55 protein-coding genes (2 of these 55 only partly in view) are annotated in these 54,891 nt (G+C 70.7%); 28 read left to right on the forward strand and 27 right to left on the reverse strand.

Annotated elements, in window-relative coordinates; translation table 11 throughout:
• A protein-coding gene (locus ACYVLJ_RS30710; RefSeq protein ID WP_460441293.1) for an AAA family ATPase crosses the window boundary here: on the forward strand, positions 1–896 show its 3' portion. The gene continues 256 nt to the left of window position 1, outside the view; the window shows 896 of its 1,152 coding nt (coding positions 257–1,152); its start codon lies beyond the left edge, outside the window; its stop codon occupies positions 894–896.
• Positions 897–915: 19 nt separating this feature from the next.
• Here ACYVLJ_RS30710 and ACYVLJ_RS30715 read toward each other — a convergent pair whose 3' ends face one another.
• Positions 916–1,917, reverse strand: coding sequence for a LacI family DNA-binding transcriptional regulator (locus ACYVLJ_RS30715; protein ID WP_451982011.1), 1,002 nt, complete (start codon positions 1,915–1,917; stop codon positions 916–918).
• A gap of 154 nt (positions 1,918–2,071) precedes the next feature.
• On the opposite strand from ACYVLJ_RS30715, the gene ACYVLJ_RS30720 reads away from it, so the two are divergent.
• From ACYVLJ_RS30720 to ACYVLJ_RS30750, 7 genes are all read left to right on the forward strand, one after another.
• The gene (locus ACYVLJ_RS30720) at positions 2,072–3,148 is read left to right on the forward strand and encodes an ABC transporter substrate-binding protein (RefSeq protein ID WP_451982014.1); all 1,077 of its coding nucleotides are present in this window, start codon (positions 2,072–2,074) and stop codon (positions 3,146–3,148) included.
• The gene (locus ACYVLJ_RS30725) at positions 3,148–4,704 is read left to right on the forward strand and encodes a sugar ABC transporter ATP-binding protein (RefSeq protein WP_451982016.1); all 1,557 of its coding nucleotides are present in this window, start codon (positions 3,148–3,150) and stop codon (positions 4,702–4,704) included. The genes ACYVLJ_RS30720 and ACYVLJ_RS30725 overlap by 1 nt, the downstream gene beginning before the upstream one ends.
• Positions 4,697–5,659, forward strand: a complete 963-nt coding sequence (locus ACYVLJ_RS30730; RefSeq protein ID WP_451982019.1) for an ABC transporter permease — start codon at positions 4,697–4,699, stop codon at positions 5,657–5,659. Before ACYVLJ_RS30725 ends, ACYVLJ_RS30730 begins: the two co-directional genes overlap by 8 nt.
• Positions 5,656–6,630 carry an ABC transporter permease gene (locus tag ACYVLJ_RS30735; protein ID WP_460441294.1) on the forward strand — a complete coding sequence of 325 codons (975 nt, stop codon included), beginning with the start codon at positions 5,656–5,658 and terminating at the stop codon, positions 6,628–6,630. Before ACYVLJ_RS30730 ends, ACYVLJ_RS30735 begins: the two co-directional genes overlap by 4 nt.
• 28 nt (positions 6,631–6,658) lie before the next feature.
• Complete coding sequence (locus tag ACYVLJ_RS30740) at positions 6,659–9,157, forward strand: LamG-like jellyroll fold domain-containing protein (RefSeq protein WP_460441295.1); 2,499 nt, start codon at positions 6,659–6,661, stop codon at positions 9,155–9,157.
• Between the two features lie 127 nt (positions 9,158–9,284).
• A complete protein-coding gene (locus ACYVLJ_RS30745) occupies positions 9,285–9,680 on the forward strand; it encodes a carboxymuconolactone decarboxylase family protein (protein ID WP_451982029.1) in 396 nt (131 codons plus the stop codon).
• Positions 9,677–10,342 carry a Rossmann-fold NAD(P)-binding domain-containing protein gene (locus ACYVLJ_RS30750; RefSeq protein WP_460441296.1) on the forward strand — a complete coding sequence of 222 codons (666 nt, stop codon included), beginning with the start codon at positions 9,677–9,679 and terminating at the stop codon, positions 10,340–10,342. Before ACYVLJ_RS30745 ends, ACYVLJ_RS30750 begins: the two co-directional genes overlap by 4 nt.
• Here the strand turns inward: ACYVLJ_RS30750 and ACYVLJ_RS30755 are convergent.
• Genes ACYVLJ_RS30755 through ACYVLJ_RS30765 form a run of 3 tightly spaced genes read right to left on the reverse strand, consistent with a single transcriptional unit; the run spans position 10,302 to position 12,761 of the window.
• Complete coding sequence (locus tag ACYVLJ_RS30755) at positions 10,302–10,934, reverse strand: TetR family transcriptional regulator (protein WP_451982035.1); 633 nt, start codon at positions 10,932–10,934, stop codon at positions 10,302–10,304. The genes ACYVLJ_RS30750 and ACYVLJ_RS30755 overlap by 41 nt on opposite strands.
• 19 nt (positions 10,935–10,953) lie before the next feature.
• The gene (locus ACYVLJ_RS30760; RefSeq protein ID WP_451982038.1) at positions 10,954–11,370 is read right to left on the reverse strand and encodes a PGPGW domain-containing protein; all 417 of its coding nucleotides are present in this window, start codon (positions 11,368–11,370) and stop codon (positions 10,954–10,956) included.
• On the reverse strand, positions 11,337–12,761 hold the full coding sequence (locus ACYVLJ_RS30765; RefSeq protein ID WP_460441297.1) for a serine hydrolase domain-containing protein: 1,425 nt from the start codon (positions 12,759–12,761) through the stop codon (positions 11,337–11,339). Before ACYVLJ_RS30765 ends, ACYVLJ_RS30760 begins: the two co-directional genes overlap by 34 nt.
• 131 nt (positions 12,762–12,892) lie before the next feature.
• On the opposite strand from ACYVLJ_RS30765, the gene ACYVLJ_RS30770 reads away from it, so the two are divergent.
• The 4 genes from ACYVLJ_RS30770 (at position 12,893) to ACYVLJ_RS30785 (ending at position 15,638) form a co-directional block, all read left to right on the forward strand.
• Entirely contained in the window at positions 12,893–13,228 is a 336-nt protein-coding gene (locus ACYVLJ_RS30770; RefSeq protein ID WP_451982044.1) for an ArsR/SmtB family transcription factor, read from the forward strand.
• A complete protein-coding gene (locus ACYVLJ_RS30775) occupies positions 13,225–13,680 on the forward strand; it encodes an SRPBCC family protein (RefSeq protein ID WP_451982047.1) in 456 nt (151 codons plus the stop codon). The genes ACYVLJ_RS30770 and ACYVLJ_RS30775 overlap by 4 nt, the downstream gene beginning before the upstream one ends.
• The gene (locus ACYVLJ_RS30780) at positions 13,677–14,279 is read left to right on the forward strand and encodes a dihydrofolate reductase family protein (RefSeq protein WP_460441298.1); all 603 of its coding nucleotides are present in this window, start codon (positions 13,677–13,679) and stop codon (positions 14,277–14,279) included. The genes ACYVLJ_RS30775 and ACYVLJ_RS30780 overlap by 4 nt, the downstream gene beginning before the upstream one ends.
• A 144-nt stretch (positions 14,280–14,423) precedes the next feature.
• On the forward strand, positions 14,424–15,638 hold the full coding sequence (locus tag ACYVLJ_RS30785) for an HNH endonuclease signature motif containing protein (protein ID WP_460441299.1): 1,215 nt from the start codon (positions 14,424–14,426) through the stop codon (positions 15,636–15,638).
• Between the two features lie 284 nt (positions 15,639–15,922).
• Here the strand turns inward: ACYVLJ_RS30785 and ACYVLJ_RS30790 are convergent, their stop codons facing one another.
• Positions 15,923–16,507 (reverse strand): FMN reductase, encoded by a 585-nt coding sequence (locus ACYVLJ_RS30790; protein WP_451982056.1) that lies wholly within the window; start codon positions 16,505–16,507, stop codon positions 15,923–15,925.
• Complete coding sequence (locus tag ACYVLJ_RS30795; RefSeq protein WP_451982059.1) at positions 16,504–17,601, reverse strand: LLM class flavin-dependent oxidoreductase; 1,098 nt, start codon at positions 17,599–17,601, stop codon at positions 16,504–16,506. The genes ACYVLJ_RS30790 and ACYVLJ_RS30795 overlap by 4 nt, the downstream gene beginning before the upstream one ends.
• A gap of 107 nt (positions 17,602–17,708) precedes the next feature.
• Here ACYVLJ_RS30795 and ACYVLJ_RS30800 point away from each other — a divergent pair, with 107 nt between their 5' ends.
• The 3 genes from ACYVLJ_RS30800 to ACYVLJ_RS30810 all read left to right on the forward strand — a co-directional run bounded on the left by ACYVLJ_RS30800 (position 17,709) and on the right by ACYVLJ_RS30810 (position 23,743).
• The gene (locus ACYVLJ_RS30800; protein ID WP_460441300.1) at positions 17,709–19,043 is read left to right on the forward strand and encodes a hypothetical protein; all 1,335 of its coding nucleotides are present in this window, start codon (positions 17,709–17,711) and stop codon (positions 19,041–19,043) included.
• A 134-nt stretch (positions 19,044–19,177) separates the two neighbouring features.
• Positions 19,178–21,229 (forward strand): DNA gyrase/topoisomerase IV subunit B, encoded by a 2,052-nt coding sequence (locus tag ACYVLJ_RS30805; RefSeq protein WP_451982065.1) that lies wholly within the window; start codon positions 19,178–19,180, stop codon positions 21,227–21,229.
• Positions 21,230–21,256: 27 nt separating this feature from the next.
• A complete protein-coding gene (locus tag ACYVLJ_RS30810) occupies positions 21,257–23,743 on the forward strand; it encodes a DNA gyrase/topoisomerase IV subunit A (protein WP_451982068.1) in 2,487 nt (828 codons plus the stop codon).
• Positions 23,744–23,794: 51 nt separating this feature from the next.
• Here the strand turns inward: ACYVLJ_RS30810 and ACYVLJ_RS30815 are convergent, their stop codons facing one another.
• The 6 genes from ACYVLJ_RS30815 to ACYVLJ_RS30840 all read right to left on the reverse strand — a co-directional run bounded on the left by ACYVLJ_RS30815 (position 23,795) and on the right by ACYVLJ_RS30840 (position 29,675).
• Complete coding sequence (locus ACYVLJ_RS30815; protein WP_460441301.1) at positions 23,795–24,973, reverse strand: acyl-CoA dehydrogenase family protein; 1,179 nt, start codon at positions 24,971–24,973, stop codon at positions 23,795–23,797.
• Positions 24,970–25,839, reverse strand: a complete 870-nt coding sequence (locus ACYVLJ_RS30820) for an SDR family oxidoreductase (protein ID WP_451982074.1) — start codon at positions 25,837–25,839, stop codon at positions 24,970–24,972. Before ACYVLJ_RS30820 ends, ACYVLJ_RS30815 begins: the two co-directional genes overlap by 4 nt.
• Complete coding sequence (locus ACYVLJ_RS30825) at positions 25,839–26,669, reverse strand: MaoC/PaaZ C-terminal domain-containing protein (protein WP_460441302.1); 831 nt, start codon at positions 26,667–26,669, stop codon at positions 25,839–25,841. Before ACYVLJ_RS30825 ends, ACYVLJ_RS30820 begins: the two co-directional genes overlap by 1 nt.
• On the reverse strand, positions 26,666–27,097 hold the full coding sequence (locus ACYVLJ_RS30830; protein WP_460441303.1) for an SRPBCC family protein: 432 nt from the start codon (positions 27,095–27,097) through the stop codon (positions 26,666–26,668). The genes ACYVLJ_RS30825 and ACYVLJ_RS30830 overlap by 4 nt, the downstream gene beginning before the upstream one ends.
• 8 nt (positions 27,098–27,105) lie before the next feature.
• On the reverse strand, positions 27,106–28,290 hold the full coding sequence (locus tag ACYVLJ_RS30835; RefSeq protein ID WP_460441304.1) for a lipid-transfer protein: 1,185 nt from the start codon (positions 28,288–28,290) through the stop codon (positions 27,106–27,108).
• Between the two features lie 71 nt (positions 28,291–28,361).
• A complete protein-coding gene (locus ACYVLJ_RS30840) occupies positions 28,362–29,675 on the reverse strand; it encodes a glycoside hydrolase family 1 protein (protein WP_460441305.1) in 1,314 nt (437 codons plus the stop codon).
• Positions 29,676–29,791: 116 nt separating this feature from the next.
• On the opposite strand from ACYVLJ_RS30840, the gene ACYVLJ_RS30845 reads away from it, so the two are divergent.
• Entirely contained in the window at positions 29,792–31,030 is a 1,239-nt protein-coding gene (locus ACYVLJ_RS30845; RefSeq protein ID WP_460441306.1) for a PepSY-associated TM helix domain-containing protein, read from the forward strand.
• Positions 31,027–31,368, forward strand: coding sequence for a hypothetical protein (locus ACYVLJ_RS30850; protein WP_460441307.1), 342 nt, complete (start codon positions 31,027–31,029; stop codon positions 31,366–31,368). Before ACYVLJ_RS30845 ends, ACYVLJ_RS30850 begins: the two co-directional genes overlap by 4 nt.
• Here ACYVLJ_RS30850 and ACYVLJ_RS30855 read toward each other — a convergent pair.
• Both ACYVLJ_RS30855 and ACYVLJ_RS30860 read right to left on the reverse strand, forming a co-directional pair.
• On the reverse strand, positions 31,365–32,633 hold the full coding sequence (locus ACYVLJ_RS30855; RefSeq protein WP_460441308.1) for an RICIN domain-containing protein: 1,269 nt from the start codon (positions 32,631–32,633) through the stop codon (positions 31,365–31,367). The two genes, ACYVLJ_RS30850 and ACYVLJ_RS30855, sit on opposite strands and share 4 nt — an antisense overlap.
• A 29-nt stretch (positions 32,634–32,662) precedes the next feature.
• Positions 32,663–34,489: a glycoside hydrolase family 3 protein gene (locus ACYVLJ_RS30860; RefSeq protein WP_460441309.1), complete on the reverse strand. Its 1,827-nt coding sequence runs from the start codon at positions 34,487–34,489 to the stop codon at positions 32,663–32,665.
• 154 nt (positions 34,490–34,643) lie between these two features.
• Between ACYVLJ_RS30860 and ACYVLJ_RS30865 the strand changes: the two genes are divergently transcribed.
• Positions 34,644–35,135 (forward strand): DinB family protein, encoded by a 492-nt coding sequence (locus ACYVLJ_RS30865; RefSeq protein WP_460441310.1) that lies wholly within the window; start codon positions 34,644–34,646, stop codon positions 35,133–35,135.
• Here ACYVLJ_RS30865 and ACYVLJ_RS30870 read toward each other — a convergent pair.
• The 6 genes from ACYVLJ_RS30870 to ACYVLJ_RS30895 all read right to left on the reverse strand — a co-directional run bounded on the left by ACYVLJ_RS30870 (position 35,132) and on the right by ACYVLJ_RS30895 (position 38,934).
• Entirely contained in the window at positions 35,132–35,626 is a 495-nt protein-coding gene (locus ACYVLJ_RS30870) for a YbaB/EbfC family nucleoid-associated protein (RefSeq protein WP_460441311.1), read from the reverse strand. The genes ACYVLJ_RS30865 and ACYVLJ_RS30870 overlap by 4 nt on opposite strands.
• Before the next feature lie 5 nt (positions 35,627–35,631).
• Positions 35,632–36,012 (reverse strand): YbaB/EbfC family DNA-binding protein, encoded by a 381-nt coding sequence (locus ACYVLJ_RS30875; RefSeq protein ID WP_460441312.1) that lies wholly within the window; start codon positions 36,010–36,012, stop codon positions 35,632–35,634.
• Between the two features lie 3 nt (positions 36,013–36,015).
• Positions 36,016–37,146, reverse strand: a complete 1,131-nt coding sequence (locus ACYVLJ_RS30880; protein WP_460441313.1) for a C40 family peptidase — start codon at positions 37,144–37,146, stop codon at positions 36,016–36,018.
• Positions 37,143–37,481 (reverse strand): hypothetical protein, encoded by a 339-nt coding sequence (locus ACYVLJ_RS30885; protein WP_451982115.1) that lies wholly within the window; start codon positions 37,479–37,481, stop codon positions 37,143–37,145. Before ACYVLJ_RS30885 ends, ACYVLJ_RS30880 begins: the two co-directional genes overlap by 4 nt.
• Positions 37,482–37,590: 109 nt before the next feature.
• Positions 37,591–38,337: a DsbA family protein gene (locus ACYVLJ_RS30890; protein ID WP_460441314.1), complete on the reverse strand. Its 747-nt coding sequence runs from the start codon at positions 38,335–38,337 to the stop codon at positions 37,591–37,593.
• A 69-nt stretch (positions 38,338–38,406) separates the two neighbouring features.
• Positions 38,407–38,934 carry a MauE/DoxX family redox-associated membrane protein gene (locus tag ACYVLJ_RS30895; protein ID WP_460441315.1) on the reverse strand — a complete coding sequence of 176 codons (528 nt, stop codon included), beginning with the start codon at positions 38,932–38,934 and terminating at the stop codon, positions 38,407–38,409.
• A gap of 67 nt (positions 38,935–39,001) precedes the next feature.
• Here ACYVLJ_RS30895 and ACYVLJ_RS30900 point away from each other — a divergent pair, with 67 nt between their 5' ends.
• The 5 genes from ACYVLJ_RS30900 (at position 39,002) to ACYVLJ_RS30920 (ending at position 44,782) form a co-directional block, all read left to right on the forward strand.
• Positions 39,002–39,832 carry a glutamate ABC transporter substrate-binding protein gene (locus tag ACYVLJ_RS30900; protein WP_460441316.1) on the forward strand — a complete coding sequence of 277 codons (831 nt, stop codon included), beginning with the start codon at positions 39,002–39,004 and terminating at the stop codon, positions 39,830–39,832.
• Positions 39,829–42,201, forward strand: a complete 2,373-nt coding sequence (gene hrpB, locus ACYVLJ_RS30905) for an ATP-dependent RNA helicase (protein WP_460441317.1) — start codon at positions 39,829–39,831, stop codon at positions 42,199–42,201. The genes ACYVLJ_RS30900 and hrpB overlap by 4 nt, the downstream gene beginning before the upstream one ends.
• Before the next feature lie 70 nt (positions 42,202–42,271).
• Positions 42,272–43,186: a P-loop NTPase family protein gene (locus ACYVLJ_RS30910; protein ID WP_460441318.1), complete on the forward strand. Its 915-nt coding sequence runs from the start codon at positions 42,272–42,274 to the stop codon at positions 43,184–43,186.
• Entirely contained in the window at positions 43,183–43,947 is a 765-nt protein-coding gene (locus ACYVLJ_RS30915) for an ABC transporter permease (RefSeq protein WP_451982133.1), read from the forward strand. Before ACYVLJ_RS30910 ends, ACYVLJ_RS30915 begins: the two co-directional genes overlap by 4 nt.
• Before the next feature lie 244 nt (positions 43,948–44,191).
• Positions 44,192–44,782: a hypothetical protein gene (locus ACYVLJ_RS30920; protein ID WP_460441319.1), complete on the forward strand. Its 591-nt coding sequence runs from the start codon at positions 44,192–44,194 to the stop codon at positions 44,780–44,782.
• 42 nt (positions 44,783–44,824) lie between these two features.
• Here ACYVLJ_RS30920 and ACYVLJ_RS30925 read toward each other — a convergent pair whose 3' ends face one another.
• A complete protein-coding gene (locus ACYVLJ_RS30925; RefSeq protein WP_460441462.1) occupies positions 44,825–45,307 on the reverse strand; it encodes a TetR/AcrR family transcriptional regulator in 483 nt (160 codons plus the stop codon).
• Between the two features lie 106 nt (positions 45,308–45,413).
• Here ACYVLJ_RS30925 and ACYVLJ_RS30930 point away from each other — a divergent pair, with 106 nt between their 5' ends.
• Positions 45,414–46,559 (forward strand): flavin-dependent monooxygenase, encoded by a 1,146-nt coding sequence (locus ACYVLJ_RS30930; RefSeq protein ID WP_460441320.1) that lies wholly within the window; start codon positions 45,414–45,416, stop codon positions 46,557–46,559.
• On the opposite strand, the gene ACYVLJ_RS30935 is transcribed toward ACYVLJ_RS30930, so the two are convergent.
• From ACYVLJ_RS30935 to ACYVLJ_RS30945, 3 genes are read right to left on the reverse strand one after another with little or no spacing between them, the layout of a single operon-like run.
• A complete protein-coding gene (locus ACYVLJ_RS30935; protein WP_451982139.1) occupies positions 46,504–47,178 on the reverse strand; it encodes a response regulator in 675 nt (224 codons plus the stop codon). The genes ACYVLJ_RS30930 and ACYVLJ_RS30935 overlap by 56 nt on opposite strands.
• Positions 47,175–48,722, reverse strand: a complete 1,548-nt coding sequence (locus tag ACYVLJ_RS30940; protein ID WP_460441321.1) for a sensor histidine kinase — start codon at positions 48,720–48,722, stop codon at positions 47,175–47,177. The genes ACYVLJ_RS30935 and ACYVLJ_RS30940 overlap by 4 nt, the downstream gene beginning before the upstream one ends.
• A 21-nt stretch (positions 48,723–48,743) precedes the next feature.
• On the reverse strand, positions 48,744–49,469 hold the full coding sequence (locus tag ACYVLJ_RS30945) for a dienelactone hydrolase family protein (protein WP_460441322.1): 726 nt from the start codon (positions 49,467–49,469) through the stop codon (positions 48,744–48,746).
• A 26-nt stretch (positions 49,470–49,495) separates the two neighbouring features.
• Between ACYVLJ_RS30945 and ACYVLJ_RS30950 the strand changes: the two genes are divergently transcribed.
• Both ACYVLJ_RS30950 and ACYVLJ_RS30955 read left to right on the forward strand, forming a co-directional pair.
• Positions 49,496–49,705, forward strand: coding sequence for a hypothetical protein (locus ACYVLJ_RS30950; protein WP_451982148.1), 210 nt, complete (start codon positions 49,496–49,498; stop codon positions 49,703–49,705).
• The gene (locus ACYVLJ_RS30955; RefSeq protein ID WP_451982151.1) at positions 49,702–50,445 is read left to right on the forward strand and encodes a hypothetical protein; all 744 of its coding nucleotides are present in this window, start codon (positions 49,702–49,704) and stop codon (positions 50,443–50,445) included. Before ACYVLJ_RS30950 ends, ACYVLJ_RS30955 begins: the two co-directional genes overlap by 4 nt.
• Here ACYVLJ_RS30955 and ACYVLJ_RS30960 read toward each other — a convergent pair.
• On the reverse strand, positions 50,427–50,648 hold the full coding sequence (locus ACYVLJ_RS30960; protein WP_460441323.1) for a hypothetical protein: 222 nt from the start codon (positions 50,646–50,648) through the stop codon (positions 50,427–50,429). The genes ACYVLJ_RS30955 and ACYVLJ_RS30960 overlap by 19 nt on opposite strands.
• Before the next feature lie 8 nt (positions 50,649–50,656).
• Positions 50,657–51,781 carry an inorganic phosphate transporter gene (locus tag ACYVLJ_RS30965; protein WP_451982157.1) on the reverse strand — a complete coding sequence of 375 codons (1,125 nt, stop codon included), beginning with the start codon at positions 51,779–51,781 and terminating at the stop codon, positions 50,657–50,659.
• Positions 51,782–51,982: 201 nt separating this feature from the next.
• Between ACYVLJ_RS30965 and ACYVLJ_RS30970 the strand changes: the two genes are divergently transcribed.
• Positions 51,983–53,392, forward strand: coding sequence for an acyltransferase (locus tag ACYVLJ_RS30970; RefSeq protein ID WP_460441324.1), 1,410 nt, complete (start codon positions 51,983–51,985; stop codon positions 53,390–53,392).
• Here ACYVLJ_RS30970 and ACYVLJ_RS30975 read toward each other — a convergent pair.
• Entirely contained in the window at positions 53,363–54,163 is an 801-nt protein-coding gene (locus ACYVLJ_RS30975) for an alpha/beta hydrolase (protein ID WP_460441325.1), read from the reverse strand. The two genes, ACYVLJ_RS30970 and ACYVLJ_RS30975, sit on opposite strands and share 30 nt — an antisense overlap.
• A gap of 181 nt (positions 54,164–54,344) precedes the next feature.
• Between ACYVLJ_RS30975 and ACYVLJ_RS30980 the strand changes: the two genes are divergently transcribed.
• A protein-coding gene (locus ACYVLJ_RS30980) for an esterase/lipase family protein (protein ID WP_460441326.1) crosses the window boundary here: on the forward strand, positions 54,345–54,891 show its 5' portion. Its footprint extends 320 nt past the window's final position; the window shows 547 of its 867 coding nt (coding positions 1–547); it begins with the start codon at positions 54,345–54,347; the stop codon falls past the right edge of the window.

Here is a 54,891-nt window from a genome sequence, read left to right on the forward strand (position 1 = left end):
CCAAGTCGATCGGGCTGCGGCTGGGGTTCGCGGGCGACGAGTTCGGCTACGCGCTCGACCTGGGCCTGCCGGTGCCGGCCGAGACGATGTTCAACCTGGACCCGGAGTTCAAGCGGGAGGCCGTCTGGTCGGGTCCCGTGCTGCGCCCGGCCACCCTGCTGGCCGACCGCGCGGGCCCGTCGGTGCGCACCCGGGTCTCGTCCGGCGCGTGGGACGCCGACCGGTACCGGATCCGCCTGACGGACAGCATGCTGAGCGAGTTCGCGGACCCGCGCGCGTGCCCGGAGCTGCTGGTGGTGCGGGAGCGGATCCGCTCATGGCGCTTCTACGACCACTTCCGCACGGACGCTTCGGCCCCGGCCCGCCGCTCGGCGGTGGGAACCCGCACGTTCGTCCTCTCCCACGACGGCGCGGACCTGGCCTCGGCCCTGCGGACGATCATCGAAGTGGGCCGGGCAGCCGACCTGGAGTCCCTCGTCGACGCGGCGTTCCCGGGCTCCCGGCTCGCGGTGGAGTCCCAGGACGGGGTGCTGTCGGTCCGCTTCCACCAGCACGGGCTCCTGCGCCCCCTGTCGGCGGCGGAACTGTCGGACGGCACGCTGCGGTTCCTGCTGTGGGTAGCGGCATTGCTTACGCCGCGACCCCCGGAGCTGCTGGTGCTGAACGAGCCGGAGACGTCGCTGCACCCCGACCTGCTGCCGGCCCTGGCGGCGCTGATCGCGACGGCGGCCAAGGAGACCCAGGTGGTGGTGGTCTCGCACGCATCACCACTGATCCGCGCCCTCACCGACGTCGCGGAGGTGGGAGCCTTGGAGCTGGAGAAGCAGAACGGCGAGACGAAGCTGCTCGGCCAGGGGCGGTTGGACCGGCCTTCGTGGCACTGGCCCCAACGCTGACCGAGGAGCGTCGGCGCGGTCAGCGGCCGCGGGTGCTCTCGCGGATCTCCAGGGCGAACGGCGTCTGGATGTCCTGTGGTGGCAACCCCTTGTCCCCCGTGATGCGGCGGTGCACGAGGTCGATCGCCGCCTCGGCCAAGGCTGTTTTGTCCGGGGCGATCGTCGTCAACGCCGGCAGGGAGAACGCGCTCTCTTCGTTGTTGTCGAACCCGACGATCGCCACGTCCTCCGGGACGCGCAGGCCCCGCTCGGCGACCGCCCGCAGGGCGCCGATCGCCAGCAGGTCGTTGAAGCAGAACACCGCGTCCGGCGGCGATGGCAGCGCCAGCAACGATCGCATCGCCGCCGCACCCACCGAGCGGTGCCACTTCTCCGCCGGGGCGACCAGATCGTCCGCATAGGACAGACCCGCGGCCGACAGGCCCGAGCGGTACCCCGCCAGACGCTGGGAAGACGTGCCACGAGCCGGGTTGCGGCCGATGGCCGCGATGCGCGTGCGTCCCAACGATGCCAGGTGGGACACCGCCGTCCGCGCGGCCAGGACGTTGTCGATCGCCACGTGGTCGATGGGCACGTCGACCGCGTGCTCGCCCAGCATCACCAGGGGAATCTCGCCCGGCGACGGGAAGTCCGCCGCCTCCAGGGCTTCCGGGTGCACCAGGGCCCCGTCCACCAGGTGCGGGCCCAGCGACGACAGCGTCGCCCGCTCCCGCGACCGCGTCCCCTGCGTCTGCTCGATCAGGACGCTCCAGCCGCGCTTCTGCGCCGCCGTGATGACCAGCCCCGCCAGCTCGCCGAAGTACGGGATCGACAACTCCGGCACCATCAGGGCCAGGAACCCCGTGCGGCCGCGGCGCAGGTTCCGCGCGCCGACGTTGGGCCGGTAGCCCGTCGCCGCCAGGGCTTCTTCGACGCGCCGGCGGTTTTCCGGCTTGACGAAGGCATAGCCGTTCACCACGTTCGACACCGTCTTCACCGACACTCCGGCGAGCGTGGCGACGTCCTTGAGCGTCACGGTCACGGGCGGCTCCTTCTCAGGTGGTGAGCACGCAGCATAGCGATAATTTGCCGGTTTACAACGTTGTTCCAACGATGTAAAAAGTACAGCAAGGCTCCCGCGGTGACTCCGATCACCCCGGTGAGCGGGCCCCACCGTCGCTGCCCGAGGAGTCACCGTGCCTCTGTCCACCCGCCCCCGCCTGGTCATCGTCACCGCGGCCGCCGCCGCGCTCACGCTCACCTCCTGCACCAGCAGAGAAGAGACCCCGGCCGCCCCCGCCAACGGGAGTGGTCCCGCCGCCTCCGCGCAGTCCGTCGCCCCGAGCGCCGACGGCTGCACGATCGACAAAACCGGTTACCCCAAGGTCGATCTCAAGACCGCGGTGGTCGGTTTCTCACAGTCGGAAAAGGAAGCCAATCCCTTCCGGATCGCCGAGACGCAGTCCATCAAGGACGAAGCCGCCAAGCTCGGCATCGCGAGCGACAAGCTGCTCGTCACCAACGCCCAGAGCGACCTGAACAAGCAGATCAGCGACATCAAGTCGATGCTCGACCGCGGCGCCCAGCTGCTCGTCGTCGCGCCGCTGAACTCCGACGGCCTGCAGCCCGCGCTCGACGCGGCGAAGGCCAAGAAGGTCCCGGTCGTCACCATCGACCGCAAGGTGACGTCGCAGCCGTGCACCGACTACCTGACCTTCATCGGCTCGAACTTCGTCGAGCAGGGCAAGCGCGCCGCGCAGGAGATGGCGCGCGTGACCGGCGGCACCGGCAAGGTCGCGATCCTGCTGGGCTCCTCCGGCAACAACGTGACCACCGACCGCACCAAGGGCTTCAAGGACGAGCTCGCGAAGACGCCCGGGCTGTCCGTGGCCGTCGAGCAGACCGGTGACTTCGACCGGTCCAAGGGCCAGTCCGTGATGGAGCAGCTCATCCAGAGCCACCCGGACATCACCGCCGTCTACGCCGAAAACGACGAAATGGGCGTCGGCGCGGTCAACGCGCTCAAGACGGCGGGCAAGACGCCGGGCAAGGACGTCAAGGTCATCTCGATCGACGGCACCCGCAACGCCGTGCAGCTCATCGCCGACGGCAGCTACAACGCCGTGATCGAGTCGAACCCGCGCTTCGGCCCGCTGGCCTTCCAGACGCTGCAGAAGTTCGAGAGCGGCGAGGCCATCCCCGCGAGCATCGTGATCACCGACGACCAGTACGACGAGACCAACGCGGCCCAGAAGGTCGGGAACGCGTACTGATGACGGCAGCCACCGAAGAGGACGTCGCCATGACGACCGCACCGGTGCTCGAGGTGGCCGGGGTGACCAAGCGGTTCCCCGGCACCCTCGCCCTCGACGACGTCAGCTTCGCGCTGCGCCCCGGCGAGGTGCACGCGCTGGTCGGCGAGAACGGCGCCGGCAAGTCCACGCTGATCAAGGTGCTCACCGGCGTCTACCAGCCCGACGAGGGCGAGGTGCGCCACCTCGGCGAGCCGGTGACGTTCAAGCGCCCGATCGACGCGCAGCGGGCCGGGATCTCCACGATCTACCAGGAGGTCAACCTCGTCCCCCTGATGAGCATCGCGGGCAACGTCTTCCTCGGCCGCGAGCCGCGCACGAAGGCCGGTCTCGTCGACTGGTCGAAGATGTACACCGACGCCCGCGAGCTGCTCAAGGGCTACGGCATCGAAGACGACGTCAAACGCCCGCTGCACACCCTCGGTGTCGGCGCGCAGCAGATGGTCGCACTCGCCCGCGCGGTCTCGACCGACGCGAAGGTCGTCATCATGGACGAACCGACGTCGTCGCTCGAGCCGCGCGAGGTCGAGACGCTCTTCGAGGTGCTGAACCGCCTGCACGCCGAAGGCATCGCGATCGTCTACGTCAGCCACCGCATGGACGAGCTGTACCGGGTCTGCGACAGCGTCACCGTGCTGCGCGACGGCCGGGTCGTCCATAGTGGACCGCTGGCGCCGCTCCCCCGGATCGAGCTGGTCTCGAAGATGCTCGGCCGGGAGATCCGCCAGATCCGCGAAGAGGGCGTCACGGCGTTCGGCGAAGAGCACGAGGTCGAGCGCGAGCCGCTGCTCAAGGCCGAAGGCCTGTCCGGCATGCGGAAGCTGCACGACGTCTCGGTGAGCATCCGGCCCGGCGAGGTCGTCGGCCTCGCCGGGCTGCTCGGCTCCGGCCGCAGCGAGACGGCGCGCGCCATCGTCGGGGCGTTCCCGCTCGACGGCGGTTCCGTGCTCCTGGCCGGGAAGCCGCTCAAGAAGGGCAGGATCAAGGCCGCCATGCGCGCCGGGATCGCGCTGCTCGCCGAGGACCGCAAGACCGACGGGATCATCCCGAACCTGTCGGTCCGCGAGAACATCGTGCTCGCCGCGCTGCCGTCGCTCTCGCCGTTCGGCCTGGTCAGCAAGGCCAAGCAGGACAAGATCGTCAAGATCTTCATGGAACGCCTGCGGATCAAGGCGTCCAGCCCGGAGCAGAAGGTGTCCGAACTGTCGGGCGGCAACCAGCAGAAGGTGCTGCTCGCGCGCTGGCTGGCCACCGGCCCGAAGATCCTCCTGCTCGACGAACCGACGCGCGGCATCGACGTCGGCGCCAAGGCCGAAGTGCAGGCGCTGATCGACGAGCTCGCGCAGGAGGGGCTCGGCGTGCTGCTCATCTCGTCCGAACTGGAAGAGCTGATCGACGGCTCCGACCGCGTGGTGGTGCTGCGCGACGGCTCCGTCGTCGGCGAGCTGACCGGCGACCGCATCACCGAGGAGAACGTCCTGACCGCGATCGCAGCCGAGGGTGACAACGATGTCTAGCGCCACCCTGACCAGAAGTCCCGACCGCGCGAAAGTCACCGCGTGGCTGCAGAACTACGGCGTCTACCTGGCCGTCGTCGTGCTGCTGCTGTTCAACGTGGTGTTCACCGAGAACTTCCTGTCCGCGGCCAACTTCCGCACCCAGCTGGTGCAGGCCGCGCCGGTCTGCATCGTCGCGCTCGGCATGGCGCTGGTGATCGGCACCGAGGGCATCGACCTGTCGGTCGGCTCGGTGATGTCGATCGCCGCCGCGCTCATCCCGCTCTACCTGGGCGCCGGCCCGCTGACGGCGGTCATCGTCGCGGTCATCGCCGGGGTCGTGTCCGGCCTGTTCAGCGGGTACCTGGTGGCCTACCTGGGCATCCAGCCGATCATCGCGACCCTGGCGTTGCTGGTGGGCGGGCGCGGGCTCGCGCTCGTGATCGCCCACGGCCAGCTCGTCCAGCTGCACAACCGGGACTTCCTGGAACTGGGCACGGGTGACGTCCTCGGCGTGCCGATCATGGTCATCGTCGCGGGCGTGCTCGCGGTGCTGGCCGGCCTGGTCGTCCAGCGCACGACGTTCGGCAGGCACCTGGTCGCGGTCGGCGGCAACCGCGCCGCCAGCACCCTGGCCGGGCTGCCCGTCAAGCGCGTGCTCGTCGGCGTCTACGTCATCTCCGGGGCGCTGGCCGCGGTGGCCGGCGTGCTCGCGACGTCGCGGCTGGGCGCCAGCGACCCCAACGACCTGGGCCTGTTGATGGAGCTGTCCGCGATCACCGCGGTCGTCGTCGGCGGCACGCCGCTGACCGGCGGCCGGGTCCGCGTGCTCGGCACCGTGTTCGGCGCGCTGCTCATGCAGCTCGTGCACGCCACCCTGATCAAGCACAACCTGCCGGACTCGACCGCGCAGATGGTCCAGGCGGCCATCATCGTCGTCGCGGTCTACGTCGCACGTGAGCGGAGCAGCAAATGACCGCGACCCAGACCCAGGCCCGCAACGCGGCCTTCGCCGGGGTCCTGCAACGCCAGGGCGCGGCCGTCGTCCTCGTGCTCGGCATCGCCGCCGCGTGGTTCGCTTTCCCGCGTTTCGGGTCCGCGGACAACCTGCGCGACCTCGCGCTGCAGAGCTCGTTCCTCGCGGTGATCGCGCTCGGCATGACGTTCGTGATCATCTCCGGCGGCATCGACCTCTCGGTCGGCTCGAACTACGCGCTCGGCGGCGTCCTCGCCGCGTACGGCGCGCAGTACGGCGTGGTCTTCGCGATCCTGCTGCCCCTGGCGGTGTGTTCGCTGATCGGGCTGGTCAACGGCCTGCTCATCGCGCGCACCGGGATGGCGCCGTTCATCGTCACCCTGGCGTCGCTGTTGTTCGCCCGCGGGCTCTTGCTGGCGTTGACCTCCGAAGGCGCGACGACGTACAAAGTGGACCCCGGCTCGGCGTTCCTCTGGCTCGGCCAGGGCACGGTCTTCGGCGTCGGCGTGCCCGTGTACCTCACCCTGATCCTGTTCGCGTTCGGCGGGCTGCTCCTGCGCCGGACGCGGTTCGGGCAGTCGGTGTTCGCCATCGGCGGCGCCGAGAACTCCGCGATGCTGATGGGGCTTCCCGTGGCCCGCACCAAGATCAGCCTCTACACCCTCAGCGGTGCGCTGGCCGGGTTCGCCGGCGTGCTCACCGCCGCGTACCTGCAGTCCGGCGTCACGGTCATCGGCGTCGGCACCGAGCTGGACGCGATTTCGGTCGTCGTCATCGGCGGCACGCTGCTCACCGGCGGCGCCGGCACCATCGTCGGCACGCTCGTCGGCGTGCTGCTGCGCACGCTGATCCAGAACGTCATCAACCAGATCGGCACCCTCGACTCCAACTACCAGACGGTGGTGAGCGGGGCCTTCCTGCTCGTCGTCGTGGTGATCCAGCGCCTGCTGGCGCGCTCCCGAACCCGCTGACCCCTGTCCCCTACCAGGAGGTTCAACGATGTTCCGCCCTGCCCGAAAAACCCGGAGATGGCTCACCGCGGCCGCCGCGTTCGCGGTCGCGGTGGCCGGCCTCGGCACCGTCCCGGCGGCCAGTGCCGCCGACGCCCCGCAGTGGCAACGGCTGACGCCGCCGCTGTCCACGCCCTGGACCCAGGACGTCTCCCCCACCAACGCCCTCCCCGACTACCCGCGCCCGCAGCTGACCCGCGACCAGTGGCAGAACCTCAACGGCGTCTGGGAGTTCGCCAAGGCGACCCCGGGTGAGGCCGCCCCGGTCGGCAAGACGCTCGGCGAGCGGATCCTCGTGCCGTACCCGGTCGAGTCGGCGCTGTCCGGGATCATGCGCCACGAGACGAACATGTGGTACCGCCGCACGTTCGAGGTCCCGAAGAACTGGCAGGTCGGCAAGGGCCAGCGGCTCGTGCTGCACTTCCAGGCGGTGGACTACGACGCCACGGTGATCGTCAACGGCAAGACCGTCGGCCGCCACACCGGCGGCTACGACGCCTGGTCGGTCGACGTGACCGACGCGCTGACCACGGCGAAGAGCCAGGAAGTCGTCGTCGGCGTCGCCGACCCGAACGACCAGGGCGGGCAGCCGATCGGCAAGCAACGCCAGCCCGGCGACGGCATCTTCTACACGCCGACGTCCGGCATCTGGCAGACGGTGTGGATGGAGCCGGTGGCCTCGGCGCACGTCGACCGCCTGGACGTCACGCCCGACGTCGCGTCCGGTTCGGTCACGGTGAACGCCGTGGTCGGCGGGCCGGTGAAGCAGCGCGTCGAGGCCGTCGCCTACGACCACGGCCGCCCGGTCGGCCGCGTGTCCGGCGACGCGAACAAGCCGTTGAAGCTCAAGGTGGACAAGCCGCACCTGTGGTCGCCGGACGACCCGTTCCTCTACGACCTCCGCGTCAAGCTGTCGGGCGGGGACGAGGTCGGCTCGTACTTCGGCATCCGCTCGATCAGCGTCGGCAAGACCGCCGACGGCAAGGAACGGATGCTGCTCAACGGCAAGTTCGTCATGCAGGTCGGCCCGCTCGACCAGGGCTTCTGGCCGGACGGCATCTACACCGCGCCGACCGACGCGGCGCTGAAGTTCGACCTGCAGCAGGAGAAGGCGCTCGGCTTCAACATGGTGCGCAAGCACATCAAGGTCGAGCCGGACCGCTGGTACTACTACGCCGACAAGCTGGGCCTGATGGTCTGGCAGGACATGCCGGCGATGAAGGACGACATCGAGCCATCCGCGGCGTCGAAGGTCAACTACGAGGCCGAGATGCACCGGATGATCGACCAGCACCGCAGCTTCCCGTCGATCGTCACCTGGGTGCCGTTCAACGAAGGCTGGGGCGACTACGAGGTCGGCCGGATCGCCGACGAGGTCAAGTCGTGGGACCCCTCGCGGCTGGTGAACGCCGAGTCCGGCGTCAACTGCTGTAGGTCCGAACCGGACAGCGGTCGCGGTGACATCTACGACGACCACACCTACACGGGCCCCGGAACGCCGGTGCAAACCGGAACCCGGGCGGCCGTCGACGGCGAGTACGGCGGCCTCGGCCTCAAGGTCGACGGCCACCAGTTCGACCCGGCGGGCAGCTTCGCCTACGAGATGGAGCCCGACAGCGCGACGCTGACCCGGCGCTACGGCGAGCTGCAGCAGCGCCTGTTGCTGGTCGCCCAGCGGTGCGGCGTTTCGGCCGGCGTCTACACGCAGACCACCGACGTCGAGAAGGAGGTCAACGGCTTCTTCACCTACGACCGGCAGGTGAAGAAGATGGACTTCGCGGCGGTCCGCGCGGCGAACCTCGCGGTGATCAAGGGCGCCACCGGCGCACCGGTCACGTCCGGACCTCCGGTGCCCCAGGGCACGCCGGGCATCGACGGCATCGCGGCGTACGGCTTCGACGAGAACTCCGGCACCACGGCGAAGGACAGCGTGGGCAGCCACGACGCCACCCTCGTCGGCGGCGCGTCCTGGACCGCGGGCAAGAGCGGTTCGGCGATGGCGGTGAACGGGTCGGGCCAGTACGCCGACACGGGCGCCGCGCTGGTGAACACCGAAGGCAGCTACAGCGCGGCGGCGTGGGTCAAGTTCACCGCCGTGGGTGACGGCTTCCAGACGATCGTCAGCCAGGACGGCGACAGCAACAGCGCGTTCTTCCTGCAGTACTCGGGTCAGGACCACCGCCTGGCGATGAGCTTCGTGGGCACGCGGGCCCTGGCGCCCACGGCTCCGGAAGCGAACCGCTGGTACCACGTCGTGGGCGTCCGCGACGCGGCGGCGGGCACGCTGAAGCTGTACGTGGACGGCCAGCTGGCGGCCACGAAGAGCGTCTGCCTCGGCGACGCCTCGACCGGCCACACGGTGATCGGCCGCGGCAAGTACGGCGGCAACCTGGTGGACTTCCTCAACGGGGCGGTCGACCAGGTGCACGTCTACGACCGGGCTCTGTCCGACGCGGACGTGAGCGCGTTGTACACCAGCGGAAAGTAAAGCAGTCCCCGATCCGGGGAGGCCGGGTTTCCCGGCCTCCCCGGATCTTCGCCGTCACGGTTGACCTGGAGCGCGCTCCAGCCCCTAGCGTCGTACTCGCCACGACGTACTGGGGAAAGGAACCGCCATGACCGACGAGCGCTTCGAACTCGGCCTGAAGACCCTGACCGCCATCGACGGCGAGAGCGGGCAGCGCGTGCTCGACAACCTCGCCGACGTCTCCCCCGCGCTGGCGGAAGCCGTCGTGTCGTGGGGCTTCGGGGAGATCTACGCACGGCCGGGCCTGGCCCCGCGCGACCGCCAGCTGGTGACGCTCGGCATGCTGACCGCCCTCGGCGGCTGCGAACCGCAGCTGGAGGTGCACGTCAACGCGTCGCTCAACGTCGGGCTCACGCCCGCGGAGATCGTCGAAGCGCTCCTGCACTCCGCGGTCTACTGTGGATTCCCGAAGGCGCTCAACGCGACCTTCACGGCCAAGAAGGTCTTCGCCGAGAGGGGGCTGCTGCCGGTGACGAGCGCATGAAGGTCGTCCTGTTCGGCGCGACCGGCATGGTCGGCCAGGGCGTGCTGCGGGAATGCCTGCGGGACGAGCGGGTGGAGGCGGTGCTGGCGGTCGGCCGGTCCCCGGTCGGCGTGCGCGACCCGAAGCTGTCCGAGCTCGTGTGCGAAGACCTCTTCGCGCTCGAGCCGATCACCGGGTACGACGTCTGCTTCTTCTGCCTCGGCGTGTCCTCCGTGGGCGTTTCGCCGGAAGAGTACGAGCGGATCACCTACCAGCTCACCCTTTCCGTGGCGAGCAAGCTGCCCGAGAACACCACTTTCGGGTACGTCTCGGGCGCGAGCACCGACAGCACCGAACGCGGCCGGGTGCGCTGGGCACGCGTCAAGGGGGCGACGGAGAACGCGCTCGCGAGGCTGCCGCTGCGGACGTTTTCCTTCCGCCCCGGCTACATCCAGCCCCTGCACGGGATCACGTCGAAGACCCCGCTCTACCGGACGCTCTACCGCGTCGCGATGCCGCTGTACCCGGTGCTTCGCCGACTGCTCCCCCACTACGTGACGACCACCGAGGAAATCGGCCTGGCGATGCTGGAAGTCGCCGAAAACGGCTACGAGCGGCCGATCCTCGAGAACACCGACATCGTCACCGCCGCCGCGCGACGAGGCCGGCCAGCAGGTTCGTGAGGCTTTCGGCCAGCCCGGCCGCGAACGACGGCGCCCCGCCCAGCTCGGCCGTGGCCGCCGCGACCACCGCCGTCGGGTTGGCCAGCGGCCACGCCCCCGACACCAGCACCACCACGCCGAGGGCGAAGTGCCGCGCGGCCGCCTCCGACAGCTCGGGCACCCGCGTCCGGACCAGCGCGCCGAGCCGCTCGGTGTTGGCCGCCGCACGGCGCTTGAAGTCGCGGGCGAACTCCAGGGAGATGTTGCGCTCCAGCACCGGCGCCATCGCGCTGATCAGCTCGCACAGCAGCCTCCGCTCGGCCAGTGTCGCCGCGATCGTGCCCGCGACGTGCTCTTCGCCCGCTTCCTCGAACACCAGGTGGTCGAGCCAGTCCGTCCACTCACCGTCCAGGACCTCGAGGAAGACGGCCTCGCGGCTGTCGAAGTAGCGGAGCACGTTGGACTTCGCGAGCCCGACCCGGCAGGCCAGCTCCCGCAGGCTGATGTCGGCGACCGGCCGCTCGGCGAGCAGCTCCCGCGCCGCGGCGAGGATCGCGGTGCGGCGCGCCTCGACCTGCTCCGGCCGCCGGGCACGCTGGAATCCGGCGCTCATGGCGCCGACAGTATCTCCCTCAGCCGCGGCTGGTGGCTTCCCGCCGCGTCTTGACCCGCCGGTAGCTCCAGATCAGCAACGCGAACAGGATCGCCGACGACAGGATCAGGCTCGACCCCGTGCTCCAGCCGCTGAACGGCAGCGACCGCACGGTGCCCCAGACGATCCCCGCCGCCAGCAGCGCCAGCCCGGCCAGCACCGAGCCGGCGATCCGCAACGGCGACGACACGCTGTCCTCGGCCGCCTTCATCGCGCGCTCGCGCACCGGGTCGACGTACCGCTCGAGCGCCGGGAACTCCGACGCGAGCAGCAGCAGCCCGGCGAGCACGAGCAGCAGCCCGGGCCCGGGCAGGACGAGCAGCAGCACGCCCACGACCAGCAGCACCGCGCCCGCCACCGTGATCAGGACGCGCTTCGCCTGTTTGCCGACGCCCACTGCGCCACTCCCCTCGTTTCGCCCGATTCTTCCTGGTTGCGCCGTCGTGTGCCACTCACGAGCACGCTCACCCGCGCCGCGGCGACGCTCGCCCCGGCCAGCGCCACCAGGCCGAGCGAGACCACCAGCCCGGGCCAGACGTAGAGCACCTGGGCGTAGGTCCCCCGCCGCCCGGCGAACACGACGCCCAGCAGCTGCGGCAGGAGCGCGAGCGGGACGAGCGGCAGCAGGGGCGGCACCACCCGCCACCACCGGGGCTTCCGCCGGGCCCGCCGGACGCCGAGCACCGCCAGGCCCACGGCGATCAACGCCAGCGCGCCGAGCACCCGGTCCGCGACGACCCCGGCGGGCAGCGCGGGCTCCGGCGTCTTCCCCCGCACCAGGCTCGCGAGGTCCCGGGCCAGCAGCTCGGCTTCGTTGTCCAGCGCCATCCCCGTGTTCGCCACCACGGCGATGCCGTACCCACCGGGCAGCAGGATCTGTGCGGCGGTGTGGGAAAACCAGTCGCCGGTGTGCGAGATCCGGCCGTCGCGCACGGCCCAGCCGAGTGCGTAGTCGCGACCGGGTGCCGGGGTGTGCGCGAGCGTGGCCGCCGACGGCGAGACCACGCCGCCGCCGTCCCGCTGGGCCACCAGCCACTTCGCCAGGTCCTGCGCGGTCGTGAGCACGCCGTGGCTGCCGCCGGTGAACCAGTCCGGTTCGCGCACCGGCACCACGACGCCGAACGCGCGCACGTGCCCCTCGGTCCCGCGCGGGCTGTCCACGGTGGAGCTGTCCGCCATGCCCAGCGGCCGGAAGACCTGCTCGGTCAGGAAGTCCGCGAACGGCTGCCCGGCCACGACCTCGACGATCCGGGCGGCCACCTCGTAGTTCGGGTTGTGGTAGTGGAACTCCGCGCCCGGCTCGCTCGCCAGCGGCGCGTCCCGCAGCCGCGCCGTCGCCTCCGCGAGCGTGTGCGGCTGCGGCAACGTGAGGTCGGGGAACGCGGAGTCGGCCATCCCGGACGTCTGGTCCAGGAGCATCCGGACGGTGATCCGCGCACCGCGCGGGTCGGCGAGCCGGAACTCCGGCAGGTAGCGCGGCACGGGGTCGTCGAGCCGCACGCGGCCGGCCTCGACGAGCCGCAGCACCGCGAAAGCCGTCATGGACTTGCTCAGCGACGCGATCGGCAGCCGTGTCGACGCGGTGATCGGCGTGCCGGCGGCGTCGTGGCCGTAGCCCGCGACGCGCACGACGTCGCCGTTGTGCGTGACGGCGACCGCGGCGCCGGGCAGACCGGTGTGGTCGAGGTAGGCGCGGACGTAGGCGTCGATGTTCCCGCCTTGAGCCGCGGCGGCGGGCGTCGCGGTGCCGAGCAGGAGCACCGCGAGCACGAGGAAAAGCCTGGTCATGCGGTCAACGTAGGGTTCGCGCGACGTCGTCGGCCGCTGCCGGACGACGTCGATCACCCCCGACTTTCGGCAGGGCTTGACAGCGGACCTATAGTCAACACATCGGTTGATAAACAGATTGGTTGATAAAGATGACGGTTGACGAGGAGGCGCTGGACCGGGCGTTCACCGCACTCGGCGACCCGGTGCGCCGGGCGCTGGTCGCCCGGCTGTCCCGCGGCGAGGCGACGGTCAACGAACTGGCCGAGCCCTTCGCGATCACGAAGCAGGCCATCTCCCGGCACATCCAGGTCCTGGAGCAGGCCGGACTGATCACGCGCAGCCGCGACGGCCAGCGCCGGCCGTGCCACCTCGTGCCGTCCGCCCTCGAGGCCCTCACCGGCTGGATCGACACCTACCGGCTGGCCACCGAACGCACCTACCGGCGGCTCGATGCCGTCCTCGACACCCTGGAGGAAACGCCATGAGCACCACGATCACCGCCCAGCCCGGAACGCCGTTCATCGACGTCACCCGCGAGTTCGCGGCCCCGCCGTCGGCCGTCCTGCGCGCCCACACCGACCCGGAGCTGGTCGTGCGCTGGCTGGGCCCGCACGGCATGGAGATGGAGCTCGTCGACTTCGACGCCCGCTCCGGCGGCGCGTACGACTACATCCACCGAGACGACCGCGGCGAGTACCGCTTCCGCGGCGTCTACCACACGGTGAGCGAAGACCGGATCATCCAGACGTTCGAGTACCTGGGCGCCCCGGGCGAAGTCACCCTCGACGCGATGACCCTGACCGACCTCGGCGGCCGGACCCGCATGGTGACGCACTCGGTGTTCCCGTCGGTGGCGGCGCGCGACGCGGCGCTGGAGAGCGGGATGAGCCGAGGCATCACGGAGTCCTTCGAGCGCCTCGACAAGGTGCTGGAATGACCGTCGTCGCCAGTTTCTGCATGTCCCTGGACGGTTTCGTCGCCCGCCCCGACGACTCGGTCGGGCCGCTGTTCGACTGGTACACCGCGGGCGACGTCGAGGTGCCGATGGTCGGGTATCCGATGACGTTCCGGGTGTCGCCCGCGAGCGCGTCGTACTTGCGGGACCAGATGGACTTCGCCCGGCACAGCGCCTTCGTCTGCGGGCGGCGGGTTTTCGACCACACGCGCGGGTGGGGTGGGCGGCCTCCCGGTGGGGGTACTGCTTTCGTTGTCACGCATCGGGATCCGCCCTCTGACTGGCCTTCTTCCTCCTTGGCTCCCTTCACCTTCGTTTCGGATGTTGCTCGCGCTGTCTCCTTGGCTCGGGAGGCTGGGGATGGGAACGTTGGCGTCTCCGGGCCCTGTATTGCCCGGCAGTGCCTTCGGCTCGGGCTGCTCGATGAGGTTCGGGTTGATCTTGTGCCCGTTTTTCTCGGTTCCGGTGTTCGGTACTTCACGGACCTTGGTGATTCTACGGCTGCGCTGGAACGGGTTCAGGTTGTCGAGGGTGAGGGGGTTACTCACCTTCGTTATCGCGTTCGTTATCCCGGCTTTTAACGATGCGGCTTCGCCGTGGCGTAGGAAATCGGCGCTTCGTGTTCTTGCTTCTTACGGTGCTCGTCTGCGCCGATTCCCCACGCAGCGAGCATCGTCACCACATCGAGTGATGAACATGTGTTCTGGGGCCGGTAATCTTGTTGTGTGGACGACAGAGCGGTGTGGCAAGCGGACGCGGCGGCCCTGGCCGATCGCATCTGCAGCCTGCTCACCGTCGTGCGGACCGCCGAAGCCGAAATCGGGTCGCTGCTGGTCGAAATCGAATCCCGCGGCGTTCTCGACCTCTTCGGCTACCGCTCCGTCCCTCGCCTTTTAGAACATCTGGCCGACATTCCGAAATCCGCGGCCGAGACCGTGGTGAAGCGTGCCCGGGCGTTGAATCCCGGCCGCGCCCTCGACGGCACCCCCACCCCGGTGTTGGCTCCCGCGACGGCTGCGGCCGCGGGCTCGCTGAGCAACCCGATGATCGACACGATCGTCGGCACCCTGCAGCAGATCACCCCCGAGCACCGCGAGGACGCCGAGCAGCACCTGCTCGCCCTCGCCGCCGAAGCGGGCTACCAGCAGGTCGTCGTGCTCGGCACCCGGATCCTGGCCCACCTCGACCCCGACGGCACCGCACCCGACGAGACCGAACCCGCCACCCCCACCCGGGAACTGTCGCTGCGGCGGAAAAGATCCGGGGCGTGGGAGCTGAACGGCCGCTTCGACGACGAAACCGGCTCCCGCGCCAACGCCCTGCTCGACTCCCTCGCCCAGCGCCGCGGCACCGACGACCACCGGTCCCCGCAGGAACGCTACGGCGACGCCTTCTCCGACGCCATCGACCTCGCCCTCACCACCCCCGACCTCCCGACCCAGGCAGGCGAACGCGCCCACGTCACCGTCGCCATCTCCCTCGACGACCTGAAAACCGGCATCGGCCGCGCCATCCTGGGCGACACCGGCACCATGTCCGCCGCCGAAGCCCGCCTCCACGCCTGCGACTGCACCCTCATCCCCGCCGTGCTCGGCAGCAAAAGCGAACCCCTCGACCTCGGCCGCCAACGCCGCCTGATCCCCAACGGCATCCGCCACGCCCTGTTCCTGCGCGACCGCGGCTGCGCCTTCCCCGGCTGCCACCGCCCACCACGGCACTGCCAAGGCCACCACATCCGCCACTGGGCCAACGGCGGCCCCACCAACCTCGCCAACCTGGTCCTGATGTGCGCCCACCACCACCGGCTCCTGCACCGCTCCGGCTGGGAAGTCCGCATCGCCCCCGACGGCCTCCCCGAATTCCTCCCACCAACCTTCCTGGACAAACGCCGAAAACCCAGGCGCAACAACCTCCACCAACCACTCCCCTTCGCAGCCTGACAACCACAAACGGGAAAGGCCCGCAGCCACCGGCTACGGGCCTACTCCCACGCCCAGCCACGAACCACCCGCCGACTGGCCCCCACTCACGACTCCCACCGCAGCTCTTCGCTCGCCGCAACTGATCACCCGCCCCCGGCGGTGCCCACCCAGCCGAACCAAGCCGCGCCCGGTCCCGAGCTTCCGCCCACCCAGCCCGAGCGAAACCACCCACCCCGGCGGTGCCCACCGAAACGAGAAAGGGCCCGGCAGCCAAAGCCACCGGACCCAAACCCGCCAAACCCCTACTCACCAGCCCCGGCCAGCAACTGATCAAACGGCACGAAATCCGGCTCAGCAGCCAAAGCAGGCCGCCCACCAACAGCAGCCGCCAGCTCCGCGCCTGCCTTCTCGATCCGCCGCTGCAACGCCCCTCCCCAGTCGGACGACGCCGCATACACCCCCGTCGCCACCGGATCCGCCTTCAAATACCCGAACAGCGGCCGCAGCTGGTAGTCGAGCACCAGCGAATGCCGCTCAGTCCCGCCAGTAGCGCCGAGCAGCACCGGCTTGCCCACCAGTGAATCCGAGTCCAGCACGTCGAAGAACGACTTGAACAAACCGCTGTACCCGGCCGTGAACACCGGGGTCACCACGATCAGCGCGTCCGCGCCGGTCACCGTCGAAATCGCCGACCGCAAAGCCGGGCTCGGGAAACCCGTCAGCAGGTTCTTCGTCACGTCCAGGGCGATGTCGCGCAGCTCCACCACCTCCACCGAGACCGAGCCCGGGGACCCAGCCGCGGCGACCGTCGCCGCGGCCAAGCGGTCCGCCAGCAGGCGGGTCGACGAAGGCACCGACAGGCCCGCCGTCACCACCGCGAGCTTCATGCCGACACCTCCGACAAAGACAGAGCCTGGGACTCGACCAGCGAAGCGTGCGTAGGCGCTTCAGGGACGTGAGCCGGCCGCTTGGCGTCCAGTTCCTTCCGCAGCACCGGGATCACCTCCGAGCCCAGCAGGTCGAGCTGCTCCAGCACCGTCTTCAGCGGCAGGCCCGCGTGGTCCATCAGGAACAGCTGGCGCTGGTAGTCGCCGAAGTGCTCCCGGAACGTCAGCGTCTTGTCGATGACCTCCTGCGGGCTGCCCACCGTCAGCGGCGTCTGGTCGGTGAACTCCTCCAGCGACGGGCCGTGGCCGTACACCGGGGCGTTGTCGAAGTACGGGCGGAACTCCTTCCGCGCGTCCTGCGACTTCGGGCGGATGAACGCCTGACCGCCCAGGCCGACGATCGCCTGGTCCGCCGAACCGTGGCCGTAGTGCTCGTAGCGCTGGCGGTAGAAGCCGATCAGCTGCTGGAAGTGGGACGTCGGCCAGAAGATGTGGTTGGCGAAGAAGCCGTCACCGTAGAACGCCGCCTGCTCCGCGATCTCCGGGCTGCGGATCGACCCGTGCCAGACGAACGGCGGGACCCCGTCCAGCGGCCGCGGCGTCGCCGTGAAGCCCTGCAGCGGCGTGCGGAACTTGCCCTCCCAGTCGACCACGTCCTCGCGCCACAGCCGGCGCAGCAGCGCGTACTTCTCGATCGCCAGCGGAATGCCCTGGCGGATGTCCTCGCCGAACCACGGGTACACCGGGCCCGTGTTGCCGCGGCCCATCATGAGGTCGACGCGGCCGTCGGCCAGGTGCTGCAGCATCGCGAAGTCCTCGGCGATCTTCACCGGGTCGTTCGTCGTGATCAGCGTGGTCGACGTCGACAGGATGATCTTGGACGTCTGCGCCGCGATGTACCCCAGCATCGTCGTGGGCGACGACGGCACGAACGGCGGGTTGTGGTGCTCACCCGTCGCGAAGACGTCGAGACCCACCTCTTCCGCCTTCAGCGCGATGCGGACCATCGCCTTGATGCGCTCGTGCTCACTGGGCGTGGTGCCGTTCGTGGGATCGGTCGTGACGTCGCCCACCGTGAAGATTCCGAACTGCATGACCTGCTCCCTTCGCGACCCCCATCTTACATGCGCGTTCAACTACTTCCAAGCAAGAGATATTCCGGCCGACAAAGCCGTAGGGGGCACCAAGTAAGGTCAGGGGCATGGACGCGGAGCTCGCTCGGCTGGGTCTGGCAGAACGTTCGGTACGACTCCTCACGGGCCGCGACATCTGGGCCTCGATCACCCCCCTGCTCGCCCCGCGCAGGAACCTGGTGGCCGCCTTCGGTCACGTGGGTCCCGGCGCGGCGGCGTTGTTGCCCTTGCAACCGGGCGACACGCTGATCACGGACGCGAGCCTCGACACGGTGCTGGCCGGCACCACGAGCCCGCACGCCCTGCTGCACTGGGTGAAGGCGGGGGTGATCGTGCACTCGCTGCGCGGGCTCAACGCGAAGCTGGTGATCGCCGAGGACGACCCGTCGTTCGTGGTCGCCGGCTCGGCCGACGTCACCGCCGCGGGCCCCCGCCAGCTGTTCGAAGCCGTGACGGTCACCACCGAGCGGCTCACCGTCGAGGAGGCCCAGGAGGCCTGGCTCGAGTGGTGCGACCTCGCGGGCCCCGCGCTCACGGCGGGCGACCTGGAGCCGCTCCTGGAGCAGTACGGCGCCGGCAAACCGGTCACCACGCCGCGCCCCGCCACCCCGGCCCGCGCCGCGACACCGCCGGCCCGCCCGGTCGTCACGACCCGGCCCGCGACCCCGGTGCGGCCCGCGACCCCGCCGCCCCCACCGTCCCCGGTCCGGCCCGCGGCCCCGGCACCGTCGCCGGTCCGCCCGGCTCAGCCCGTGGCGCCGGAGCCGCCCGCCGCCGAGGTGCGCCCGGCGGTGACCGAGCCCCCGGCCACCGAGACCACGGCTCCCGCCGCCGAGACCCCCGCGGTCACGGAACCGGTTGCGGCGGCAGCCGAGCCGGAAGCCACCGAAGCCCCCGAAGTTCCCCGCCCGAACTGGCCGCGCCCGGCCGAGCTGTACCTCGTCAGCCTCGTCGAAGGCGGCGAGCCGTCGGCCGAGGCCGAGTACCGGCTCGAGGAGCTGGCCCGCGAGCACACGCACCCCGGCGAGAACGGCGAAGCACCCTTCCGGGTGGAGCTGTTCTGGGCCGACGACGGCCAGGGCCAGGACCCGCCGCGCACGCTCCGCCCGGGCGTGCACGTGATCCGCGTCTACAGCCAGAAGCAGGGCCGCGCCCTGGTCGGGTCGCAGATCGAGGCCCCCGGGCTCGTCCTGCACGCGTACACCGACGAGTTCGCCTACCCCCGCCGCACGTACTGCTACCTCCTGACGCGGGAGACGGCCGCGAAGCCGGTGTTCGGCGACCTCCGCAAGGGGCTCGCCGCGATCGGCGAGAAGCCGAACTTCCGGAACAGCTTCCAGGTCCCGCGGAAGATCGAAGCCCTGCTGGGCCTGTGGCCCGACCTGGGCTACGACCCCAAGTAGGGGGCGCTTTCCGCCACACCGGGGGCGGAGCGCGCGGAACTTGTCGGGGTGGGCGGATATCCTGCAGTACGGTGCAGGCCGAGTCCGCACCACCACCAGCACTTTCGCGAGCCACGATCCGGGAGAACGACCCTGTGACTGCCGAGACCTTGTACGGGGCCGACGACCTGACGCATCTCGAGGGTCTCGAGGCCGTCCGCAAACGCCCCGGGATGTACATCGGCTCCACCGACAGCCGCGGCATCAACCACCTCTTCTCCGAGGTGGTGGACAACTCGACGGACGAGGGTGTCGCCGGCCACGCGACGAAGGTCGTCGTCACGCTCCACGCCGACGGCAGCGTCCAGGTGGACGACGACGGCCGCGGCATCCCCACCGGCACCCACGCCAAGTCCGGTTTGTCCGGCGTCGAGCTGGTCCTGACCCGCCTGCACGCCGGCGGCAAGTTCGGCGGCTCCGGCTACAAGACCTCCGGCGGCCTCCACGGCGTCGGCGCTTCGGCCGTCAACGCGCTGTCGCACCGCTTCGACGTCACGGTGAAGCAGGACGGCAAGGTCCACCAGATGTCGTTCAAGCACGGCGTCCCCGGCACCTTCGACGCGCCCGGCCCGAAGGCGAAGTTCACCCGCCGGTCCGGGCTGAACCTCGTCGGCAAGATGAAGCGCGGCGAGCGGTCCGGCACGTCGATCCGCTACTGGTACGACTCGCGCTACTTCGAGACCGGCGCGGTGCTGGACGTCGAGGGCGTGCGGGCCAAGCTGCGCAACACCGCGTTCCTCGTCCCGGGCGTCACGTACGTATTGCGCACCGCGATCGAAGACACCATCAACGAAGAGACCTTCCACTTCCCGCGCGGCCTCGTCGACATGGTCGACTTCCTGACCCCGTCGGGGGAAAAGCCGGTCTGCGGCACGCTGCTGATCACCGGCGAAGGCACGTACAAGGAGAACGCGGCGGACGCCAACGGCGTCATGCAGTCCAATGTGGAGCGTCGCGCCGAGGTCGAGGTGGCGCTGCGCTGGGGCACCGGCTACGAGCGCACGGTCGAGTGCTTCACCAACACGATCCGCAACCTGCACGGCGGCACGCACCGCCGCGGGTTCGACCGCGCGCTGACGAAGTCGCTGCAGGAGGCCATCTCCAAGACCCGCGGGCTGCTCAAGCCCAAGGAGGACATGCCGACGACCGAGGACGTGCTCGAGGGCATGACGGCCGTCGTGCACGTCCGGCTGCCGGAGCCGCAGTTCACGTCGCAGACGAAGGACGAGCTGTCCACGGCCGGCATCACCCGGGTCATCCAGGGCATCGTCGACAAGCACGTCAAGGCCTGGACCGAGGACCGCAAGACGAAGTCCGAGGCCAAGGTCGTGCTGCAGAAGGTGGTCGACGCCGCGCGCGTGCGGCTCACCCAGAAGCAGCAGAAGGACGCGGCCCGGCGCAAGACCGCCCTCGAAGGCGCGGCGATGCCGCCGAAGCTGGTCGACTGCCGCACCACCGGCGTCTCGCGCAGCGAACTGTTCCTGGTCGAGGGTGACAGCGCGCTGGGTTCGGCGCGGATGGCGCGCGTGTCGGAGTACCAGGCACTGCTGCCGCTGCGGGGCAAGATCCTGAACGTCCAGAAGGCGTCGCTCGGCGACACGCTGAAGAACGCCGAGATCGCGTCGATCGTGCAGGTCCTGGGCGCCGGCACCGGCCGGACGTTCGACCTGACGACCATGCGCTACGGCCGCGTGATCCTGATGGCGGACGCGGACGTCGACGGCTCGCACATCCGGACCCTGCTGATCACGCTGTTCGCGAAGTACATGCGCCCGGTGATCGAGGACGGCCGGCTGTACGCGGCGATGCCGCCGCTGCACAAGCTCGTCACGAAGGGCCGCAACCCGGAGACGCACTTCACGTACACGCAGCAGGAGATGGAGACGAAGTTCGCCGAGCTGGAGCGGGCGGGCAAGAACATCGTCACCCCGGTGCCGCGGTTCAAGGGTCTCGGCGAGATGGACGCCGACGAGCTGTGGGAGACCACGATGAACCCGGCCACCCGCTCGGTCCGCCGGATCACCATGGACGACGTCGAAGCCGCCGAAGGCGCGCTGGAACTGCTGATGGGCGAGAAGGTCGAGCCCCGGCGGAACTGGCTGGTCGCCTCTTCGGACCGGATCGACCGCGAAGCCATCGACGCTTAAATTTCGCAGCTACCAAGGAGTTCTGCCGTGGCACGCCGCAAGGGCACCACCACCAAGGTCGATCCCAGCGCGTTCGACTCCCCCGGTGCGAACGTCTTCGACAACTCGCTGAAGACCGAGATCGAAGACAGCTACCTGGAGTACGCGTACTCGGTCATCCACTCGCGCGCCCTGCCGGACGCGCGGGACGGGCTGAAGCCGGTGCACCGCCGGATCCTGTACTCGATGAACGAGAACGGCTACCGCCCGACGCACGCGTACGTGAAGTCGTCGCGCGTGGTCGGCGACGTGATGGGCAAGTACCACCCGCACGGTGACGTCGCGATCTACGACGCGATGGTGCGGCTGGCCCAGGACTTCTCGCTGAACGTCCCGCTGATCGACGGCCACGGCAACTTCGGTTCGCCCGACGACGGCCCGGCCGCTTCGCGGTACACCGAGGCGCGGATGTCGCCCGAGGCGATGCAACTGGTCGGCGAGCTCGGCGAGGACACCGTCGACTTCCGGCCGAACTACGACGGCTCGCTCGAGGAGCCGTCCGTGCTGCCCGCGGCGTTCCCGAACCTGCTGGTCAACGGCACGTCCGGGATCGCGGTCGGGATGGCGACGAACATGATCCCGCACAACCTCGGCGAGGTCGTCGCGGCGGCGCGGTGGCTGATCACGCACCCGACCGCGACGCTCGACAAGCTGATGGAGTTCGTGCCGGGCCCCGACCTGCCGACCGGCGGCAGCCTGCTGGGCCTGGACGAGGTGCGCCGCGCGTACGAGACCGGCCGCGGCGTGGTCCGGATGCGCGCGAACTGCGAGACCGGGCCGCTCGAAGGCAGCCGCGGCCGGCAGGCGATCACCGTCACCGAACTGCCCTACGGCGTCGGGCCGGAGAAGGTGATCGAGAAGATCACCGACGAGGTCAACAAGTCCAAGCGGCTCACCGGCATCGCCGACGTCAAGGACCTGACCGACCGCGAGAACGGCACGCGGCTGGTCATCGAGTGCAAGGTCGGCGTCAACCCGCAGGCGCTGCTGGCGGACCTGTACCGGCTGACGCCGCTGGAGCAGTCGTTCGGCATCAACAACCTGGTGCTCGTCGACGGCCAGCCGCAGACGCTGGGGTTGAAGGAACTCCTCGAGGTCTTCCTGCGGCACCGCTACGACGTCGTCACGCGGCGCACGAAGTACCGGCGCCGCAAGCGCGAAGAGCGGCTGCACCTGGTCGACGGCCTGCTGATCGCGCTGCTGAACATCGACAAGGTCATCAAGCTCATCCGCGAGAGCGAGAACGCGCAGGCCGCCAAGGACGGCCTGATGTCGCGCTTCAAGCTGTCGGAGATCCAGGCGACCTACATCCTCGACACCCCCCTGCGCCGGCTCACCAAGTACGACCGGCTCGAGCTGGAATCGGAGCAGGACAGGCTGCGCGACGAGATCGCCGAGCTGACCAAGATCCTGGACGACGAGTCGGTGCTGAAGAAGCTCGTGTCGTCGGAGCTGGCGAAGATCGCGAAGGACTTCTCGACCGAGCGCCGCACCTCGCTGATCGACGGTGACCTGAAGGAGGTCCTGGCCGCGTCCAAGCCGTCCGGGCCCCTCGAGGTCGCGGACGACCCGTGCCAGGTGATCCTGTCGGCGACCGGCCTGGTGGCCCGCACCGCGGCGGAGTCCGAGGAGTCGACGGAGACGCGCCGCCGCAACGGCCGCGTGAAGCACGACGCCGTCTCGGCGGTGGTCCACACGACGGCGCGCGGCCAGGTGCTGCTGGTGACGAGCCGCGGCCGGGCGTTCAAGACGGACGTGCTGCCGTTGCCGGTGCTCCCGGAGCAGGCGGGCACGGTCTCGCTGCGCGGCGGCATGGCGGCGCGCGAGCTGGTCCCGTTGGAGAAGGGCGAGACGGTCATCGGCATCGCGCCCCTGGGCGAGCAGGCGGCGGGTTCGCCCGGCCTGGCCCTCGGCACGCGAGCGGGCGTCGTGAAGGTGTGCTCGCCGGAGTGGCCGGTCCGCTCGGACGAGTTCGAAGTGATCACGCTGAAGGACGGCGACGAGGTCGTCGGCGCGACCTGGCTGACGGACGGCTCGGAAACGCTGGCGTTCCTGTCTTCCGACGCGTCCCTGCTGAAGTACGCGGCTTCGCTGGTCCGCCCGCAGGGCCTCAAGGGCGGCGGCATGGCGGGCATCAACCTGGGCGCGGACGCGTCGGCGGTCTTCTTCGGCGCGGTCCGCACGGACGACGACGAACACGGCGAGCCCCTGGTCATCACCGCGACCGGGCAGAGCGTGAAGGTGACGCCGTTCAGCGAGTACCCGGCCAAGGGCCGCGCGACGGGCGGTGTCCGGGCGCAACGGTTCCTGAAGGGCGAAACGTCCCTGCGCGTGGCGTGGATCGGCCCCCGCCCGGCGGGCTCGGCGAAGAACGGCGACCCGGTGGAGCTCCCGGAGATCGACGTCCGCCGCGACGGCTCGGGCCACGCCCACCCGGGCCCGGACGTGGTGGGCCACCTCATCGAGCGCGACTGACGTCGTGCGTGTTCAGGGCGGCTGGAACCGCCCTGAACACGCACGACGGGGTCAGGCCAGGAGTGCCTTGGCGATGTGCGTCACCTGGATCTCGTTGCTGCCGGCGTAGATCATCAGCGACTTCGCGTCCCGGGCCAGTTGTTCCACCCGGTACTCGGCCATGTAGCCGTTGCCGCCGAAGAGCTGGACCGCCTCCATGGCGACCTCCGTCGCCGCTTCGGAGGAGTACAGCTTCATCGCCGAAGCCTCGGCCAAGGAAGGCCGTTTGCCCGCGCGGAGCTTGGCCACCGTCTGGAACACCATGTTCTGGACGTTGAGCCGCGCGACCTCCATCTTCGCCAGCTTGAGCTGGATCAGCTGGAACCGGCCGATTTCCTGGCCCCACAACTTCCGCGACTTCGCGTACGCGACGCACAGCCGCTGGCACTCGTTGATGATCCCGAGCGACAGCGCCGCCACGCCCACACGCTCCGCCGCGAAGCTCTCGCGGGCGCTCTCCGAACCCGACGAAGACAGCAGGCGATCCGGGCCCAGGCGGACGTCGTCGAAGAAGAGTTCGCCCGTCGGCGAGGACATCATGCCCATCTTCTTGAACGGCTTGCCCTGCACGAACCCCGGCATGCCGCGGTCCAGCACGAACGTCAGCACCGGCCGGTCCCGCACCGGCGAACCGTCGTCCAGCTTCGCGTACACCACCACGACGTCCGCGTGCGGGCCGTTGGTGATGAACGTCTTCCGGCCGTTCAGCACGTACGAGTCACCGTCGCGCCGCACGGAAGTCTGCATGCCGCCGAACGCGTCCGAGCCCGAGTCCGGCTCGGTGATCGCCCACGCGCCGACCTTCTCGAACGTCGCCAGTTCCGGCAGCCAGCGCTGCTTCTGTTCGGCGGAACCCTTGGACAGGATCGTCGCGGCCGTCAGGCCCAGCGAGACGCCGAGGGAAGCGACGATGCCCAGGCTCACCCCGGCCAGCTCGCTGACCGCGACCAACGCCAGGGTTTCCTGCCCGCCCATCTTCGGTGCGGAAGAGCCGGACGAACCGGAAAGCAGCTTCGAGACCGACTCCCGCGCGAGCGCGTCCAGTCCGAAGGCGGCGAACAGCTTCCGGATGATGTCGTACGGCGGCAGCACGCCGCTCTCCAGCTCGTCCAGGTGCGGCCGGATCTCCTTGGCGATGAACTCCCGGATCGAATCGCGGATCAGCAGATCCGTCTCGGACCACTCGATCACGGCAGCCTCGCCGCGATGTCGTCGATCGCCCAGGGCCCGTCCGTCTCGATCACCTTGACGTCGTGCCAGCCCGCCAGCTCCGAGATCGCGCCGCCCTGGACCGCGAACACCTTCCCGGTGAGCGGGCACTTCTCCGTGGCCAGGTAGGCCACCAGCGGGGAGATGTTCGCCGGCGAGAACGCGTCGAACTCGCCTTCCGCCACCGGCGCGGCGAAGATCGCGCCCATGCCGGGGGTCGCCAGCGTCAGCCGGGTGCGGGCGATCGGCGCGATCGCGTTGACGCGCACGCCGTAGCGTTCCAGCTCGGCCGCCGCGACCAGCGTCATCGCCGCGATGCCCGCCTTGGCCGCGCCGTAGTTGACCTGGCCCGCGTTCGGCAGGGTCACCCCGGACGCCGACGCCGTGTTGATCACCGACGCCGCGACCGGCGAGCCGGCCTTCGACGCCGACTTCCAGTACGCCGCCGCGTGGTGCAGCACTGCCGCGTGCCCCTTGAGGTGCACCGCGATCACCGCGTCCCACTGCTCTTCGGTGATGCTCGCGACGAACGCGTCCCGCAGGATGCCCGCGTTGTTGACCACGACGTCCAGCCGCCCGAACTCGGTCACGGCCTGCTCGACCAGCTCGGACGCGCCCTGCCACGACGTCACGCTCGACGTGTTGGCCACCGCCGAGCCGCCGAGCGCCCGGATTTCCTCGGCGACCGAAGCGGCGGGCCCGGCGTCCGAACCACTCCCGTCGTTGTCCCCGCCCAGGTCGTTGACGACGACCGAAGCGCCTTCGCGAGCGAACAGCAGCGCGTGTTCCCGTCCGATCCCCCGGCCCGCGCCGGTGACCAGCGCGACGCGCCCGTCGAGTGCACCCATCACAGCTCCGCAAGTCCGTCTTTGAGCACGACCGTGTCTCCCACCGTGGTTTCGAAGGCATAGGAAGAAGGACCCGACGCCCAGATCGACGTCGAGAGGTCCTGGCCCGGCAGCACCGGCGCGGCGAACCGCACGGCCAGCCGGCGCAGTCTGTCCACATCGGACCCGGCGACCTCGGTGAGCACCGCCCACGACGTGAACGCCATCGTGCAGAGCCCGTGCGCGATGATCCCCGGCAGCCCGGCTTCCTTCGCGACCTCCTCGTCGAGGTGGATCGGCATCGGGTCGCCGGCGGCCGGGCCGTAGCGGAACGTCTGGTCGTCGTCGACGTGCTGGCTGACCTTCGCCACCGGCGCCCGCGCCCGCAGCGCGTCGTCGAACCGGTGCGGCGGCCCGAGCGAACCGCGCGTCTCGCCGGTGTCGAAGCCCCGGACGAAGAACGTCACGTACTGCTCGTTGACCAGCTCGCCATCCGAGCCGCGGCATTCGAGGTAGACGGTCGCGCGGGTGCCCTTCGGCAGGCCCTCGTAGCCGGTCATCTTCGCGCGGGACACCAGGGCGTCGCCGGGCCGGATCGGGCGGTGGAACCGGAAGTCCTGCTCGCCGTGCAGCACCCGGCCGAACAGCGCCGTCGGCACCACTTCCAGGGCCGGCTCCAGCAGGGACTGGAACACCGGCACGATCGCGAACACCGGGCTCGCGACGTCGCCGGCGCGGTGGGCCGGGATCGGGTCGTTCGTGGCGGCCGCGTATTCGGCGATCCGCTCGCGCGTGACGTCGAACGAAACCGGCGAGGTCCACTTGTCCAGCCCGGCCGGGTCGAACTTCATGCGACCAGCGCCTTGAACTTCTCGAGGGACTCGTCGAGGTTCTTCTTGCCGTCCTTTTCGACGGCCTTGCCGAGCGCGCCGACGATCATCTGGCCGGTGAACGCGGCGTCGATGGTGGCGGCCGACCCCTCGCCGGCCGCCGCCACCGAAAGCGAGAACTCGACCTTCACCCCGGCCATGCCGGTGCCGGAGATGACGAGCCGGTGCGGGGCTTCGTAGGCGTCGACGGTCCAGGTGATCGTGTTCGCCATCCCGAGCATCGTGACGACCTCGGACACCCGCGAGCCCTGCGAGAACTCGGCCGGGACCTCGCCCTTCCACTTGGTGTGGATGGTCAGCCACTTCTCGAAGTTGTTCGGGTTGCTGAACTCCGCCCACACCTTGTCCGGCGGGGCGGGCAGTTCGACGGACGCGCTGATCTGGCCCATGGTGTCTCCTAAGCTCGCTGGTAGGCGGTGACGACGGCGGCGCCACCGAGTCCGATGTTGTGCTGCAACGCGGCCTGGACGTGCTCGACCTGCCGCTTTTCGGCGTCGCCGCGCAGCTGCCACGTCAGTTCGGCGCACTGGGCGAGCCCGGTCGCGCCGAGCGGATGGCCCTTGGAGATGAGGCCGCCGGACGGGTTGACGACCCATCGGCCGCCGTACGTGGTGTCGCCGGCGTCGACGAGCGCCCCGCCTTCGCCTTCTTCGCAGAGGCCGAGCGCTTCGTACGTCAGCAGCTCGTTGGCGGAGAAGCAGTCGTGCAGCTCGACGACCTGGAAGTCCGCCGGCCCGAGCCCGGCCTGGTCGTACACCTGGCGGGCGGCCTGCCGGGTCATGTCGTAGCCGACGATGTTCTTGGCGCTGCCGTCGAACGTGCTGCGGAAGTCGGTGGTCAAGGCCTGGCCGACGATCTCGACCGCGCGCCCCGCCAGGTCGTGGGACTCCACAAAGGACTCGCTCGCGAGGATCGCCGCGCCGGAGCCGTCCGACGTCGGCGAGCACTGCAACTTGGTCAACGGGTCGTAGATCATCCGCGACGCCAGGACGTCCTCGAGCGAGTAGACGTCCTGGAACTGCGCGTACGGGTTGTTCACCGAGTGCCGGTGGTTCTTCTCGCCGATCTTCGCGAAGTGCTCGGCGGTCGTCCCGTACTGCTTCATGTGCTCACGCCCGGCCGCACCGAACATCCACGGCGCGGGCGGGAACAGCACCTCCGAGATCTCGGCGAGCGCCTGCATGTGGTTGCCCATGGGCTGTTCGCGGTCGTCGAACGTCGACCCGAGCGAGCCCGGCTTCATCTTCTCGAAGCCCAGCGCCAGCACGCAGTCCGCGCGGCCGCCGCGGACCGCTTCGGCGGCGAGGTACAGCGCGGTCGAGCCGGTCGAGCAGTTGTTGTTGACGTTGACCACCGGGATCCCGGTCATCCCCAGCTCGTAGACCGCGCGCTGACCGGACGTCGACTCGCCGTAGACGTAGCCGACGTAGGCCTGCTGGACGGCGTCGTAGGCGACGCCGGCGTCGGCCAGGGCCCTGGTCCCGGACTCGCGGGCCATCTGCGGGTAGTCCCAGTCCGCACGCCGGCCCGGCTTCTCGAACTTCGTCATCCCGACGCCGACGACGTACACCTTGTTCGTCATGGCAACAAACATACAGACCGGCATGTATTTATCAAGACCGGACCGCCGACCCGCAGGTCAACGGCGGAAAATCAGCCCAGCGGAGCCACCGGACCCGGGTAGCGCGCCGGGTCGAGGCAACTGCCGAGGCCGTCGACGACCGAGCAGAAGCCCGGTGGCCGCACCGGCGTGAACCCCGCCGGGACGCCGTGGCCGTCGATCAGCTGCCGGTACGTCGCGACGGCGTCGGTCGGCCGCCGCGTCAGCGCCGGGTCGGTCGCGGCGTCCACTGTGTACAGTCCGAACCGTGGCTGGTAGCTGCCCCACTCGTAGTTGTCGGTGAGACTCCAGTAGTTGTAGCCGATGACGTTCATGCCGTCGGCCTTCGCGCGCTGCACCCAGTAGATGTGGTCGCGCAGGTGGTCCGAGCGCGTGTAGCCGTCCGGGCGCGCGTTGCCGTTGTCGGTCGGCATGCCGTTCTCGACGACGTACAGCGGCAGGTTCGGGAACTTCCGCGCGTAGTACCGCAGCGCGTAGTAGATGCCGTCCGGCTGCGGCGTCACCTTCCAGAACTCGCCACTGGCCGCGTGGATCGCGCTGAGGTTGTCGAGGCTCGCGCCGTAGTAGTAGTCCAGGCCGGCGAAGTCGAGCTTGTCGCGCACGCGGTCGAGGAACGACGCGTCGAGCACGCCCTGGACAGCCGGGATGTACGCGGTGTTGCTGGACACGAGCGCACCCGGGTCCAGCTGGTGGATCAGGTCGTAGGCCGCGCGGTGCACCGTCACCAGCCGCGCCTGCGCCCACGGCAGCTTCCAGCCGGCGAGCCCGCCGTTGGTGGTCTCGTTCTGCAGGTAGACGGTCGGCTCGTTGATCGTGATCCAGATCGCGCCGAGGCCCTTGTAGCGCTCGACGACGCGGCGGGCGTTGGCGAGCCAGGCGTCGACCGTGCGGTCGCTGTCCCAGCCGCCCTGGTCGGCGACCCAGCCCGGGTAGACCCAGTGGTCGAGGGTGATCATCGGCCGCATGCCCGCGTCCACGACGTGCCGGACGACGTCGTCGTAGTACGCCAGCTCGGCCTGATCCACCTGACCGGGCCGGGGCTCGATCCGGGCCCACTCGACACTGAACCGGAACACGTTCACGCCGAGCTGCTTCGCGCGGTCGATGTCCTCGGCGTAGTGGTGCCGGAAGTCGACGGCGTCGCGGTAGGGCTCCTTGATCGACGCCGTCTTCGCCTGTTCGTAGCGGCGCCAGTTGCTGTCGGGCGCCGAGCCCTCCGACTGGTAGCCGGACGTCGCGACGCCCCAGAAGAACGGCTGGACGGCGGCCGCCGCCGGGGTCACCAGACCCGCGAGGAGCGCCCAGACCACGAAGACCGCACCGCGCCGCATGGCACCCCCGTTCATGAAGGAACTTCATGTTAGGGGTGCGGTGACCCGCCGCACATCCCCCGATGGACGGAAGACATTTTTGTTAAGCAAGGCTAACCTCACTTCGATCTTGACCGAGTGAGGGGACCGCCATGACCGCCGAAGCACCCGCGCTGACCAGGGCCGATCCGCCGAGACCCCGGCGGCGGCGCCGGAAACCGGTGCGCCGCGCCTTGGTCGTGACGCACCGGTGGACGTCGCTGGTGCTCGGGCTGCTGCTGGTCCTCGAGACCACCGCCGGCGTGGTCCTGCTCTACCGCGCCGAGTACTTCCGCGCGACGCACGCGGACTTCTACGCGCACACCGAGAGCACCCACCCGATCGGGCTGCAGCAGGCCCGCGACCTCGTCAAGCAGGCCCGCCCGGAGTTCTCCGCGGCCTGGGTGAGCAACGACGGCGGCATCATCGCGGTCGGCGACGCCGGCTACACCGAGGCGTACGCGGTCGACCCCGGCAGCGGGCGGATCACCGGCCCGCAGAAGCTCACGGACGGCGTCATGGGCTGGCTGACCAACCTGCACGACTGCGCCTTCACCTGCGCGACCGACCCGGGCTACGTCTCCTGGCTCGCCGCCCCGTCACCGCTGCCCGAGGCGAACTGGGGCGAGGCGGTCCTGGTGGTGCTCGGGCTGTTGATGGTCCTGCTGGCGATCACCGGGATCGTCGTGTGGTGGCCCGGGGTCAAGAGGTTCTCGCACGGCTTTCGCGTGCGGCTCGGCAAGGGCCGCTTCGCGCGCGACTACGACCTGCACAACGTGATCGGCGTCGTCTCGGTGCCGTTCGTGCTGATGTGGGGCGTCACGGGCGCCGCGTTCTACCTGCCGCCGGTGGAAAACGCGTGGCTGGCGCTCACCGGCGGCTCGGCGCCCGATGAGGCGAAGTACAGCTTCACGGCGAACCCGGCCGCGCCCGGCACGCCCGTGATCGGCATCGACCAGGCGTCGGCCGCCGCGCTGGCCGCGTCGCCCGGGACCGTCCGCTACCTCGTCCCGCCGGCCGAAGGCACGGACTACTACACGGTGTCGATCGCCGACGACGGCTACCGGCCCTACGGCGCCCGCGCGTTCTTCGGCGGCGACCGCACGGTGTACGTCGACAGCCACGACGCCACGCACGTGTCCTCTGTGGACGCCAAGGCGGAGCCGGCGGCGAACCGGTTCTACAGCAAGGTGTTCGAGGCCGCGCACTTCGGCTGGCTGGTCGACGGGTGGTGGCGGCTCGCCTGGGTCGTGCTCGGCCTGACGCCGCTGGCCCTGATGCTCACGGGCGTGTCGACGTGGCTCTACCGCCTGGGCACGAAACGCCGTCGCCGCAAGGCGAACCGGGCGTGATCGAGCCGCTGGCGTTCGCGACGACGGTCGTCTGCCTGCTGTCCGGGCTCACGGCCCTCGTCGTGACGGCAGCCGGGCGCTACCGCTGGCCGCGGTGGCGCCCACTGGCCGTGCTGATCGAACTCGCGCTGCTGGCACAGGCCATCACGGGTGCGGTGAGCGACCACCCGGCGGAACCCGCGACGCACTGGGCCTACCTGGCGACGTCGCTGGTGGTCCTGCCCGCCGGGACGGCGTGGGGCGCCCGCGGAACCACGCGGTCCGCGGGCGCCCTCCTGGCCATGCTCCTCCTGACGCTCGCCGTCCTGGTCGTGCGGATCAGGACGACGGCGCGCTAGGCGACCTTGAACGACTGAGCGGCGCTGCCGGTGCAGGTCGCCTGGACCAGCTGGACGCTGTCCGCGGTGGACGAGCCCGGCACGGTCAGGCACTTGCCGGTGTGGCGGACGACGAAGTGGTAGTACCCGCCGCCCTCCGACACCGGCTGCCACTGCTGGTTGTTCCCGCCGCTGTAGGACCACAGCTGCAGGCCGGCGTTGTCGGCCGTGGAGACGTCGGTGACGTCGATGACCTCGGCCGGGTTGGTGCGGTTGTCGATCCGGTCGTAGCCGCCGCTCGTCGGGGCGAACCGGAACTGCTGCGCCGTGGTGCCGTTGCAGGCGTACTGCTGGATCACCGTGCCGTTGGTGCTGCCCGCGGCGCGCGCGTCGACGCACTTGCCGGACGCCTTGCTCGTCACGGCGTACCAGGCCGACGGGTCGATCGTGCCCGGGTCGGTCGGTGTGGTGGAACCGCCGCCGAGCCACTTCAGGCCGTCGAGCACGAACCGGTTCTGGTCGGCGCTCTCGAACGTCGACGACAGCGCGGTGTTCGTGTCGTAGTTCATCGCGTTGTGGCCGAAGTTGGCGTAGATCATCTTGAAGTTCTTGTTCGTCCACGCGATCGGGTAGTACCCGCTGTACCAGGTCTGGTTCGGGTCGGTGCCGATCGGGAAGGTGGACTGGTCCATCGACGCCAGGATCGAGATGTTCGGGTTCTGGCGCAGGTCGTTCTGCCAGGCGTACCACTCCGACGTCGACGACTTGATCGTCGCCGGCAGGTTGACCGTCGACGGGTGCGTGCGGTTCTCGATCTTCAGCGTCTCCGGGGTCGGGCCCCACGTGTTCGACGTGAACCGGCCGGTGCCGAGGAAGTCGTTGTGGAACCAGTTGGCGTACGAGGGCGTCGAGCTGTCGTTGTACGCGGTGACGTGGAAGCCGAAGAACCCGCCGCCGTTCTGCATGTAGGTCTGGAAGCCCTGGAACTGCGCGGCCGACTGCGGCTGGTCGTCGAAGAACATCACGACGTCGGCGGTCGACTTGGTGAGGGAGGTGAGCCGGTTCCAGTCGGTCGTCGACGAGTAGGTGTAGCCGTTGGCGGCGGCCTGCTGGGCGAACCAGACGTTGGCTTCCTTCTCGAAGCTGATGTGCGCGGCGTCGTAGGTGCCGCTGTAGAAGGCGAGCACCTTGAACGGCGTCGCGGCCTGGACCGCCGGGGCGCCCAGGCTCAAGCCCAGGCAGGCGGCGAAGAACGCCAATACTCTGATCAGGGGACGGCGGGACATCGCGGGTTCCTTCCGGTGGGGGACGGGGGTCACCAGTGGCGCGAGTAGCGCAGGCCGTAGCCGAAGGGGAACAGCGCCGGTTTGCCGTCGCCGACGTTGATGGGCTGCTGGTCGGCGCTGCGCATCCAGGTCACCGGCAGCTTGCCGGTGGGGTTGTAGTCACCGAAGAGGACGTCGGCCACGCCCTGTCCTTCGCTGCCCGGCAGCCAGGACTCGACGAGCCCGGCCCAGTCCGGCAGCTGCGCCGCGATGTCCAGCGGCCGACCGGACACCAGCACGACCACGGTCGGCACGCCGGAGTCCTTCAGCTTCTGCAGCGTGGCGAGGTCGGTGGCGTCCAGGCCCATCCCTTGTGGACGGTCGCCCTTGCTTTCCGCGTACGGCGTCTCCCCCACGACCGCGACGGCGACGTCGTAGCTCCGGTCGATCCCGGTGCCGTCCTTGGCGTAGGTCACCTTCGACGACGTGCTCTCGATGCCCTGCAGGATCGTGGTGCCGGGGATGACCGCGCCGCTGGTGCCCTGCCAGCCGACGGTCCAGCCGCCGGACTGGTTGCCGATGTCGTCCGCGCTCTTGCCGGCCACGAAGATCTTCTCGTGCCGGGAAAGCGGCAGCACGTGGTTGTCGTTCTTCAGCAGCACCTGCGATTCGCGGACGGCCTGACGCGCCAGGTCGCGGTGCTGCGCGCTGCCGATGGTGCTCAGGAACCGGCGGTCGGTCAGCGGGTGCTCGAACAGGCCGAGTTCGAACTTCTTGGTGAGGATGCGCTTGTTCGCGTCGTCGATCCGGGACATCGGCACCCGGCCCTGCTGCACCAGCGTGCGCAGCGTGTCGATGAACTTCTGCCACTCGTAGGGCACCATCACCATGTCGATGCCGGCGTTGATCGAGGCTTCGACCTCTTCGGGTGTGAACCCGGTCTTGCCGTCGATCTTGTCGACGCCGTTGTAGTCCGAGACGACGATGCCCGTGAAGCCCAGTTCCTTCTTGAGGACGTCGTTGATCAGGTACGCGTTCGCGTGCATCTTGACGCTGTTCCAGCTGCTGTAGCTGATCATCACCGAGCCGACCCCGCGCTGGACGGCGGCCTTGAACGGCGGCAGGTGGATCCGGCGCAGCTCCTGCTCGCTGATCTCCGTGTTGCCTTCGTTGACGCCGCCGGTCGTGCCGCCGTCACCGACGTAGTGCTTGGCCGTGGCCATGATCGAGCCCGGCTGGTCCAGCTTCGCCCCCTGCAGGCCGGTGATGATCGACGTCATCTCGGTGGCCAGCTGCGGGACCTCCCCGAACGACTCGTAGGTGCGGCCCCAGCGGTCGTTGCGGGCGACGCACAGGCAGGGCGCGAAGTCCCAGTCGATGCCGGTGCCGGAGACCTCTTCCGCGGTGGCGCGGCCGATCTTCTGCACCAGCCGCGGGTCGCGCGTCGCGCCGAGGCCGATGTTGTGCGGGTAGACGGTCGCGCCGTAGAGGCCGTTGTGCCCGTGGACGGCGTCGACGCCGTAGATGAGCGGGATGCCCAGCGGCGTCGCGAGGGCGGCCTTCTGGAAGCCGTCGTACATGTCGGCCCAGGTGACCGGGGTGTTCGGCGTCGGCTGCGAGCTACCGCCGGAGAGCAGCGAACCGAGCCGCCCGGTGGTGACGTCTTGGGGTGACTTCACGCCGAGGCGTTCGGCCTGCATCATCTGGCCGAGCTTGTCGTCGAGGGTCATCCGCGACAGCAGGTCGGCGACCCGGACCTTGACCGGCCGCCAGGAGTCCTTGTAGGCCGGGCCGTTCCCGGCGAGCGCGGGGGTTTCCGAGGCCAGCAGCAGCCCGACGGCGAGTGCGCCGATGCCCAGCCTGCGTCCGAGACCCATCCGGGTCCTCCTCGTCGAGAGACCGAAATTCACGCCTTGAATTAAGACACAGCATTTCGACGTTGGTCCAGACCTCTGACCGAACTCGGGTGCCGCTCAGCGGGATTGTGGATTCCGGTCAGGAACTGACCTATTTTGGTTCTACGGTTCCACCATGACTCGCGAACACGAAGACCTGCTCGAGCTCCTCGCCGAAGTCCGGAAGCGCCTGCTGATCCCGGTCCGGGACATTTCGGACGCCGAAGCGGCCAAGCGCACGACGGTCAGCGAGCTGACCCTGGGTGGCCTGATCCGCCACCTCGCCACGGGCGAACGCCTGTGGCTGCGGATCCTGCGCACCGGCGACGGCTCCCTGCCGGAGGGGATGCTGGACACGGCGCAGTACTCGATGAGCGAGACGCTCTCGCACTGGCTGTCGGCCTACTCGATGGCCGCGGCCGAGACCGACGAGTACGTCGCTTCCCTGCCCTCACTGGACGTTTCGGTCCGGCTGCCGACGACGCCGTGGTCACCCCCGGAGCCCCGGTTCTGGTCGGCCCGCCGGATCGTGCTGCACCTGATCCACGAGACGGCCCAGCACGCGGGCCACGCGGACCTCATCCGGGAGTCGTTGGACGGGGCCAACTCCACGGCCCAGCTGGCTTAGCGGTCCGAGCGCAGCGAGGCCGGGTCGAAGGACGCCCAGTAGTCGTCCTCGTCCTCGACGCTCACCGGCGAGGGCGCAGGCGAAGGCGCCTCGCCCAGGCGCTCGGCCCGCTGCCGCTGGAACTCCTCCACCGTCATGCCCGGGTCGTCGTCCTCGGCGCGGGCCGGGGCCGGCAGGCCCGTCATCTGCTCGATCATGGCCGTCATGTCTTCGCCCAGCAGCAGGGCGACCTTGTTGTAGCCGTCCTGCGTCGCCTCGCGCATGGCCGCCTGGGCGATCTCCACCACCAGCGGGCCCAGGCGGTCGCCGAGGTTGACCGCCGACGGCGCCAGCCACAGCCGCAGCAGCTTGCCGCGGGCGTCGACCGTCGCCTCCACCTGGCCGTCGATGTCGTGCGCCGTACCGGAAGCCGACGCGAGGAGCTCCTCGACGCGGGCCATCGCCTCTTCGCGGGCTCGCGCTTCGGCGATCAGCTGGCGGGTCGTGACCACCGCGCTCACCTTCCGTACGAGTAGGTGTCGGCGTCCGGGTCGTCGTCCGGAATCGGTTCGTAGCCCAGGGTTTCCAGCTGCCCGGGCTCGAGCACCGGCGCCAGCGCGTGGTACATCCGGTCGCCCGCGCGGCGGGTCGCGCGCTGCGCCAGCTCGAGGATCTGGTCGGCGACCACGGACGACCCGTGCCGCAACGCCGAGCGGTGGATCGTCACGCTCGTGAGCAACCCGCCCGGCGCCACCTGCACCTCGATGGCGTCGTCGGCGGACGACGCCTTGCCCACCACCGGGCCCGAACGGGCGAAGCGCGCGCCTGCCTCCGCGCCCGCGCGATCCGCCTGCTCGGCGATCCGCGCCGCGGCCAGCTCCATGTCGAGTTCAACCATGTTCTATCCCGTCGGGCGGTAGAAGCCGATGAACGACTGACCCGCGTTCGTGGTGCGGATCTTGCTGATCTGCACCGGGTCACCGGCTTCGATCATCTGGCCGTCGCCGATCACCATGGCCACGTGCCCGGACCAGACGACCAGGTCGCCGGGCAGCAGCTGGTCGATCGAAGGCACCTCGGCGCCGACCGTCTGCTGGGCCGCCGTCCGCGGCAGCTGCAGGCCGGCGTCCTGGTAGGACGTCATGGTCAGGCCGCTGCAGTCGAGGCCCTGGCCGCGTGCCGTCCCGCCCCAGACGTACGGCACGCCGAGCTGCGAAAGCGCGTTGCGCACGGCCTTGGCCGCGGTCTCGTTCGGCGCCATGACCTGCTTGCCGCCGGGCAGGTTGATCGCGACGCCCGAGCCGGGCTGCGGCGGGATCGCGACCGGCAGCCGCGGCTTGTGCACGGTGCCGCCGCCCCCGCCACCGCCGCCGCCTCCCCCGCCGGAGCCGCCTCCCGAGCCGCCGCCGGAGTGCCCGCTGTTGCTGTTGAACGACGATGGCACGTTCGTCGTGGCGGACGCGCTGCTCGCGGACGTCGACTGCTCGCCGCCGCCGAGGCGGGTGCCGATGTCGGTGAGCTGGTTGATCGTCTGCTCGGTGAAGGTCGCGGCCTGGCCGGTGAGCTGGCTGATCTTCGCCTGCAGCTTCATCAGGACGTCGCGCGACGCGGCGGCGCGGCTCTCCGGCGGCTGGATCGACTTGACCGCCGCCAGCGCCTTCATCGACGCCGAGATCTCCTTGATGATCCGGTCGCGCACCTGGTCGTTCTTGATCTCGCCGACGTGCAGGGTCTCGGCCGCTTCGGCGACGGCCTTTTCGATTTCGGCGCTCTCGTCGAGGAGGTCCTGGACCTCCTTCTCGAGGCTCTGCGACGTCGCGGTGGCACGGTCGGTCGTCGAACCCGAGCTGGCGGAGGCCAGGTTCACGCGCTGGTCGGCGGCGTGGTCGCGGGTGCGGCCCACGGACGTCCGCAGCGCGACGTGCGCGTCCCGCGCCCCGCTGATGGCGGCCGGGTCGTGGCGGAGCTTCTGCGCGAACTGGTTCGTGGTGTCCAGGCCGTGCCGGACGAGCAGGTCGGCGTGCTCGGTCACGCGAGGTCCTGCCCGAGCCTGCGGACGACGTCGCCGTGCTCGGCCTCGACGGCCGAGTAGTTGCGGTCGGTCTGCCGGGCGGCTTCGCCGACCTGCCGCCAGCCGCCGCCGACGCGGTGCATCTTCTCCTGCAGCGCGCGCATCCGGCCGCTGTAGGCGCCGGAGAAGCCGGACTCGCCGCCCACCTCGGAGAAGCCGTGGCCGCCGAGCGTCACGTGCGGGCCGACGTGCTGGTCGGCCGCGCTCTTGACGTCTTCGCCGAGCGGGTCGACCTCGCGCGCATACCGCGCGTACGCGCCGTCATCGACGTGAAACCCCTGCTGCGAACCGTCCACTGGCCCTCCCTGTCACCGGAGGTGGGACGTCCCCACGTCACCCCCGGTTCCCCTGCTCAGGGACTCAGCCTAGTCCACGGTCCGTGCCCGGGTGGGCGAATTGCCGGACTCAGCCGGTGACCTTCGCGAGCCAGCCCGGGTCCTGCCAGTTGACGATCGCGCCGTTCGACGTCACGGTCGGCGTGCCGAACCCGCTCTGCCCGTTGCCGAAGTCCTGCGCCAGCTTCGGGTCCTTCTCGATCTGCTGGAAGGCCGCGTTGACCTGCTCGTCGTACGTGCCGGCGTTGACCGTCTGGGCGAACTTCGGGTCGGTGATCCCGACGTTCTTGCCGAGCTCGATCAGCTGCGCCTTGTCGTAGCCGCGCTTGCCCTCCTCGGGCTGGTTCGCGAACAGCGCGTCGTGGAACTGGAGGAACTTGCCGGCGTCGGCCGCCGCGAGCGCCGCGTTCGCCGAGTCGAGGGAGTAGCCCGGCGGGTCCGACCGCTCGTTGAGCAGCGGCACCATGTGGTAGCGCACCTGCAGCTTGCCGTCGTTGATCGCCTGCTCGACGTCGGTCTTGTAGGTCTTCTCGAACTGGCCGCAGATCGGGCAGAGGAAGTCGGCGTAGACGTCGATCGAGGCCTTCGCGCCCGGCTTGCCGACGGTGACGACGACGCCGTCGCGCTTCTGCGTGACGTCCGAGGTCAGCGAGCTCGTGGGCGCGCCGGGGTTGATCACCTGGCCCTCGGTCTTGTTCTTGTCCGCGATCGTCCAGATCACGCCGCCGGCGATCAGCAGGACCACGACGAACGTGGCCACGGCCCAGACGATCCACTTCCGCTTTTCGGCGGCGACGGCCCGGGCGTCGGCCACCACTTTCACTCCGCCGGCCTGCGAGGCCTGCCGGCGCTTCCGAGCGGTCCGCTGTGCTCCACCCACTGTGTATCAGTTCCCTTCCGCGATACCCGAGTAGTCGTGCCCGGGCTCGGTGGAGTTCCCGCGACCCCGCGCCAGCCAGCCGTCGAGCGACAGCCAGGTGCGCGGCCGCGCCAGCAGCCAGACGGCCAGCAGCGCGAAACCGGAGTCGCGGAGGATCTCCTGCGGGTACTCGGTCTGTCCCGCCGCCACCTGCCCGCCGCCGCCGAAGCACCCGCAGTCGATGCTCAGCCCGCGCGCCCACGACTGGGCGATCCCGGCGACGAGCAAGACGAGCAGCACCAGCGCGGCGCCCGCGACCCACCGGGTCACCAGGCCCGCGAGCAGGAACAGACCGAGCGCGAGTTCGACGAGCGGCAGCGCGATGGCCACCACGTTGGCGAGTGCGTCCGGGAGCACGTCATAAGCCTTGACGGCGATCAACGTCTGCCCGGGATCCGCCAGTTTCAGCGCACCGGAAACGAGCCAGACGGCCGCCAGCCCGATCCGGGCGAGCGTGCCGACGGCGTCCAGTACGGGTTGGGACGGTCGCACCACGCACTTAGGCTAACGGGAGGACCTGAGAACCACGTGAGGGCACGGCAGCGGCGGAGGGAGCGGCTGGATGCGGTTTCGCGCGCTCCTCGCTTCGGCGTTGCTGCTGGTCACGGCGTCGGCGTGCGGACCGGGGAAGGTCTCGCCGACCGACTCGCTGGTGACCCGGGCCAGTGCCACGGATCACCTGACCATCGGCATCCGGTTCGACGCGCCGGGGCTGTCCGAGCACACCGTCGACGGCCGGTTCGTGGGTTTCGACGTCGACGTCGCGACTTTCGTCGCATCGGAACTGGGCGTCGCCGCGAAGGACATCACGTGGCGTGAGACGACGTCGGCGACGCGCGAAACGGACCTCACCTCCGGCGCGGTCGACCTGGTCGTCGCGACGTACTCGATCACCGACAAGCGCAAGCAGCTGGTGTCGTTCGCCGGGCCGTACTTCACGACCGGGCAGGACCTGCTGGTGCGGCGCACGTCACCGGACATCACGGGCCCGGAGACGCTCAACGGGCGGCGGCTGTGCTCGGTCACCGGCTCGACGCCGGCGCAGCAGGTGAAGGACAAGTTCGCCCAGGCCGTGCAGCTGGTCGAGTACCCGCGCTACCCGGACTGCGTGACGGCGTTGCTCGCCGGCCAGATCGACGCCGTGACCACCGATGGGGTGATTCTCGCCGGGTACGTCGCGCGGGACCCGGAGCTGCTGAAGGTCGTCGGGAAGCCGTTCTCGAAGGAGAACTACGGCGTCGGCCTGCGCAAGGGCGACACCCAGGGCGTCAACGCGGTCGACGACGCGATCCGGAAGATGATCTCGTCCGGGGAATGGCTGCGCTCGCTCAACGCGAACATCGGGCCGTCCGGTTACCAGCTGCCCGCGCCGCCCGAGGTCACCGAGAAGTGAAGCTGCCCGACCTGCCCGTCCGAGCCGTCCTGCCGGACCTCCTTTCGGCGCTGGACGCGCACGGCACCGCGGTGCTCGTCGCACCGCCCGGGACGGGGAAGACGACGCTGGTGCCGCTCGCGCTGGCTGCCGGAACGGGCCGCGTGGTCGTCGCCGAGCCGCGCCGGCTGGCCGCCCGGGCCGCGGCGGCGCGGATGGCCGCGATCCTGGGCGAACCGGTCGGCGAAACGGTCGGTTACGCCGTGCGCGGCGACCGGAAGGTGTCTTCGCGGACGCGCATCGAGGTCGTGACGTCGGGGCTGCTGGTGCGGCGCGTGCAGGGCGATCCCGAGCTGCCCGGCGTGTCGACGGTCCTGCTCGACGAGTGCCACGAGCGCCACCTGGACGCGGACCTGCTGCTGGCGTTGCTCCTGGACGTCCGCGCGGGGCTGCGCGACGACCTGCGGCTCTTGGCGACGTCGGCGACGGTCGCCGCGGGCCGCCTGGCCACGCTGCTGGGGGACGCCCCGGTGATCACGGCCACGGCGCCGACGTATCCGGTCGCGTTTTCCTACGTCCCGCCCGCGCGCGGTGAGCGCATCGAGGCCTGTGTGGCGCGAGCCGTGCGGACCGCGCTGTCCGCAGGGGACGGTGACGTGCTCGCCTTCCTCCCCGGCGCGGGTGAGATCGCGCGGACGTCTGCGCTGCTGCGGATGTCCGATGTGGACGTCCTGCCGCTGCACGGGCGGCTCTCGGCGGCGCACCAGGACGACGCCATGCGGCCACGCGACAAGCGTCGGGTCGTGCTGGCGACGGCGGTCGCGGAGTCGAGCCTGACCGTGCCGGGCGTGCGCGCGGTCGTCGACTCCGGGCTGGCGCGCGTCCCGCGGGTCGACCACCGGCGCGGGCTGCCCGGCCTGGCGACCGTGCGTGTCTCGGCGGCGGTCGCGACGCAGCGGTCCGGTCGCGCGGGCCGTGAAGGGCCGGGGCGGGCGTATCGCTGCTGGGCGGAGAACGAGCAGTCACTGCTCCCCGCTTACCCCGAGCCGGAGATCCGCACGGCCGAGCTGGCCCGGCTGGCGTTGGAGCTGGCGTGCTGGTCGACGCCCGACGGGAGCGGGCTGGCCTGGTGGGACCCGCCGGGCGAGGGCGCGCTGGCGGCGGGCCGCGCGCTGCTGGCCACGCTGGGCGCGACCGCCGACGGCGTGGTCACCGGACGCGGGCGCCGGATGGCGGAGCTGGGGCTGCACCCGCGGCTGGCCCGCGCGCTGCTGGACGGCGCCTCGGAGGTCGGCGCCCGCAACGCGGCCGAAGTCGTGGCGCTGCTGGACGCCGGCGCCACGCTGACGGACGTCGACGCCGAACTGCGCCGCCTGCGGTCCGCGTCCGACGAGCCGGCGCGCCGCTGGAAGCGCGAAGCCCAGCGGCTTTCGAAGCTCGTCACCGGCGAGGGGAAACCGGATGCGGCGCTGGTCGTCGGGCTCGCGCACCCCGAGCGGCTCGCGCGGCGACGTCCCGGCGGCGCGCCCGTCTACCTCATGGCCGGCGGCACCGCGGCCGAACTCCCGCCCGGCAGCGGGCTCGACGCCGAGTGGCTGGCCGTCGCCGAAGCGACCCGGGACCCCGGCCGCGTGCACGGGACCATCCGGCTCGCGGCGGCCGCCGACGAAAAACTCGCCGTCCGCGTCGCCGGGGTGTCCGAAGTGGACGAAGTGACCTGGGACGGCGACGTCGTCGCCCGGCGCGTCCGGAAGGTCGGCGCGATCACGCTGTCGTCGAAGCCGTTGCAGCACGCCGACGTCCACGACGCCCTCGTGACCGGGCTCCGCGAGACCGGCCTCGGCCTGCTGAAGTGGAGCCAGGACGCGACGCGGCTGCGTGAGCGGATGGCGTTCCTGCACCGCGTCGTCGGCGAGCCGTGGCCCGCGGTCGACGACGCCACCCTGCTGTCCGATGTGGACAGCTGGCTCGACCTCTCCGGCGCCCGGCGCAAGGCGGATCTCGCGAACATCGACGCGGGCACGGCGTTGAAGGCCCTCCTCCCCTGGCCGGAAGCGGCGAAGCTGGACGACCTGGCCCCGGACCGTCTCGAGGTGCCGTCGGGGTCGCACATCCGCGTCGACTACCGCGGTGACCAGCCGGTGCTCGCCGTGAAACTCCAGGAGACCTTCGGCTGGACCGCGACGCCCACGCTCGCCGGCGTCCCGGTGGTGCTGCACCTGCTCTCCCCCGCCGGCCGCCCGGCCGCGATCACCGCCGACCTCGAGTCGTTCTGGACCAGCGGCTACCCCGCGGTGCGCGCCGACCTGCGCGGCCGGTACCCGAAGCACCCCTGGCCGGAGGACCCCGCCACGGCCGTCCCGACCCGGCACGCCCGGCGGCGGACCTGACGAAAGTCGGGGGCGGTCCGCGACCGTCGTCCGATGCCCCGGGCCGGCCGGGAACCGCAGACTTCGACCCATGATCACACTCAGGGGATTGACCAAGCGCTACGGGGAAAAGACCGTGGTCGACGCGCTCACGTGCGACGTCGGGGCGGGTCAGGTGACCGGGTTCCTCGGGCCGAACGGGGCCGGGAAGTCGACGACCATGCGGATGACCGTCGGGCTCGACCACCCGCAGGAGGGCGAAGTCCTGGTCGGCGGGAAGCGGTACGCCGAACTGCGGCACCCGCTGCGCGAAGTCGGCGCGCTGCTCGACGCCAAGGCCCTGCACCCGGGCCGCAGCGCCGGGAAGCACCTCACGGCGATGGCGCGCAGCAACGGGATCGCGACCAGCCGCGTCGAAGAAGTCCTGGCCACCGTGGGACTTTCGGACGTCGCGGGCAAGCGGGCCGGGCAGTTCTCGCTCGGCATGGGCCAGCGGCTCGGCATCGCGGGCGCGCTGCTCGGCGACCCGGGCGTGCTGATGTTCGACGAGCCGGTCAACGGCCTCGACCCGGACGGCGTCCGCTGGGTCCGCCAGCTGATGCGCTCGCTGGCGGCCGAAGGGCGCACGGTGTTCGTCTCCAGCCACCTGATGAGCGAGATGCAGCTGACGGCCGACCACCTGATCGTCATCGGCAAGGGCAAGCTGCTGGCCGACGCGCCGGTCGCCGAGTTCATCGCGGGCAACTCCCGCACGACGGTCTCGGTGCGCGTCCCGGCCCCGGCCGAGCTCGCCGCGTTGGATACCCGGCTGCGAGCCGAAGGCGCGTTGACGCACCCCGGCGAGCCCGACGAGCTGGTGGTGGACGGCCTCGACGTCACGCGCGTCGGCGATCTGGTGCACGAGCTGGGGATCCGCGTGCACGGGCTGGCCGAGCGGACGGCGTCGCTCGAGCAGGCGTACCTGGAACTGACCGCTTCTTCGGTGGAGTACGGGGTGTCGGCATGACGGTGCTGCACGGCCGCGCGGTGGCGTCGGAGTGGACGAAGTTCTGGTCGGTCCGGGCGACGTGGTGGTCGCTGGTCGCGGGCGCGGCGCTGATGCTGGGCTACAGCACGCTGTCCGGCATCGCCCAGCGCGTGGGCGACGACCCGCAGGCGGCGAACACGATCGCCCTGGGCGGCGGCTTCTACCTGGCCCAGTTCGCGGTGATCGCCCTCGCGACGCTGTTCGTGACGAGCGAATACGCGGGCGGCGGCATCCGCTCGACGCTGCTGTGGACACCGGTCCGCTCCCGGGTGGTCCTCGCGAAGGCCGCGGTGCTGGTGCCGGTGCTGTTCGTCGCGGGCGTGGCGTTGTCGTGCGCCGCAACGGCCTTGGCCGGCGCGGTGAAGGACGGCCACGGCCTGCCGACGAGCACCGCGGCGGCCGTCACGACGGCGATCGGGATGGGCGGCTACTTCGCGCTGCTGGGGGTGTTGTGCACGGGCGTCGGCTGGGCGCTGCGCAGCGCGGCGGGGACGCTGGTGACGGTGATCGTGCTGCTGGTGCCGCTGCCGCTGATCGTCGGGTCGCTGGGGCTGACGGAGCTGGTGCCGTACTTCCCGGGCATCGCGGGGCTGAACGCGATGGTGGAGCCGGGACACCCCAATCCGGTGACGCAGTCGGTGGCGCCGTACGCGCCTGGGGTGGGATTGCTGATCTGCGCGGCCTGGGCCGCGGCGGCGCTGCTGGTGGGCACGGCGGTGCTGCGCCGCCGGGACGCCTGAGCCGAGGCCCAAAAAAAAAGGGGGGACCCGTCGTCAGACGGGTCCCCCCTCATTGGCCAACGAAAGAGGCCAACAAAAGGAGCCGGCGCACGTGCGATCAGCAATGCCACCGTCGAAGACGGCGCCATATCGATCCACTGCGCATGGCAACTCCTTTTGTTGGAACGAAGCCGACCTAGCCGACCTCCACTACCTATAATCCTCATCGGCGTGCATGGAGTCAAGTCAGAGAGCGAGCGTTCTTGTGTCGACTGCCGAACTGGTCCTCTCCGGTGTCACAACGCTCATCGGCGGACTGATCGGCCTGGGGATCTCGTACTACTTCTTCCGCGTCGGCGGCGCCGCGAGACTCAAGGTCGCCATCGGGCTCGATGAGGTCGCTCGCATCGACCCCGCCACCATCGGCGTACAGGTGAAGATGAAAATCGGCACCACCGAAATCTCCAATCTCCTGGTTCTTGAGGTCACCGTGCAGAACCGCGGAGCCAAAGATCTGGTGGTCGACGGGGCGGACGACGCCTCGAAGCACGAGCTACGCCCCCGCATCGAGTTACCCGAAGGCTTCCGCGCGCTCGCCGACCCGTGGAACCCGGACGGCGCCAGGCCGAACGCCGACGTCCGGCTCGCGCGGCAGCTCCGCGATTCCCGCCAGGTCTTCTACGTGCACATTCATCGCCTGGCTCGCGGAGCCACGGTCCGAGCGCGAATAGTGTGCACGCAGAAAGGTGAGCAAAATTCTGGACAAATCCTGGACAGCTCGTTGCGCTTCAGCCCCGGCTTCCTCCCCGACGTCGACGTCAAGCCGTTCGGTTTGCTGGAAAAAGCGCGCCGGTGAGAAATTTCCACACGCTCCCAGTGAACTTGAAGCTCTCGGCGGTCAGGCCACGCCGATGCCGGCCAGCAGCTCCCGGGCGCTGTCGACCAGCTCCTCGAAGGTCGGCGGTGTGAGGGAGCCCGTCCCGGCCAGGGAGTCGAAGATCGTCCCCTCCAGCCAGTTCACCACCACCGTCGCGTGCCGGTGGGGGGCCGACGAGCCCGCCGCCGTCAGGGCCGCCACCGCCAGGCGGCGGATCAGCAGGCCGCCCTCGTCGTACACCGCGCGCAGCTCGGGGCGGCGGGTGGCCTCCAGGGCGAACTCGTACCGGGCCAGCATCCGGGTCCGGCCGGTCGTGATCGCCTCGTACGCGAAGCCCGCGATCGACTCTGCCAGCCCGCCCGACGGCGGCACGACCTGGTCCAGCGCGACCATCCGCGCCATCGTCAGCTCCAGCAGGGCCGCGCGCGTGCGTGCGTAGTACGACGTCGAGCCCGCCGGGAGGCCGGCGGCCCGGTCGACTGCCCGGTGCGTCAGCCCGCGCATGCCCTCCGCGGCGATCACTTCGATCGCCGCGTCGCCGATGACGTCCACGCGGTCCACCCCGGCACTCTACAGGTGTAGAGTCCTCTACAGATGTAGAGGAGGAGTCATGCGCGCAGTCGTCGTCGGCGGGGGCATCGGCGGCCTGGGGGCCGCGATCGGGCTGCACCGGGCCGGCTGGACCGTCACCGTCCTCGAACAGGCACCCGGGTTCGGCGACGTCGGCGCCGGGATCTCGCTCTGGCCGAACGCCCTGCGCTGCCTGGACGAGCTGGGCGTCGACCTCGGCGAGCACCTCGCCGAGCAGGACCAGGGCGGGCTGCGCGACCGCCACGGCCGGTGGGTCGCCCGCTGGGACGCCAATGGCTTCCGGCGCTTCCACGGGCGTCCGCTCGCCGCGATCCACCGGGCCGACCTCATCGCCGGTCTCCGCGACGCACTGCCCGCCGAGTGCCTGCGCACCGGCACGCGCGTCACCGAAGTGACCGAAGAGGGCTTGGTCCGCTTCGCCGGCGGGGAAATCCAGGCCGACCTCGTGGTCGCCGCCGACGGCATCCGCAGCCCGATCCGGCACGCGCTCTTCCCCGGCCACCCGGGCCCGGTCTACTGCGGCAGCACGGCGTTCCGCGGCGTCACCCGGCACCCGGGCACCGGGCTGAGCACGACCTTCGCGCCCGGCACCGAAATCGGCGTGCTCCCGCTGACCGGCGGCGACGTCTACTGGTGGGTCTCCTACGTCACCGAGCCCGACGCCCGCCCGGCCGACCTCAAGGCGTACCTGAAGGGGCACTTCGGCGACTGGCACGACCCGATCCCGGCGCTCATCGGCGAAACGCCACCGGAAGCCGTGCTCTACCACGACCTCTACCACCTGGCGACGCCGCTGGACACGTACGTCCGCGGCCGCGTCGCGCTTCTCGGCGACGCCGCGCACGCCATGCCGCCGTTCCTCGGCCAGGGCGGCTGCCAGGCTCTCGAAGACGCCGTCGTGCTCGCGCACGCCATGTCCACAATGGACATCGACGGCGCACTCGCCGCCTACGACGCCGAACGCCGGCCACGCAGCCAGAAGGTCGCGCGCGCCTCGGTCCGCGCCGGCAAAGCCGGGCCGCAGCTGACCAGCCCGCTCCTGACGGCGCTGCGCATGAACCTGCTGCGGCTCGTCCCGACGAAGGTGACGGCCCGCGCCGGCGCGTCGGTCAGCGGCTGGCGTCCGCCGCGTCTCCCCCGGCCAGCCCCGCCTCGTACGCCGTGATCGCGGCCTGCACCCGGTTCTTCGCGCCGAGCCGGGTCAGGATCGTGCTCACGTGCGCCTTCACCGTGCCCTCGACGACGAACATCTTCGCCGCGATGTCCGCATTGGACAGTCCGGCCCCGAGCAGCGTCAGCACTTCGCGCTCGCGCGGCGTCAAGAGGCCGACTTTCGCGCGGGCCGCGGCGGCCCGGGTGAGCCGGCCGCCCGACAGCCGCGCGATCACCCGCTGCGCCACCTTGGGCGAGAGGAACGCGGCCCCGTCGGCGACGGCGTGGATGCCCGCCAGCAGCTCACGCGGGTCGCCCGACTTCAACAGGAACCCGCCCGCGCCGAGACCCAGCGCGCGTTCGATGTACTCGTCCTCGCCGAACGTCGTCAGCATGATGATGCCGGCCGACGGCAGCAGCTTCCGGATCTCCGCCGCCGCGCCCAGGCCGTCCAGCACGGGCATCCGGATGTCCAGCAGCACGACGTCCGGGTGCGTCGCGAGCGCTTGCGCGACGGCCTCGCGCCCGTTCGCGGCCTCGGCGACGACCTCGATCTCCGCGTCCGCGCCGAGGATCGCCACCACCCCCGCCCGCATCATCGCCTCGTCGTCGGCGAGCACGACCCTGATCACGATCCTCCCTCGCTGAACCAGTCCTTCGAAACCAGCTTGCCGTCGGCGAAACACAGCCGGTAGGCGGCGTAGTCGTCGTCGAGCCACGACCGTCCGGCGCCGTAGTACTCGCACACGGCACCGGCCGGCGGGGGTGGTTCTCCGCGCGTCGGCCGGGCGCCGCGCTGGCGTTCCGGCAGCGTCAGCTCGGCCCGCGACTGCCCGATCCGCATCCGCTCGTAGGTCGAGCCGGGCAGTTCGGAAGTGGTCCACTGGTAGAGGAACGCGATCCCGCCGATCGCGAGGACCAGCCCGAACAACGCCAGCGGGACGACCACCGCCGGCACCAGGCTGCGCCGCACGTCGCGACGGGCCAGCTCCAGCGCCCGGGCGGACGTCGTGTCGCCGGCCGTTTCGGACGTCTCTTCGACCGGTGACGCGTCGTGCGGCAGCGTCGCGGTGACGGCGAAACCGCCCTCGTGCGGCGAAGCCCGCAGCGTCCCGCCGACCAGCCGGACGCGTTCGCGCAGGCCGATCAGCCCGACCCGCCCGGACGCGGCGCCCGGCAACGGCCCGGCGGGCGGCCGCGCGTTCACGACGCGCACCGACGTCTCCGAGCCGGTGCTCGTCACGCGCACGGTCACGGCCGCGCCCGGCGCGTGCTTCGCCACGTTCGTCAGGGCTTCCTGCACCACGCGGTAGGCCGCGCGGGCCACCATCGGCGGCGCCGACGAAGAGTCCACTGTGGATTCGATGAGCAGGCCGGACGCGCGGGCCCGCTCGATCAGCTCGCCGAGGTCGCCCTGCACCGGCTCGACCGGCGCGGCGTCCTCGCGGAGCACGCCGATGATCTCGCGCAGCCGTTCGGTCGCGGCCGCGGCGCCGGCCCGCAGCTGGGCGGCCGCGTCGCGCTGGGTGTCGTCGAGCCCGCCCGCCACCTCCAGAGCGGCCGCGCGGACCGCGATGAGGCTGAGCTCGTGGCCCAGCGAGTCGTGCATGTCGCCGGCGATCCGCGCGCGCTCGCGCAGCCGGGCCTGGCTCGCGACCAGCTGCTGCCGGCTCTCCATCTCCTCGGCCCGCCGCCAGCCCGTGCGGGCCAGCTCGCCGCGCAGCCGGACGTACCGGCCGAGCAGCCACGGCGACACCCCGGCGAACACCAGGATCGCGACCATCGCCCCCCAGTCGCCCACACCGTCGGGCCCGACGAGCAGCGCCGGCGGCAGGCCGAGCACCACCACGGCCGCGCCGATCAGCAGGCCCGGGCGGGCCCGGTCCATCCGCAACGCGGCCTGGTAGCACATCGCCACCAGCACGAACACCACCCAGACGGGCACGCGGTCGCCGTACGGGAAGGGCACCGCGAGCGCGCCGGCCAGGGCGATGCCGAGCGAGACGACCGGGTACCGCCGGGCCGTCGCCACCGAACCGGCGACGACGGCGAGCCCGCCCGCGAGCTCCCACCACGACCGCGTGCCGACGGTGTCGGTGGCGACGATGAACGCCAGGAACAAGCCCAGGAGCACGTCGAGCGCCACGCGCCACCGGCGCTTCGTCACCTCCCGCACGGGTTCGAAGCTACAAGCAGGTCAGCGGGCCGGACCACTGCCGAAAGTCAAGGTTTCGACGAAGGCGAGCGTCTGCGGCCAGGACAGCTTGAACGCCTCGGCGTTGACCTCGGTGCCGTGCCGCGAGGCGTCGCTGAAGCCGTGCTCGGCGCCCGGGAAGTGCTGGGTGAACGTCGCGCCGCGCGGCCGGGACTGCAACGCCGTCTGCAGCCGGGCGAACGTCTCGTGCGAGACGACGGCGTCGGCCTCCGGGTAGGCGACGAGCACCGGCGCGGTGATGTCTGTCGACAAAGCGACCGCGTCGAGGTCGTGGTTCGGCGGCGCGGGCACGCGGATCGTCGGGTGGTAGGCGACGACGCCGGAAAGCCGCTGGTCACGGGCGGCGAGCAGGAGCGCGAAGCGGCCGCCGAGGCACCAGCCCACGACGCCGGCGGACGTGCAGCCGAGGTCGCCGAACAGGTGGTCGAGCAACGCCGTCTGCTCGGCCAAAGCCGCCTCGTCACGCAGGTCGCCGAGCTTCGCGCCGAGGTCCTCGCGGGAGGTGTTGTCGGTGCTCGCGCCGTGGAAGACGTCCCAGGTCAGCGCCGTGATCCCGCGGCCGGCCAGCTCGTCGGCCCAGGCCCGGACCTGCTCGCCGATCCCGGTGATCATCGGCAGGAGCAGCATCCCGCGTTCGGAGCCGCCGGCCGGGCGGGCCAGGTACGCGGAGAGTTCGCCGACACGGATCGTGGACGTCTCGATGCTCATGTCCGCATGATGCATGATGATCCACCATGGCCGAGCGCACACTCGCCGATCAGTTGGGCGGCACCCTCCCCGAAGGCATCGAGGCCCTCGAGGAGCACGAACGACAGGACCTCGCGAACGCGCTGCGCGACGCGCGCAGGCGGCAGGCGAAAGCGCTTGCGGAAGCGGGCGAAGAGGGCCTCCGGTACGTCCCCGCGTTGCTGCGCGGGGCGGTCCGCAAGGCGGTCGGGCTGTGACGAACTACGACGCCGAAGCCGAGATCCTCAAGCTCGCCCGCGTCCTCGACGTCGAGCCCGGGCGGCTCGGGTACCTGGCCCGCGTCGACGCCGGTGACCTGCAGGCCTTCCGCGAGCAGGTCACGGACACGCTCTTCGACGCCAACATCGCCGTGCTCCAGCGGATGGCCCTGGCCGCACGGCTGCTGCCCGGCGGGGTGCTCGCGAAGATCGCCGAGAAGGTCTTCGGGCCGCTGCTCTGCGCCCGGATCGCCGGGGTCGTCGACGTCGCGCGCGGTGTCGACGTCGCCAAGCGCCTGCACCCGCGGTTCCTCGCCGAGGTCGCGGCGGAGCTGGACCCGCGGCGCGCGAGCGCGATCATCTCGCGCATCCCCCTGGACACCGTCCTCGCGGTCGCGGCCGAGCTGGCCCGCAAGGAGGACTGGATCACCCTCGGCCGGTTCGTCGGGCACCTGCCGGACCCCACCGTGCGGCGCGCGCTGGAGGAGATCGACGACCCCGGCCTGCTGCGGATCGCGTTCGTGCTCGACGACAAGAGCCGCATCGACCACGTCGTCGGCCTGCTCCCGGCGCACCGGCTCGGCCGCGTGATCACGGCCGCCGGGGCCGACGAAGACCTCTGGACCCCGGCGCTCGACCTGCTGAACCACCTGGGCGAACCCCGCCGGGCCACCCTCGCGCCGCTGCTCGGCGGGCTGCCCGACGGGTTGCGCGAACGCGCTCAGGCGACGATCAAGTAGATCCCGTAGCCGACGATCGCCGCGCACAGGGCGAAGCAGATGACCGCGCCGGTCAGCGGGCCGGTGCCGGAGTCCCCGGACTCGCGGGCCGATTCGCGCTGGGAGAGCCCGACCACCCCGAAGGAGAACAGGCTCGCCAGCACGACGACCGAGCCGAGCGCGACGACGAAGACGAGACCGAGGGAACCCCAATCGATGTGCACGGCGCTCCTCAGGCGTTGGCCGGCTGCACGCCGGGCTCGGGCTCGTTGATGGTCTTGGCGCTGACCGGGTTCCGCTTCGACGCGAGGTAGATGCCCACCGCGACGACGACCCCGGCGATGCCGATCAGGACCGTGCCCCAGCTGCCGAGCGTCGAGACCTCGGCGGCGACGGCGCCGACGATCGCGGCGGCCGGCAGCGTCAGCGCCCAGGCGACGACCATCTTGCCCGCGACGCCCCAGCGGACCTCGGCGAGCTTGCGGCCGAGGCCGGAGCCGATGATGCCGCCCGAGCAGACGTGCGTGGTGGACAGCGCGAACCCGAGGTGGGCCGACGTCAGGATGACCGCCGCGGCGCTCGTCTCGGCCGCGAAGCCCTGCGGCGTCTGGATTTCGGTGAGCTTCTTGCCCATCGTCTGGATGATCCGCCAGCCGCCGAGGTAGGTGCCGAGCGCGATCGCGGTGCCGGCCGTGAGGATGACCCAGATCGGCGGGTTCGAGCCCGGCGCGAGCGAGCCGGACGCGATCAGCGTCAGCGTGATGACGCCCATGGTCTTCTGCGCGTCGTTGGTGCCGTGCGCGAGCGAGACCAGCGACGCCGAGGCGATCTGGCCGGCCTTGAACGTCCGGCCGACGGTGTCCTGCTTCGCCCGGGCGGTGATCCGGTAGACGAGGAAGGTGCCCAGCGTCGCGACGATCCCGGCGACGATCGGCGAGGCCAGCGCGGGGATGAGGACCTTCTCGACGACCTTGCCGAAGTGGACGGCGTCGGAGCCCGACGCGATCCAGGTGGCGCCGATCAGCCCGCCGAACAACGCGTGCGACGAGCTCGAGGGCAGCCCGATCAGCCAGGTCACCAGGTTCCACACGATCGCCCCGACCAGGCCGGCGAAGATGATGACCGGCGTCACCTTGGTGTCGTCGACGATGCCACCCGAAATCGTCTTGGCGACCTCCACCGAGAGGAACGCGCCGACGAGGTTCAGCACGGCGGACACAGCGACGGCGATCCGCGGTTTCAAGGCGCCGGTGGCGATGGAGGTGGCCATCGCGTTGGCGGTGTCGTGGAAGCCGTTGGTGAAGTCGAAAGCGAGTGCCGCGACGATCACCACCAGCACGATGAGTGAGAAGTCCATGGCGGCCCTCTTCCGAAGCCGGGGGCGGTTCGTTAGCAACGCTACTGATCAACAGGAGCGGCTCCGATCCCTGTTCTGTGACGGGTCCCTGAACTTCCGATGAACCGGGGTGGGGGCAGCCCCACCGCGGACCCGGGGGTGCGGCCCAGTGCTCTCGCCCGGCCGGGCTGCGACCGTCGAGACCGGCGAAAGGGGGCAGCGATGAACAAGCTGGGGTGGGCGGTCGTCGCGACGGCGGTTTCGGCGGTGTTGTTCTTCTTCGGCACTGGTCTGGACCCCGTGCCGGAGCTGGCCTGGCTGGCGCCGCTGCCGGTCCTGCTGCTCGCGCCCCGGGTCCCGGCCGCGGCCGCGCTCGGCTGCGCGTTCGCCGCCCACCTCGCGGGCAGCAGCGGGTCGTGGAGCTACTTCTGGCATTCGCAGGCGGTCCCGCGGCCGGCGGCGCTCGCGATCCTCGGCGGCAGCGCGCTGCTGTTCGCCTTGTCGGCGGGCCTGTTCCGGCTGCTGGTCCGGCGCGGCCACGGCTTCCTGGCCGCCTTCGCCGCGCCCGCGTTGTGGACGGTCGGGCTCTACGTCGTCTCCCTGCTCAACCCGACCGGGTTGATGTGCACGCTGATGACGACCCAGGCCGACCGGCCGTCCGTGCTGCGGCTCGCCGCGATCACTGGCGGCTGGGGCGTGGAGTTCCTGGTGCTGTTCGTCCCGGCCGCCGTCGCCGCCGCGCTCGCCCCCGGGGTCCGCGGTGTCTCCCGGTTGACCGCCCTGGTGGCCGTCGCCGCGGCGCTGCTGGGGCTCGCCTTCTGGAGCGTCCCGGCCTTGACCGGGCCGACGACGCGGGTCGCGCTGGTCGCGCCGGGCGAGCACCGCTGGGCGGTCGATGTCGCCACCCCGGACGGCCAGGCGCTCGTCCGGTCCTATGTGGACCAGATCGGCCGGCTGCCGGACGGCGTCCAGGCCGTGGTGCTGCCCGAGGCCACCTTCGCGGTCGACACCGCGAGCCGTCCGCGGCTGGTAGAAGCGTTCACCGACGTCGCCCGCACCCGGAACCTCGACGTCGTCACCGGCGTCCTCGACACCACTCCGGAAGGGCGGTTCAACGCGGCTCTGGCTGTTTCGCCGTCCGGCGCGCCCGTCGAATACCGCAAGTGGCACAACGGCGATGCGAAGAACATCGCGTCCGGCACCGAACTCGCCCGCGTCGCCGGGATCGGGCTGATGGTGTGCATGGACGTCAACTTCGCCGACCCCAGCGGCGGCTACGGCGCGGCCGGCACCGGCCTGGTGCTGATCCCGGCGTCCGACGAAGACGTCGACGGCTGGGAGCACAGCCGCACGGCGCTGATCCGCGGCGTCGAGAACGGCTTCTCGGTCGCGTGGAGCGCGGCTCGCGGGACGCCGATGCTGGCCGACGCCCACGGCCGCGTGCTGGCCGACACCCACACCGGCGGCAGCCCGTTCTCGGTGGTCACCGCCGACGTCCCGGTCGGCCCGGGCAAGACGTTCTACGCCCGCTTCGGCGACTGGTTCGCGTGGCTCTGCGGCCTGGTCGCGCTGGCCGGGATCGCCGTGAGCGCCCGCAAGCCGTCAAACTTCGAGCGCCTTGGCGTTGCGTAGCACCTTCGACCACGCCGGGTCGGCGCACAGCGTGCAGCCCGGCCCGAAGAAGACGCCTCGCGCCTGCGGGTCGCCCGCCAGCCAGTAGCGGAACCACGCCGTGATCGCGCCCCGGAAGCCGCCCGCGTCGCCGGCCGCGGTGAAGTGGGTGGCTCCGGCGAGTTCGCCGTAGACCGCGGGGACCTGCGACGCGGCGTAGTAGCGCGGGAGCACGAGCAGCCCCGGCGGGACGATGACGTCGAACTGACCGGCGAGGAAGAACACCGGGCCGTGCAGGGCCGGGACGGACCCGAGCGGGCCCGGCTCGATCGGCACGGTCGTGGTGACGAGCGGGTCGGCGCCCGCGGCGATGGCCCCGCCGCCGCCCTGGGAGTGCCCGGTCGCGCCGATGTGCGCGGTGTCGATCCGGCCGAAGTACTCGCTGCCGGGACGGCTGTTCTCCGCGACGAGCGTGCGGGCGCCGTCGAGCATTTCCTGGCCGCTGCCGGAGTTCGTCGTGTCGGCGGCCGCCACGACGAACCCGTAGGACGCGAGGTGGCTCAGCAGCGGCGCGTAGACGGCGGGCGTCGCGCCGGTGCCGTTGCCCCAGAGGATCACGGCGTGCTTGCCGCCGCCGAGGTTCGCCGGGCGGAAGACGGTGTGACCGGCGTCGAGGGGTTCGCTGACGACGGCGTACGGACCGGGCTGGTCCCACTGCACCGGCGCGGCCTGCGCCGGCTGCGGGATCACGAAAAGGGCCGTCAAGAACGCCACGAGCCACAGCCGTCGCATAGTGCTTCTCCCTGTCACGCCGTCGGAACAGTCACCCCATGATCGGTCGCGAGCCCGTCACGGTCGGTTGTCACTCGTCACAAAGAACCACCCGGGACTCTGGGCGTTTTCCCAGGTCGCCTCCCGTGGTCTGTGACCGACCATGACCTGCATCACCTACTGACGAGTAACTGGAGGCGGTATGCGGGTCACCAACGGCGGTGTCAAGCGAACCCTGGCCGTGCTCGCCGCGGCGCTCACCTTCGGCGCGGTCGCGCCGGCGGTCGCCGAGGCGGCGCCGGTCAGCGGCTGGAACGACTGGGGCTGCCGCCCCTCGGCCGCCCACCCGGAGCCGGTCGTCCTGGTGCACGGTCTCGGCGCGAACGACACCGTCAACTGGTTCTTCCACGCGCCGAAGATCGCCGCCCAGGGCTACTGCGTCTTCTCGCTGACCTACGGCACCGGCGTCCTCGGCCCGGGCGTCGGCGGGCTCGCGTCCATGCGCGACAGCTCCGCGCAGCTCGGCCGGTTCGTCGACCGCGTGCGGTCCACGACCGGTGCCGCGAAGGTCGACATCGTCGGCCACTCCGAGGGCAGCACGATGCCCGCGTACTACCTGAAGTACGGCGGCGGCGCGGCGAAGGTCGAGCACTTCGTCGGCTTCGGCGCGAACTACCGCGGCACCACGCTGGGCGGCCTCGACAAGCTGGCGAAGGCGTTGCTGACCACCGTCCCCGGACTCGACCTGG

The sequence above is a fragment of the Amycolatopsis stemonae genome (assembly GCF_054781455.1).

Excerpts from the sequence above, each read along its gene's own strand:
- ACYVLJ_RS30725 (WP_451982016.1), top strand. The coding sequence starts at position 3,148 with ATGACGGCAGCCACCGAAGAGGACGTCGCCATGACGACCGCACCGGTG.
- ACYVLJ_RS30730 (WP_451982019.1), top strand. The coding sequence starts at position 4,697 with ATGTCTAGCGCCACCCTGACCAGAAGTCCCGACCGCGCGAAAGTCACC.
- ACYVLJ_RS30735 (WP_460441294.1), top strand. The coding sequence starts at position 5,656 with ATGACCGCGACCCAGACCCAGGCCCGCAACGCGGCCTTCGCCGGGGTC.
- ACYVLJ_RS30740 (WP_460441295.1), top strand. The coding sequence starts at position 6,659 with ATGTTCCGCCCTGCCCGAAAAACCCGGAGATGGCTCACCGCGGCCGCC.
- ACYVLJ_RS30745 (WP_451982029.1), top strand. The coding sequence starts at position 9,285 with ATGACCGACGAGCGCTTCGAACTCGGCCTGAAGACCCTGACCGCCATC.
- ACYVLJ_RS30750 (WP_460441296.1), top strand. The coding sequence starts at position 9,677 with ATGAAGGTCGTCCTGTTCGGCGCGACCGGCATGGTCGGCCAGGGCGTG.
- ACYVLJ_RS30755 (WP_451982035.1), bottom strand. The coding sequence starts at position 10,934 with ATGAGCGCCGGATTCCAGCGTGCCCGGCGGCCGGAGCAGGTCGAGGCG.
- ACYVLJ_RS30765 (WP_460441297.1), bottom strand. The coding sequence starts at position 12,761 with ATGACCAGGCTTTTCCTCGTGCTCGCGGTGCTCCTGCTCGGCACCGCG.
- ACYVLJ_RS30770 (WP_451982044.1), top strand. The coding sequence starts at position 12,893 with ATGACGGTTGACGAGGAGGCGCTGGACCGGGCGTTCACCGCACTCGGC.
- ACYVLJ_RS30775 (WP_451982047.1), top strand. The coding sequence starts at position 13,225 with ATGAGCACCACGATCACCGCCCAGCCCGGAACGCCGTTCATCGACGTC.
- ACYVLJ_RS30780 (WP_460441298.1), top strand. The coding sequence starts at position 13,677 with ATGACCGTCGTCGCCAGTTTCTGCATGTCCCTGGACGGTTTCGTCGCC.
- ACYVLJ_RS30790 (WP_451982056.1), bottom strand. The coding sequence starts at position 16,507 with ATGAAGCTCGCGGTGGTGACGGCGGGCCTGTCGGTGCCTTCGTCGACC.
- ACYVLJ_RS30795 (WP_451982059.1), bottom strand. The coding sequence starts at position 17,601 with ATGCAGTTCGGAATCTTCACGGTGGGCGACGTCACGACCGATCCCACG.
- ACYVLJ_RS30800 (WP_460441300.1), top strand. The coding sequence starts at position 17,709 with ATGGACGCGGAGCTCGCTCGGCTGGGTCTGGCAGAACGTTCGGTACGA.
- ACYVLJ_RS30820 (WP_451982074.1), bottom strand. The coding sequence starts at position 25,839 with ATGGGTGCACTCGACGGGCGCGTCGCGCTGGTCACCGGCGCGGGCCGG.
- ACYVLJ_RS30825 (WP_460441302.1), bottom strand. The coding sequence starts at position 26,669 with ATGAAGTTCGACCCGGCCGGGCTGGACAAGTGGACCTCGCCGGTTTCG.
- ACYVLJ_RS30830 (WP_460441303.1), bottom strand. The coding sequence starts at position 27,097 with ATGGGCCAGATCAGCGCGTCCGTCGAACTGCCCGCCCCGCCGGACAAG.
- ACYVLJ_RS30835 (WP_460441304.1), bottom strand. The coding sequence starts at position 28,290 with ATGACGAACAAGGTGTACGTCGTCGGCGTCGGGATGACGAAGTTCGAG.
- ACYVLJ_RS30840 (WP_460441305.1), bottom strand. The coding sequence starts at position 29,675 with ATGAACGGGGGTGCCATGCGGCGCGGTGCGGTCTTCGTGGTCTGGGCG.
- ACYVLJ_RS30845 (WP_460441306.1), top strand. The coding sequence starts at position 29,792 with ATGACCGCCGAAGCACCCGCGCTGACCAGGGCCGATCCGCCGAGACCC.
- ACYVLJ_RS30855 (WP_460441308.1), bottom strand. The coding sequence starts at position 32,633 with ATGTCCCGCCGTCCCCTGATCAGAGTATTGGCGTTCTTCGCCGCCTGC.
- ACYVLJ_RS30860 (WP_460441309.1), bottom strand. The coding sequence starts at position 34,489 with ATGGGTCTCGGACGCAGGCTGGGCATCGGCGCACTCGCCGTCGGGCTG.
- ACYVLJ_RS30865 (WP_460441310.1), top strand. The coding sequence starts at position 34,644 with ATGACTCGCGAACACGAAGACCTGCTCGAGCTCCTCGCCGAAGTCCGG.
- ACYVLJ_RS30875 (WP_460441312.1), bottom strand. The coding sequence starts at position 36,012 with ATGGTTGAACTCGACATGGAGCTGGCCGCGGCGCGGATCGCCGAGCAG.
- ACYVLJ_RS30900 (WP_460441316.1), top strand. The coding sequence starts at position 39,002 with ATGCGGTTTCGCGCGCTCCTCGCTTCGGCGTTGCTGCTGGTCACGGCG.
- ACYVLJ_RS30910 (WP_460441318.1), top strand. The coding sequence starts at position 42,272 with ATGATCACACTCAGGGGATTGACCAAGCGCTACGGGGAAAAGACCGTG.
- ACYVLJ_RS30915 (WP_451982133.1), top strand. The coding sequence starts at position 43,183 with ATGACGGTGCTGCACGGCCGCGCGGTGGCGTCGGAGTGGACGAAGTTC.
- ACYVLJ_RS30925 (WP_460441462.1), bottom strand. The coding sequence starts at position 45,307 with ATGCGCGGGCTGACGCACCGGGCAGTCGACCGGGCCGCCGGCCTCCCG.
- ACYVLJ_RS30930 (WP_460441320.1), top strand. The coding sequence starts at position 45,414 with ATGCGCGCAGTCGTCGTCGGCGGGGGCATCGGCGGCCTGGGGGCCGCG.
- ACYVLJ_RS30945 (WP_460441322.1), bottom strand. The coding sequence starts at position 49,469 with ATGAGCATCGAGACGTCCACGATCCGTGTCGGCGAACTCTCCGCGTAC.
- ACYVLJ_RS30950 (WP_451982148.1), top strand. The coding sequence starts at position 49,496 with ATGGCCGAGCGCACACTCGCCGATCAGTTGGGCGGCACCCTCCCCGAA.
- ACYVLJ_RS30965 (WP_451982157.1), bottom strand. The coding sequence starts at position 51,781 with ATGGACTTCTCACTCATCGTGCTGGTGGTGATCGTCGCGGCACTCGCT.
- ACYVLJ_RS30970 (WP_460441324.1), top strand. The coding sequence starts at position 51,983 with ATGAACAAGCTGGGGTGGGCGGTCGTCGCGACGGCGGTTTCGGCGGTG.
- ACYVLJ_RS30975 (WP_460441325.1), bottom strand. The coding sequence starts at position 54,163 with ATGCGACGGCTGTGGCTCGTGGCGTTCTTGACGGCCCTTTTCGTGATC.